The sequence below is a fragment of the Ligilactobacillus hayakitensis DSM 18933 = JCM 14209 genome, assembly GCF_000615845.1.
Taxonomy (GTDB): domain Bacteria; phylum Bacillota; class Bacilli; order Lactobacillales; family Lactobacillaceae; genus Ligilactobacillus; species Ligilactobacillus hayakitensis.
Genome location: NZ_BAML01000008.1, coordinates 1 through 57671, shown reverse-complemented (window position 1 = coordinate 57671; position 57671 = coordinate 1). Strand labels below are relative to the sequence as shown.

Here is a 57671-nt window from a genome sequence, read left to right as displayed (position 1 = left end):
ATCAGTATCAATAATTCCGAAGCGTTTACGCATAACTTTTTCGATTTCTTCAGAAATACGATAGCCTTCAAGGACAGAAATATATCCATTTACCATGATTACAATATCTAGCGTAATAAAATTGCCATTGTAATGGGCTTTTAATTCAGAAATATGTGCGACACCTTCAATCGAAGAGATAACTTGGCGGTATTGCTTTTCTAATTCGGGGTCAAAATAATCAACTAGATTTAAACTAGTTTCCATAAAAATTTTGAAACCAGAATATAAAATGAAGACCCCAACGATAATACTTGTGATACCATCAAGCCAAGTAATCTGAAATAAAAGAGCTCCCGCAGTTGAGATTAAAGTTCCAATACTCGTTAGCGCATCACTTAAACTATCTTGTGAAGCTGCGGTTAATGCCGCGCTTTTTAATTTACGCCCCATCCGGCGATTTTGCAGATAAACTAAAAGCATGATAACAGAGGCGATAATTGCCCCTATAAGTGCGCTTGATTTCGGAACAATTCTGGTATCGGCATTAAGAAGACCTTTAATTCCTGAAAAAATAACAGAAATCGCAATTGTAATCATAATGACCCCTGTTACGAGAGTAAAGACGGTTTCATAGCGATAACGAGTAAATTGAATGCGCTGATCATTACCTCTTTGTTTTAACGAATAATTTGGTAACGGCGCCCCAACAATATCATCATCGTCAATATCTTGAGCAATATGAATTCCAATCATTAAGAGCAAAGTTGAAACAATCCCAGAAAGATTATTAAAAGCATCTGCTCTTAAAGTTTGTGAGTGACTTTGAAACGATAAAATAAATTCAATGATTGAAATTAAAAGATATGCCCCAATATTAATGCCAAGATTTTTCGAAGCAAAACTTAACTGTTTATTTTGTTTTCTTTGAACTTTCTCCCAGTCTTCATATTCACGTTGGAGATGTTTTTTAATTCGACTCATCAAAACCCAACCTTTAATCTAAATTCTATAGCCATTATATTAGGGAATTCATATCTTTACAAGTTTTGGGAAGTTGGTTAAAATATAGGTATCAATTATGGTAGTAGAGAAGAAATAAAAGAGAGTCATGGTAGCTGAAAAATGACAGTCAAATCGAATTGGGATAATTGATTTATTAGCAAAATTTTAATATTAGCATTAAGTGGCAGTTGAAAACTGCAAATTAGGTGGTACCACGGCATTGTCGTCCTATTGATAGACGATAGTCGTGGTATTTTTTATAGGAGGAAAAAATATGGCAAAAGATATTATTTTAACAGGTGATCGTCCTACGGGAAAACTTCACGTAGGTCATTATATTGGATCTTTGAAAAAACGGGTTGAAATGCAAAATACTGGCAAGTACGATACATTTATTATGATTGCAGACCAACAAGCATTAACTGATAATGCGCGTGATCCAGAAAAAATCAAAAATTCATTAATCGAAGTTGCCTTAGATTATTTAGCTGTTGGAATTGATCCAAGCAAATCAACAATCTTCGTCCAATCACAAGTACCAGCATTATCAGAATTAAATATGTATTACTTAAATTTAGTTACAGTATCACGTTTGGAACGAAACCCAACAGTGAAAACTGAAATTAAGCAAAAGAATTTCGAGCGATCATTACCAGCTGGATTTTTCACATATCCAGTAAGTCAAGCAGCTGATATTACAGCCTTTAAAGCTAACCTTGTCCCTGTAGGGGATGACCAAGAACCAATGTTAGAACAAACGCGTGAAATCGTGCGAAGTTTCAACTCAATTTATGGGGATGTTTTAGTTGAACCAGAAGGGGTCTTTCCACCTAAAGGCGAAGGTCGTTTACCAGGATTAGATGGAAACGCTAAAATGAGTAAATCATTAGGCAACGCTATTTACTTATCAGACGATTCTGAAACCTTGAAGAAAAAAGTAATGTCAATGTATACAGATCCAAACCACATTCACATTGAAGATCCTGGCCAAGTTGAAGGTAATATGGTCTTTACTTACCTTGATATTTTTGATGATGATAAACAAAAAGTTGCGCAATTAAAAGAACAATATCAAAAAGGTGGTCTTGGAGACGTAAAGATCAAGTTATACCTTTATGAAGTCCTTGAAGCTAAGTTGGGACCAATTCGTAAGCGTCGTGAAGAATTCGCTAAGGATATTCCAGCAGTTTATGCAATGTTAAAAGAGGGTTGCAAACGTGCAAATGAAGTTGCAAATCAAACTCTTAATGAAGTTCGTGCTGCAATCGGAGTTAACTACTTTGATGAAAAATAAGTTTTAATATTTGCGGAAGTTCGAGAAAAATATATGGTAAAATATATTTTAAATATTTATTTCTTGGGGTGTTAACAATGCAAAACTTAGTAATATTGGATTTTGGATCAAATTCAACCCGTTTATCAATTAATGAAGTTCAAGCTAACGTATCAACTTTTAAAGAAGTTTTTCGTACTAAAGAAATGACGCGGATGGCTGAAGGGATGGGACAAGAAAAAAATCGTCAATTACAGCCGCAAGCGATTGAACGCACGTTAGACGCGGTAAGAAAATTCAAAGAGATTTATAGTCAATACGAAAATGTCAAAATAAAAGCTATTGCAACTGCAGCTGTACGTGCTGCAAGTAACGCTCAAGAATTTATTGATCAAGTTAAACAAATTACTGGAGCAACGATTGAAGTTTTGTCTGGTGATACCGAAGCCTACTACGATTATGTTGGAGTAACGCATTACTTGAACTTGAAAGATGCAATCATCGTTGATATGGGTGGCGGAAGCTTTGAAGTGATTTTAATGAAAGACGGAAAAGACGAACATCTTATTAGTATTCAACATGGGGCGGTAAGTTTAAGCGAAAAATTTAACGCCCATGACAAAATATTAGCCAAAGATTTATTTGAGTTTCAAAATTATCTCCAAGCTTTATTTGATGAAAAGCTTTCTTGGCTAAAAGATGGTCATGATTTACCATTAGTACTTTTAGGGGGAGCTACACGAACTGTTGCTAGAAAAAAGATTGGCACGTTACATACTGAAGAAAAAAGTATTCATGAACTAAAAATCATGCGTGATGAAATCTTTACTATTTACCAAAATTGGTTAGCAATGAATAAGCAAGAACGAAAACAAGATTTAGGAAGTGAAGCAAGTCGTGCTGATATTATAATTGGTGGCCTTACCCCAATTATTGAAATTATGCGACGTTGTCACTGTCCATATGTAACTTTTTCAGAAAGTGGTGTTAGAGAAGGATTACTTTTTGAAATGTTAGAGACTAACTCAAACTAGTTGTTAAAAAACAAAGCAATAGCAAAAATAAAACCTTAAGAAATCACGTTGATAAAAATGTTGATTCCTTAAGGTTTTTTAATTATAAGATTGTACTTTATTGCTTAGTTAAATCTTGTTTGAAATATTTTTGTGATAAATCGATAATTTGATTTGAATTGTGTAATTCAGTTAAAGCTTTGTCGATTTCTTTTTTCTTAGTTGGATTAATTAGCGCAACAATTTGATCATTAGTAACGTTAATATCACCAACTTTGCGTAGAGTGGTTAATTTTTGGGCTGCCTTAGTATTTTGTGATTTAAGTGTTGTAGCATAGTGGGGTGAAACTTTAATATTTTTTGCTAAAAAACTTGTATATTGATAATCACTAACAATCCCTGCGCTAATTTTGTGTTGCAGCACGGCCTTGAATAGTTGCTTTTTATCGGGATAGACTTTGATTTTGATATTAGGATTAATTCCTTGAAGAAGTTGTTTCTTATTGTCTTTTTTTAAACAACCAACTGTTTTAGAAGTTAAATCACTGACATCTTTTACTTTGCTTTTATTAGTTACGAAAAGTGTGTTTTGAGGGTATAAATAAGGTAGCGACATTAATTTTTTTGACTTTAAATTAGTTTGATTGAAAGCTCCAAAAGCAATGTCAACTTCATGATTTTTGACCATTTTATTTAATGTTGCTTGCTCATCAACGACTTTAAAGTGAGGTTGTGCTTTCATTTGAGTTGCGATTTTCTTAGCTAACTCAACTTCAAAACCGGTTAATTGCTTATTTTTATAGTAGCTGTAAGGCTTATTATGTGCGACAATTCCAATGGTTAATTTTGATTTGACAGGGGTAGTTTTGAAATGATTTATTCCAAAAAGAATGATTAAAACTACTACTAATCCATATCCAATTTTCTTAAACAAATTCTCACCTCTAAAATGATAATCTTGTTTTAAGCATACCATAAAATAAGGTCAGGTTTATAGGAAAGGATGAAGAAACTGTAAAATAATTGGGATTCTTGATACAATAAATTCTTGGTATAATAAATAAGAATATTTTAAAAATTAAGGAAGAATATAATGGACGGGTTTAGTAAATATTATAAGAAAACATGGCAAGAACGGTTGGATATTTTAGTAAAGCAAAATAAAATTACACTATCCCAAAGGCAAATGCTTGAAAGTTTAGCAGTTAATCAAGAAATTGGCGATATTCAAATCGAAAACTTCATTACGCAATACCAAATTCCAGAAGGATTAGCGATGAATTATGTAATCAATGGTAAAGAATACATAGTGCCAATGGTAACTGAAGAACCATCAGTGATTGCAGCAAGTAGTCATGGTGCAGGAATTATTAAGCGCAGTGGAGGCCTTAAAGCTAAAATTCATTCACGTTTAATGATGGGCCAAGTTGTCTTAGAAAACGTTGATGATGCCAAAATATTGGTAAACCAACTACAAACACAGATTTCAACATTAATTGAAGTGGCTAATCAAGCGCATCCATCCATTGTTAAGCGTGGAGGCGGAGCAAGAGAAATTGAATTTCGTATTTTAGCCCCTGATATGGTGAGTGTAGATTTATTTGTTGATGTGCAAGAAGCAATGGGGGCAAACATCTTAAATACAATGCTAGAAGCAGTTGCTGCCAAAATATCTGAACAATATCATCGTGATATTTTAATGAGTATCTTATCGAACTACGCGACAAAATGCTTGGTAACAGCAACTTGTGAAATTCCAATAGACATTCTAGGTAAAAATGGAATAGATGGGAAAAATGTAGCCCAAAAATTTGCTCAAGCAAGTCGGTTAGCCCAACTTGATCCATATCGCGCAGCTACGCATAATAAAGGAATTATGAACGGGGTCGATGCAGTTGTGATTGCTAGTGGAAATGATTGGCGTGCGGTGGAAGCTTCATGTCATGCATACGCTAGTAAAGATGGCCAATATCGCGGATTAAGTTCTTGGGAAATCCAAGCAGATAAGTTAGTTGGAAAAATTACTTTACCGCTTCCGGTTGGAGCAGTTGGGGGATCAATTGGAATTGTTCCATTAGCTAAATTAAATAAGCAATTGTTAACATTTGAAAATGCTAAAGAACTAGAAACAATCATCGCAAGTGTAGGCTTAGCGCAAAACTTTGCGGCCTTGTATGCGTTAGTGACTGAAGGCATTCAAAAAGGTCATATGAGGTTACAATTAAAATCATTAGCCAAAAGTATTGGAGCTAATGAACAAGAAATTACGCGAGTTATCAACGAATTAGAAAAAATTGGCAAACGAGATAGTAATTCAGCCCAAGCTATTTTGGAAAAAATTAGAGGTGAAAAATAATGAGTGAAGAAATTATTTTAAGCGAGCAAACAAAAGGATTAATTGAAGATATTAAAAAGATTTTTCCTGGTGGCGTAAAAATTAACGAAAAAACAGAAGAAAAAAGAGGATTCGTGCGTCATGATCAAGCACAACAATATTTACGTGGCGGTGAATTAGTAGTTGATTTATACGACATGACCCAACCAGATTATACCGTGATGCATGAACTTTTACATTTCTTGCACATGTTTAATGGAGCACCACAAATTTCATTTAATTTAACTACTAAAAACAAAGATATTGATACAAAATTTATGGCAACAGCCTTAGAAATTTATGATACCGTGATGCATGACTATGTTTATCGCAAGCAACAAGAAATGAACGTGATGACTGATGAAATTCAAGAATTATATTTTAAAGGTGTTTTAGCAGTCCTTAAACCAGAACCAAAAGAACGTGATAATTGGATGGTATTACGTTTATTGACATTACTAGATTGCTTATTATTTTTCAAAGATGAACAAGATAATATTTTGCCAAAATTAGAAGAATTATATCCACAATCTTTAAAAGGGGCTAAAAAGCTTTATCAAATTTTGGCTGATGCAGATTTAAGTACTGCATTTATCATGCGTCGCACAGTAGTTAAGTTATTTAAAGCATTTGATCAACAACTTGAAGACTGGGGCATGGTTCCAATGCATTTAAATGAATTTGCAACCTTATCTGTTGTCTTAAGTGAGCGTCAACAACGTTTGCAAGTCAAACAATTATTTGAAATTGTGCACTCACCATTAACTGAAAATCTTAAATTTAAAGATGCATATGTGGGACGTTGGAAAAATGATGGGCAAAATTCATTTGTCATTGCTGATCCGGGCAAAAAGGCATCACAAACGTTTATCGAATATTATGAAATGCCAGTCACACAATTTTTATCACAACTTGGAATTGAATTCATGACGCGATAATAAATTCTTGATTTTAAAGCTTTTAACATGAAGTTTATGATATACTATTGATTAGTTAAAAAATATATTTAGATAAAAGTACGAAATTATTAAGGGGCGAATATAATGACAGAAAAGTCAACATTTTATATCACTACGCCAATATACTATCCATCAGGTAGATTACACATTGGTAATTCATATACAACAATTGCATGTGATGTCTTAGCGCGTTACAAACGTCTTCAAGATTTTGATGTGTTCTTTTTAACAGGAACTGATGAACATGGATTAAAAATTGAAGAAAAGGCTGAATCATTAGGAATGAAGCCTCAACAATACGTTGATAAGATGGCAGCTGATATTCAAGAATTATGGAAAAAACTTGAAATCACAAATGATAAATTCATCCGTACAACAGATGAAGCTCATCAAAAAGCTGTGCAAAATATCTTTGAAAAACTGCTTGCAAAAGGTGATATTTACTTAGGTAAATACGAAGGCTGGTATTCAGTTTCTGATGAAGAATACTTTACAGAATCACAATTAGCAGAAGTATACCGTGATGAAAACGGTAAGATGATCGGTGGGAAGGCTCCATCAGGTCACGAAGTTGAATTAGTTGCAGAAGATTGCTATTTCTTTAAGATGAGTAAATATGCTGATCGTTTAGTTGAATACTACAACGCACATCCTGATTTCATTATTCCAGAAACACGTAAAAATGAAATGCTTAACAACTTTATTAAGCCCGGCTTAGAGGATTTAGCATTAACTCGTACAAGTTTCAATTGGGGGGTTAAGGTACCTTCAAATCCTAAACACGTTGTTTATGTATGGATTGACGCCTTAACAAACTATATTTCAGCACTTGGTTACCAAACTGGTGGTGACGAAAGCTTATTTAACCGTTACTGGCCTGCAGATGTTCAAATGGTTGGAAAAGAAATTGTACGTTTCCACACAATTTACTGGCCAATTATTTTAATGGCATTAGATTTACCATTGCCAAAACATATCATTGGTCACGGATGGTTATTAATGAAAGACGGTAAGATGTCTAAGTCAAAAGGTAACGTAGTTTATCCTGAAATGATTGCAGAACGTTATGGATTAGATGCATTACGTTACTACTTAATGCGTGCAGTTCCATTTGGAAATGATGGAATTTTCACACCAGAAGATTTTGTTAACCGTGTGAACTTTGATCTTGCTAATGACCTTGGAAACTTATTAAACCGTACAGTTGCGATGATTAACAAATATCGTGATGGTAAAGTTCCAGCTTTACAATCTGGGGTGACTGCATTTGACAAGACTTTAGAAGATTTCGCAGCACAAACAATTACAGCTTACCAAGAACAAATGGATGCCGTGCATTTTTCAAATGCTTTAGATGAATTATGGAAATTAGTTGCTAGAACAAACAAGTATATTGATGAAACAGAACCTTGGGCATTAGCTAAAGATGATGCTAAAGCTGACCAATTAGATAGCGTTTTAGCTCACTTAGCTGCATCATTACGTTTGATTGCAATTTTAATTCAACCAGTAATGACACATGCACCAAAACAAATCTTTGAACAACTAGGTTTACCTACTGACCAAATGGATATTAAAGGAGTAAGTTACTTTGATTTCCCTGCTGATGTTCAAGTTGTTGCTAAAGGACAACCAATCTTCCCTCGTTTAGATGTTGAAGAAGAAGTTGAATTTATTAAGTCATCAATGACTAAAAACGAAAAAGCAAAAGGCCGTAAAAATATGGCTAAGGCCAAAGAAGGCGACTTTGATCCCGAAGAAACAACCCTTAATTTAACTAAAAAAGAAATTCGTTTCGATAAATTTGAAAAAGTCGAAATGAAGGTTGCTGAAGTTAAAGAAGTTAGCCGCGTTGAAGGTTCAGATAAATTATTAAAATTCCGTTTGGATGCCGGAGATGATGGCGACCGCCAAATTCTTTCAGGAATTGCAAAATTCTATCCAAACCCAGAAGAATTAGTTGGTAAAAAAGTAATTGCAGTAACGAACTTACAACCACGTAAAATGATGGGCCAAGTAAGTCAAGGAATGCTTCTATCAGCTGAATATGGCGATCAACTTCAATTATTAATGGTTTCAGAAAATATTCCTAATGGTTCAATTATAGGTTAATATTTGAATGATATAAGGCTAGGTAAATAATTACCTGGTCTTTTTTTATGGGTGGGGCTAAAATGTGCCAATCTTCATCAATGAGGTAAATATGCTATAATAACAAATATGATAACGACAGGAAGGATATTAAATGAATGATTTAAAAATTTTTGATTCACATACGCATATAAATTCCAGTGCTTTTGATAATGATGTTCCAGAAGTCATTCAACGTTCACAAGCTTTGGATGTATCTAAGATGCTCGTTTTAGGCTATGATGAAACAAGTAATCAACGACTAGAAGATTTAGTTAAGCAGTATCCCGGCGTTGTTTATGGAGCTGTTGGTTGTCATCCAGAAGATGCTTTAGCTTATGATGACGAATATGAAGCAATGTTGATGAGATATTTACAACAAGATGGCTTTGTTGCAGTTGGAGAAATCGGAATGGACTATTATCACGATTCTCCTAAGCAAGCTCAAGTAAATGCTTTTGAAAGACAAATCGAATTAGCACAAAAATTAGATTTACCGATTGTGGTGCATAATCGCGATGCTATTGAAGATTGCTATGATATTTTAAAGAATATGAATATTAAAAAGTCAGGCGCAATTATGCACAGTTTCAATGGGGATGCCACTTGGGCGGAAAAATTTTTAGATTTAGGGATGTATTTGTCTTATAGTGGGGTGGTTACTTTTAACAATGCAAAAGAGGTTAAACAAGCCGCTGAAATCACACCTATGGATCGAATTTTAGTGGAAACCGATGCCCCATATTTAACGCCGATGCCTTTTAGAGGAAGAAAAAATGAACCGGCGATGACACGTTATACGTTAGAATTTTTAGCTCAAGCTAAAGGAGTTAGTGCCAGTCAATTAGCTCAAGCAACATTTGCAAATACACAAAAGGTTTTAAAGATTAATAATTAATGGATAAAATGAAAATTAGAGAAGTTATAGTTGTCGAGGGAAAAGACGACACCAAGAGGATTAATATGGCAGTCAATGCCGATACCTTAGAAACAAGAGGTTCAGCTATTAGTGATGAAGTCCTTGAACAAATTGAAGATTTATATGATAAAAGAGGTATAATTGTCTTTACCGATCCTGATTTTTCTGGTGAAAAGATTCGCAAGATTATCACAGAAGCAGTGCCAGGCGTTAAGCATGCATTCTTAAATAAGCGCGATGCCGTTCCTGATCATAAGGGAAGTTTAGGAGTTGAACATGCAAGTCCCGATGCAATTCGGGAAGCTTTACAAAATTTGTACACAGAAGAACCCGATGCTAAACCCTTGATTTCACGCGAAGATTTAATTGTTGCGGGGTTAACTTCGGGTAAGGATGCTAAAGAATATCGTCGTCGTTTAGGCGAATATTTACGCATTGGCTATACAAATGGAAAACAATTATATAAACGCTTAAATTTATTCCAAATTTCACCAGAAGAATTTAAAGAAGCACTTGAATATATTAAAAATGAAGATAATTACTAGGAGCAGGAAGTATGAATAACGAAATTCCAGATATTGCAAATCCAACGCGTACTCGCGCGATTATGGAAAGTTACGGTCTAACATTTAAAAAAAGTTTAGGGCAAAACTTTTTAACTGATATTAATATTTTGAAAAATATTGTTGCAGCAGCTGATGTTAGTCAAGATGATGATGTAATTGAAATCGGACCAGGGATTGGTGCGTTAACTGAACAAATTGCCAAAAGAGCCCATTCAGTAATGGCGTTAGAAATTGATGATCGCCTTTTACCAGTATTAGCAGATACATTATCACCATATCCTAATGTAAAAGTTGTTCACCAAGATGTTTTAAAAGCTGATTTACAAAAATTAATCAGTGAAAATTTTGATGGTAAGCATAATATTAAATTGGTTGCAAACTTACCATATTACATCACTACCCCAATTTTGATGCATCTCTTAGATTCAGGCATTGATTTTGCTACCATCGTTGTTATGATGCAAAAAGAAGTAGCTGAACGCCTGGCAGCCGAACCAGGAACCAAAGCTTATGGCTCACTTTCTGTGGCGGTTCAATATGAAATGGATTCAGAAATATCATTTATTGTACCTAAAACAGTTTTTGTACCTCAACCAAACGTTGATTCAGCAATTATTGTATTAAATAAAAAAGCCATAAAACCAGCACAACCAAAAGATGAAGCTCACTTTAAGAAATTGGTAAAAGGGAGTTTCTTACATCGACGCAAGAGCCTTTGGAATAACTTGCAAAGTTTATATGGCAAAGATGCTGAAACAAAAGATAAGATGGAACAAGTCTTGGAAAACGTTGACATAAATAAAGCAATCCGTGGTGAAAAATTAACAGTGGCTGATTTTGTTCGCCTCTCAGATGCGCTTGTAAATGCGGGGATTACAACTAAATAAAAATTGCTAAATTGCCTATGTTATGGTATAATACCCGTTAAAGAGGTGGAATTATGCCAAGTACAATTGATAAAATCAAGTCCGAATTGACGGACAATAAAGGAATGCCTGTGACAATCACAACACAGTTGGGGAGAAAAAAGGCTAAACAACAAAAGGGAATCCTTAAAGAAGTTTATCCTTCGGTATTTATTGTTGAATTAAACGATGATACTTTTGTTGATCGAGTGTCATATAGCTATACCGATGTACTTACAGAAAATATTAAGTTAGAATTTGGCGATGAATCAGTAGTTGAATAACTAACAAATTCCAGAATCTTATTTAATCAGTACTAATTATTTGAATAATAAAGGTTTATTTTTATAAAATGAACATATAAAAGGAGGGATTGGATTGACGAATGTTTATCCAATCCCTATTTTTAAATCCACACAAAGAAGATGAGGTTGGTGTTTAAAATAATTTGTAAAGTTTTAATAGTCATCGTTGTTTTATTAGGATTGACTCAATTATATTTAATAACACCGTTAAAAGAACAACCATTGCGAACAAATCAATTGAAAAAAGGGTATAATTATTCAGATACACCGACATTATTGATTCCAGGATGGGCTGGAAATCGACTAACTTATCAAGCAATGGTAAAAAGTTTCCAAAAAGAAAATTTAGCGCAAAAAACCATGACAATCCATGTCCGCCCGAATGGAAAAATTGTTGTTGATGGCACAGTCAAAAATAAGAAAAATGCATTAATCCAAGTTTTATTTGATTGGAACTATACAAGTAGTTTTCGGCCACAAACCCGCTGGTTAACCGATGTAATGGAAGTCTTGCATGAACAATATCATGTTGATAAGTTAAATATTGTTTCACATTCATGGGGCGGAAGCGCTTGGATTCACGCTTTGGCAGGATCACCAAAAATCCAAAAGGAAATTCAATTTAAAAAAGTAATTTTATTAGGGGTCCCCGTTGAAGAAAGTTTTGATGATAGTACAACTTATCGCCTTGCAAGTCAAAAACATTCAACTGATGGCAATTTTCATAAGTTAATTGCCCAAGCACGTCACTTTGATTTGAAAAATAAAATTCACTTTTATAATTTCCTTGGTGAGATTAAAAATAAACCCACGGATGGATCCGTTCCCAATGTCCAATCGGAATTTTTGAAGAAAATTATCAATCCCAAATGGCTTATTATCAACAACAAACTTTTGAAAATACAAGTCATAGCAGCTTACATGATAATAAACGAATTTTGAATGAAATATCGGATATTTTATGGAAAAATAAGTAAGAATTGTTGATGGTTGAATATAAAAATATCTAGTATAATGAAGGTTGGAAAAAATAGAAGTAAAAATGTTTTTGGAGGGATTTTTTTGGATCAACGACAAAGAAGAGCTATGATTGCAAAAATCTTTGACGAAAATACAATTACAACCCAAGATCAAATTTTAAAAATATTAAATGAATTAGGGGTAAATGTGACTCAAGCGACGATTTCACGCGATATGAAAGCCTTGAATATCGTGAAGATGAGTACGGATGATGGTAAAACGGTTTACAAGCAATTAAAAGTTCAAACTAAAAAAAACTACGAAAAATTATACAGTGAAATTTATGAAAATGTGTTAGGATTACAAACAATTCAATTCATTAATTTAATTAAAACTTCAGCTAATTTGGGATATGCTAATATCTTAGCGGCACGTTTAGATGATTTAGAAATTCCTGAAATTGCCGGAACTTTAGCTGGGAATGATACTATTGTTGTTTTCAGTAAAAATAACGAGGATGCTAAATACGTTTATGATTTAATTTATGAGCACATGGATGATTCATTAAAATAAAAAGGAAGAAGTTACAAGTTTAGACTTGCTAACTTCTTCCTTTTTTACTTGCCTTAAGACAAGGCACGAACTAAATAAACTTCTTTACAAAATCCCCGTAAACTATTGTAAATGTGAAGTGCCCGCGAATATTTTTGCGTAATTCCAAAAACAGTGGGGCCTGAGCCGCTCATTGAGGCCGCATCGGCGCCAAAATGAATCATTTTTTCTTTAATTCGATGAATTTCATGTAGTCGCTTTTGCGTAATGGGTTCTAAAGCATTCCCAATATTTTGACTTAAAGTATCATAGTCATTATTTTTTATTGCTAAAACAACTTTATCAACATTTTGGTGCTCAATTTTTTGTTCGCGAATTTGTTTCAAGACACTGGGAGTTGACACACTTGCTGAAGGTTTTGCCACAATAATCCACATTTGTGGAAGTGTTCCAATTGGTTGAATAATTTCACCGCGCCCAGTTACGAGCGAAGGCTTATTATAGACACAAAATGGAACATCTGAATCAATTTGTAAAGCAAGTTTAGCAAGGTGGTTGTTAGAAAATTTAAGCTTCCATAATTTATTCAAACCACGTAAAACGGCAGCCGCATCAGCTGAACCACCACCCATACCGGCAGATACCGGAATCTTCTTTAAGATTTCAATCTCAACGCCTTGCTTAGGTGTAATAAAAGATTGCATGAGTTTTGCCGCTTGATATGCAAGATTTCGTTCATCACACGGTAAAAAACCAGAATCAGTTTTAACCGTAATAGTGCTTGAATTAGGAATGGTTTTGATATAAACATGATCAGAAAGATCGATTGCGGTCATAACCATGTTCCACTCGGGTTCTCCATCTTGATGGACAAACGGAGTATCTAAACTCAAGTTAAGTTTAGCAGGGGCTTTTTCTAATATCTCCATGATTTCACCTAATTTCTCAGCAGATTATTAATATAATTATACATGATTGTATTGATTGATGACAAAAATATTTTTCTAGAAGTTTGAGTTATAATTACTCTTGTAATTTTATAAAAATTAAACTATGATTAAAAAGATATTAGAGAATGATTAAGAAATGAGGCTTAAAGATGAGTGAAAAGTTAAGCGTTGCGATTGTTGGCGCAACAGGGATGGTTGGACAACGTTTTATTTCAATTCTTGAAAATCATCCTTGGTTTGAAGTTACTACCTTGGCTGCGAGTCCAAGAAGTGCAGGTAAGACCTATGAAGAGGCATTAGGTGGCCGTTGGAGAATGGAAACACCGATGCCAACACGTTTAAAAGATGTTGTAGTTTTAAATGCAGAAGATGTTGAAGATGTTGTTAAAGATGTTGATTTTGTCTTTTCAGCGGTTAACATGGCTAAAGATGAAATTAAAGCATTAGAAGAGCGCTACGCTAAAACTGAAACTCCTGTAGTTTCAAATAATAGTGCGCATCGTTGGACTCCAGATGTTCCAATGATTATTCCAGAAATTAATCCGGAACATACAGCTGTGATTGAACATCAAAAAAAGCGTTTAGGAACTAAAAAGGGTTTTATTGCAGTCAAACCAAACTGCTCAATTCAAAGTTATACTCCAGCTTTATCAGCTTGGAAAAAATTTGAACCTTATGAAGTAATCGCAACCACATATCAAGCAATTTCAGGGGCAGGTAAAACATTTAATGAATGGCCTGAAATGCAAGGAAATATCATTCCATTTATTAGTGGCGAAGAAGAAAAGTCAGAAAAAGAACCACTACGTATTTGGGGACATGTTGATGATGAAAAGGGTGAAATTGTTCCAGCAGATGATGTGACAATTACAACTCAATGTGTTCGTGTGCCTGTATTATACGGACATACTGCAGCCGCATTTGTAAAATTCAAGCAAAATCCAACTAAAGAAGAATTAATTAAAGCCCTTGAAGAATACAAAGGGGTACCTCAAGAATTAGGTTTACCAAGTGCTCCAAGTCAGTTTATTCAATACATGCAAGAAGAAGATCGTCCTCAAGTTCGTTTAGATGTAAATTACGAAAACGGAATGGGCGTTTCAATCGGCCGTTTACGTGAAGATAAGCTATTTGATTGGAAGTTTATTGGATTGTCACATAATACAGCTCGTGGAGCTGCTGGTGGGGCAATTGAATGTGCGGAATTACTTAAAGCTCAAGGATACATTACAAAGAAATAATTAAAATAAAAGAGACTAGTTTTGACTGGTTTCTTTTTATTTTGCTAAAGATAAAAGTAAGATGGAAGTTTATTTTAGCAATATTTCGTTGAAAAAAGCGAACTATTTCAGTAAAATTTCAAAAAAAACTATGAAAGTTCCAGTAAATAACGTATAATAGCAAAGGATATTTTTTAAGAAAATGGAGGAATCGATTTGAAGACAAGAAGAAGTGATCGTTTAATTGATATGACACGTTATTTCATGGAACGTCCCCACACATTAATTTCACTAACTTTCTTTGCAGAACGCTATGAATCTGCTAAGTCATCTATTTCTGAAGATTTGGCAATCATCAAGCGGACTTTCCAAGAAAGAGGAATTGGTATTTTAGAAACAATTCCAGGTGCCGCAGGGGGAGCACGTTATGTTCCATCAATCGATGAAGATGAAGCACGTGAATTTATCGAAGAAATGACCGAAAATCTTTCTAGTCAAGATCGACTACTTCCTGGTGGATATGTCTACCTTTCAGATTTATTGGGACGCCCAGATGTTTTACGGCAAGTAGGACGTTTAATTGCGCGTCAATATATTGATAAACAAATCGACGCCGTGATGACGGTAGCAACTAAAGGGGTTCCAATTGCCCAAAGTGTAGCAACTTATTTAGATGTTCCTTTTGTAATTGTTCGTCGTGATTCAAAGATTACAGAAGGCTCAACAGTTTCTGTTAATTACGTTTCTGGATCAAGTGAACGCATTGAAAAAATGGAACTTTCAAAGCGCAGTTTAAAGCGTGGTTCTCATGTTTTAGTTGTTGATGATTTCATGAAGGGTGGCGGTACTGTCAACGGGATGAAATCAATGATTGAAGAATTTGAATCAGAACTTGTAGGGATTACAGTATTTGCTGAAGGATCATTTGAAGGTCGTCGAATGGTTGAAGAGTACACTTCATTATTAAAAGTTGATGAAGTTAATACTGTTAATAAAACAATTCATGTTTCACCAGGTAGTTATTTGAAGAAAGTTTTCGGAAAACAACAATCAAATCAAGAAGCTTAATGCTAATTAAAAGGCTGGGAATTCCCAGCCTTTTCTTAAATTATGGTAAAACTTGTTATTAATACTAGAAATGGAGTATGATACAAGAGTAATCTTAATTATAGAAATACTTAATTTAAATATAGATTGTAAATAAGGAGTTAATAAGAAATGACTGCAAAATACGCAATTATCTTGGCTGCTGGCCAAGGGACACGTATGAAATCAAAATTATACAAGGTGCTACATCCTGTATGTGGTAAGCCAATGGTGGATCATGTTTTAACTGAAATTGAAAAAAATGACATGCAAGAAGTTGTAACAATTGTTGGGCATGGGGCACAAAAAGTTAAAGAAACTTTAGGTGATCGTACAGAATATGCTTTACAAGCAGAACAATTAGGAACAGGACATGCGGTATTACAAGCTGAAAGTATTTTAGGTCAAAAAGATGGGATGACAATTATTGCTTGCGGTGATACCCCACTATTTACAGCTAAAACTTTTGAAGAATTATTCGAATATCATAAGCAAAAAGGAGCGGTTGCAACTGTTTTAACAGCCCACACTGATAATCCATTTGGTTATGGGCGAATTATTCGTAATGAAATCGGAATTGTTGAAAAAATTGTTGAACAAAAAGATGCAACTGAAAAAGAAGCTGCGGTTAAAGAAATCAATACTGGGGTATATTGCTTTGATAATCGTGAATTATTTAAAGCATTACATGGAATCAAAAATGACAACGCGCAAGGCGAATACTACTTACCAGATGTAATGGAAATTTTCCAAAAAGAAGGTAAGGTTGTTGCTGCATATCAAATGAAAGATTTTGAAGAATCTATGGGGGTAAATGATCGCATTGCCTTATCAAAAGCAACTAAGGTTATGCAACGCCGGATTAACGAAAATCTAATGCGCCAAGGGGTAACTTTGATTGATCCTGAAAACACATATATTGATATTGATGTTAAAGTTGGAGCAGATACTGTGATTGAACCAGGAGTTTATTTGAAAGGAAAAACGGTTATTGGTGAAGATTGCTTTATTGGAGCTAACTCACAAATTGTTGATAGTGTGATTGAAAACAATGTTACTGTTACAAGTTCAATGATTGAAGAATCAATTATGCATGAAGGTTCAGATGTAGGACCTAACGGACATCTTCGTCCCCTTGCTGAAATTGGCAAGAACGCTCATATTGGAAACTTTGTTGAAGTTAAAAAAGCTCAAATTGGAGAAAATACTAAAGTTGGTCATTTGAGTTATGTTGGGGATGCAACTTTAGGTCGTAATATTAATGTAGGTTGTGGAACTGTCTTTGTAAATTATGATGGTATGAACAAGCATCATACAAACGTTGGTGATTATTCATTTATCGGAAGTGGTTCAAATATTGTCGCACCAGTTAATATTGCCGACCATGCCTATGTTGCTGCAGGATCAACAATTACTAACGATATTGATGCACACGACATGGGAATTGCCCGTGGTCGTCAAATTAACAAAAAAGGCTATTTCGATAAATATCCAGTTGCAGATGCCGCTAAGAAAGCTGAAGAAAAAAATAAATAAATTTTAAGGTAGAAGCTTGCTTTTATAGTATGTTATGCCGTAATATTGATTATAGATAAACTATATAGGTTAAACTAGTTAAATAACATTTGGAGGCCATTATGTCTGGACAATATACTGACTCAAAGTTAAAGATTTTTGCTTTGAATTCTAACAAACCTTTGGCACAAAAAATTGCGGATGCAGTTGGTGTGCCTTTAGGAAAAATTTCTGTTGATCGCTTTAGCGATGGCGAAATTCGCGTAAATATTGAAGAAAGTATCCGTGGTGATGAAGTATTTATCGTACAATCAACTTCAGCACCAGTTAATGATAACTTAATGGAATTATTAATCATGATTGATGCTCTTCGTCGTGCGAGTGCTGACCAAATTAACGTTGTAATTCCTTACTACGGATATGCTAGACAAGATCGTAAGGCACGTTCACGTGAACCAATTACAGCTAAATTGGTTGCTGATATGCTTGAAAAAGCAGGGGCAACTCGTGTAATCGCACTTGATTTACACGCTGCACAAATCCAAGGTTTCTTCGATATTCCAGTAGACCACCTTATGGGGGCACCTCTTTTAGCTGACTACTTCTTAACAAAAGGTTTAGATAAAGATGCGGTTGTTGTATCACCTGACCACGGTGGTGTAACACGTGCACGTAAGTTAGCTGAATTCTTGAAAGCACCAATCGCAATTATTGATAAACGTCGCCCTAAGGCTAATGTTGCTGAAATCATGAACATTATTGGTTCTGTTGATGGTAAACGTTGTATCTTAATTGATGATATGATTGATACTGCTGGAACAATTACTTTAGCTGCTCAAGCATTAAAAGATGCGGGTGCAACTGAAGTATATGTATGTGCTACACACCCAGTATTTTCTGGTCCTGCAATTGAACGTATTGAAAAATCACCAATCAAAGAAATGATTGTGACAGATTCAATCAATCTTCCAGAAGAAAAGAAAACAGAAAAGATTGTCCAAGTATCAATTGGACCACTTATCGGGGATGCTATCAAACGTATTCACGAACACAAACCAGTTAGTCCATTGTTTACTAACCGTTTCCACAAAGACTAATCTTGCATGGAATTTATCAAATCAAAAGTTAAAGAAGCTGGGGATTTTCTCCAGCTTCTTTTTTAAAGCAAATGGAATTAAGAAAATTAAATCAAATAGACTTACCAATTTTATTTCAACTAATTCAAGCTAATAAAAAAGTATTGCTTCCTTGGATTAAATGGGTTGAATCAATTAATACACTTGATGATTTAAGTGCTTGGTATCAACAAATTAAAGCGCCAATTATTTATTTAGTGGTGGTTGAACAACAGGTTGTGGGGATGACTGATATTAGTCAGATTTCACATGAAAATAAACGCGGAGAAGTGGGGATTTGGCTTGCTAAAAATGTCCAGAAAAAAGGGTATTCGAAAAAAGCTCTTTTAAAACTGGAAGATATCGCAAGCAAGCAATATGGTTTATCTGAATTAGAAATGATGATTGCACCAGATAATCAAGCCAGCTTAAGGTTGGCAATGAGTTTAAATTATTGTGAACAAGACCCCATAACTTCATGGAAAGACCAACGAATTATTTGGAGAATATTTAACAAGAAAATTAAAAAGCGATGAAAATCATTCGATTTTCACCGCTTTTTTTAGTCTTGGAAATCTTTGGTTTCTTCAAGATCTTTATGGGTAACACGTTTAATAACGGAATAACGTTTAGCCTCATCTTTTTTAGCTTTAAGAGCAGCTTGTTCATCAAAGATAACATAGGGTTTGCCATCTTTTTCTTGAACAATTAAAACCGGATTATCGGCTTTTTTGTGATAAATTTTGGCAGAAACATAGGCTTTGGAAAAGTCATATGAACTAGAAATTGATTGACCTGGATTAAAAAATACATCTTCACTCATAAGAATCACTTCTCTTTCTAAAAAAATAAAACGTTTTCATCTATCTTTATTGTAGCACTTTTAATTCATAGTGACAGACAAACTGAGAGAAATTAGGAAAATTTTATAACTTTGATTGCTATTGCAAAAAAGAATATGGTACATTTAAATTACGACTAAAAAAGAAAAGCGAGGAAAAATATTTGATTACTGTAAGCGACTTAAGTTTAAACTTTTCAGGCCGTCTTTTATATGATGATGTTAACTTAAAATTTACTCCAGGAAACTGTTACGGAATTATTGGTGCTAATGGTGCCGGAAAGTCTACTTTCTTGAAATTACTTGAAGGTAAAATCGAACCTACAACAGGTAACATTTCAATTGGAGCAAACGAACGTATTTCAAGTTTAAGCCAAGATCACTTTGGTTTTGAAGAATTCACAGTAATGCAAACTGTAATTCAAGGACATAAGAAGTTATACGATATTATGCAAGAAAAGGATGCGATTTACGCAAAAGCTGATTTCACTGAAGAAGATGGAATTAAAGCAGCTGAATTAGAAGCAGAATTCGCTGAAATGGATGGTTGGAACGCTGAAGCAGATGCATCTCAATTATTACAATCATTAGGTATTCCAGAATCAATGCATGATTCAATGATGAGTGAATTGGCTGAAAGTGAAAAGGTTAAAGTACTTTTAGCGCAAGCATTATTTGGCGATCCTGATATTTTATTACTTGACGAACCAACTAACGGTTTAGATGTCCATACAATTTCTTGGTTAGAAAACTTTTTAGCTGATTACCAAAATATTGTGATTGTTGTATCTCACGACCGTCACTTCTTAAATCAAGTATGTACACAAATGTGTGATGTTGACTTTGGTAAGATTAAGTTATTTGTTGGTAACTATGACTTTTGGTTGGAATCAAGCCAATTGGCAGCTAAGTTACAAGCAAATGCAAATGCTAAAAAAGAAGAAAAAATTAAAGAATTGCAAGAATTTATTGCACGTTTCTCAGCTAATGCTTCAAAATCAAAGCAAGCTACTTCACGTAAAAAACAATTAGAAAAGATTACATTAGATGATATTAAGCCATCATCACGTAAATACCCATTTATCAAGTTTGAAATGGAACGTGAATTAGGAAATGACTTAGTTAAAGTTGAAAATGTAAGCCATTCAATTGATGGTGAAAAAATTCTTAACAACGTAAGTTTCATTGTTCGTCCAGGTGAAAAGGTTGCCTTCTTATCAAGAAATGACTTGGCAACCTCAACATTAATGCAAATTCTTGCTGGAGAAATTACTCCAGATGAAGGAACAGTTACATGGGGACAAACTACAAGTCGTTCATACATGTCAAAAGATTTGAATGCAAGTTTTGATAACGATGAATTAAGCATTTTGGATTGGTTACGTCAATACGCAACTAAGGAACAAAATGATAACACATTCTTGCGTGGTTTCTTAGGAAAAATGTTGTTCTCTGGAGATGACATTGATAAGCAAATCAAGGTTCTTTCTGGGGGAGAAAAGGTTAGATGTATCTTAGCTAAGATGATGCTTGAAAAAGCAAATGTTTTACTTATGGATGATCCAACTAACCACTTAGATCTTGAATCAATTACATCACTTAATGATTCAATGGTTGATTTTAAGGGTTCAATTCTCTTTACATCACATGACCACGAATACATTCAAACAATCGCTAACCACATTATTGAAGTTGGACCAAACGGGATTGTTGATCGTTTCGATACAACTTATGATGAATTCTTAGAACTAAAACCAGTTCAAGAACAAGTCGAAGCATTATATAAATAAAATAAGTTAGTAAAAGAGGCTGAAAAAAGTCTAGAAATTAAAAACCTTAAGAAATTACGTTTTCAAAAACGTTAATTCCTTAAGGTTTTTATTATAACTTTTTTATATTTTTTCAGAGAAGTTATTTTTTTTCATCCTCTTTATTGTTATATGGAAATATGTGATCATTTGTCATAGTTGCTGGCAATTCTCGTTATTTGAATAAAATTTTGGATAAGTGCATCTTGTGTATCAATTGGCAATTTATTTAATTCGTCGATTAAAGTGGGCAAAAATTGATTGATTTGATTATTATTATGTTGTGCTACAAGTTGCGAAATATTAACATCTAAAGCTGTTGAAATAGCAATTAAGTTGTTAACTGAAATATTTCTTGTTCCGCGTTCAACGGATGAAATAAAATTAACTGAAAGACCAGTTTCCTCTGCTAAATTTTCCTGAGTCAAATCGCGAATACGGCGAAAATGTCGAATATTCTCTCCTATTGTGTTTATATAATCCATAAAAATACTCAGTCCTTATTATTTAATATCTAATTTTAGTAACTTCACCAGAAGTAAAAATTTGTCCATCAGTTAAGATTAGATTTCCGTCGTTATTGATAGTAGCGACCGTACCGGTGATGGTCTTACTTGCTTGTTGGATGGTAACTTCTTTTCCAATTACGATGGAAGCTTTACGATATTCATCCATGAAAGCTCCAGCTTGATAGTCTTGATAAAGAACTGAGAAATGATTAAGAATACTTGCGATAAAGTGATTACGTGATACATGATGCTTGCTAGCAAGTTCTCTTAAAGAGCCGACTTTATCTTGAATATCTTGCGGGAAATCTGAAAGTGGAGTCGTATAATTAATGCCAATTCCAACAACGATTCTTGAAATATAGCCAGATTCTAAATCAGCAACACCTTCAGTTAAGATTCCACAAATTTTTTTGTTATTAATTAAAATGTCATTTACCCACTTAATTTGAGGTGAAATGTGGAAACATTCTTGAATGGCATAATAAATTGCCATGGCAGTCTCAGTTGTTAATAAACCTGGATTTAAAGTTTCGTCTGGTTGGTTGGATAACAGGATACTCATGTAGATGCCATCGTTTTTAGGTGAGCTAAAGTCACGGCGGTATCTACCATAACCAGCAGTTTGTTCGTTAGCGATGATAACTTGTGGTTTATCTGCTGCAGCTAGTAATTTTGCTTGGGTGTTAGTAGAATCTACTGTGTCTAACAAGGTAAGCGCGAAATTAGACTTCATCCACTTGTGGATAAAATTTTCATCTAATTTACCGTTATCCACAAGTTGATAACCGAAACGGGGCTTACTCAAGATTTCGTAGCCTTTATCTTTAAGATTGTTGATAGCTTTCCAAATGGCAGTTCTTGAAAGTCCAAGTTGATTAGAAATTTCTTCGCCAGAAAGATATGTATTGGAATGGTTAATTAACAGTTGATAAACCTTTTGTTCTGTCGTCATAAAAACACCTCAATTCTTTTTTATTATAATGAGTAAGAAATAAGACAACAAGGCTTTTTTTTCTGAATATAAAATGGTACTTTAAAAGGGAAGGGAAGTGAGAAGATGAAAATAAATAAACGCTTCATCTTAGAAATAACCCTTATTATTTTAAGCGGTTTAGCAATCTTTTTTATTACCCAACATAATGAACGCTGGTATCAGCAACCACTAGCGCAGGTAATGACAGTTAAAAATAGTCAGCCTGAGACAACCGAAGATGAGTTTAAAAATAAAGATCAACAGACCCATCAGAAGTTAACGTTCAAAATGTTGAATGGTAAACACCGCGGTCAAGTATATCCCGGAACGAATACCTTTTCTTATTCGGGAGGAAATGATCAACAATTCTTCAAAGGACAAAAGGTGTTTGTCAACCTAGAAAAGAATCAAAATAAAACCTATGTCACGATTTCAAACTATAAGCGGGACACTTATTTATTGATGTTGATTTGGGCCTTGATTGCAATGACTTATTTAGTGGCGCGTTTTAAAGGCATGTTGGCGCTATTGAGTGTTGGGTTAAATTTCATAATTTTTCTTTTGTGTGTTCAAATCGACGTGCATTATAACATTGATCATATTTTTGGCTTATTTTCGATGTCAGCACTAGTCTTTTTGGCGTTATCCTTGGCTTTAGTTATTGGAATTAACAAACAATGGTTAGTAACTTTTTCTTCAATCTTTATTGGAACAAGTGCTGCGATGATTATTGGAATTATAGCCTTGGCTTTAACGAACAATCAAGGGATTCATTATGAAGCATTGGACTTTGCAACGCAATCACCAAAACAACTCTTTATGAGTGCGACCGTGATTGGATTATTAGGCGCAGTTATGGATGCAGCAACTGATATTGTTTCGACGTTATTTGAATTAAAAAGAACTGATTCTAATATTAGTCGCAAGCAATTATTTAAATCAGGGCAAGCTGTCGGAAAATCAATTATGGGACCTTTAATCAATGTTTTATTATTAATCTTCTTTACAGAAGCCTTAGCGATGGCTGTATTGTTCTTTAGAACAGGGAATACATTAAATTATACATTCGAATGGACAATGTCTTTAGGAGTTGTCCAAGCTTTGATTTCAGGAATTGGAATTACATTAGTGATACCATCGGCGAGTGCTTTGAGTGCCTAATCTTAGGGGGTGAAGGCAAATGAGTTCGATTCTTTTATTAACCATTATCTTAGCGGTTTTGATGACGCTTGTTGGTGGAAAAAAAGGTTTAATTTCTTTTTTTAGTGTGCTCTTGAATTTTGTGATTTTATTTGTCGCTGTCATTTTGATTTCAGTGGGGATTTCGCCAATTGGCGTGACGATTTTTGCGGGCTTAGCGTTGGTAGCAACAACCATTTATATGGGCAACGATGAAGAAAAAACAACGAACGTCGCTTTTATCGCTACGGTTATTTCAATAGGAGTTCTATTATTAATGATTATTCCGTTTGACAAATTTGCGGCAATTCAAGGTTTTAGTCCAGAGCAATCTGAAGAAATTGAAGCATTCAATCTTTTAATTGGGATTAACTTTGAAAGTATCACAATTTCGGTTACGATTTTAAGCACGTTAGGTGCGATTGCCGAAGCCGCAATTGCGGTTGCAAGCGGGTTAGATGAACTAATGGAACAAAATCCTAATATGACTTTAGCTCAATTATATGAAAGTGGGAGAAATATCGGTTTTCAAATTATGGGGATGACGTTTAACACGTTATTTTTCGGGATGTTCGGAGGCGATTTAGCCTTATTTATCCTGATTGCTAAGATGCATGCCAAGTTTGGTTATTATCTTAATTCGAAAATTTTCGTGAGCGAATCAATTGAGGTCTTATTTTCATCAATTGCAATTATCTTTGTAATTGTTATGACCACTTATTTAATGGGAAGACGGATTAAAAATAAAGAATTAATTCAAAAATAAAAAGGTTTGAAATTACGCTTATAAAAATGAAGCGTTAATTTCAAACCTTTTTTAGTTATTTAAAACAAATTTTTCAACCGCTTTGGCTAAGCCGTCGTTATTATTGGTGTCGGTAATGTAATCGGCAGCATCTTTAACTTTTGGGATGGCATTTCCCATCGCAACACTGAAGCCACCGTTGATTATCATGGACATGTCATTATCTTGATCGCCGGCAGTCATGATTTCATCAGGTTTCAAACCAAAAAATTCACCGAGTTTAATTGCAGCATATCCTTTAGAAGCATTTTGATGCATGAATTCACAAAAGAATTCTTCACTGCGAAGCAGATCAAACCGCTCTTTTATTGCAGTTGGAATTAAAGCAAGGGCGGCATCAATTTTTTGGGGTTCATCCGCCCACATGATTTTAGCAATCTGCAAAGCTGGGTCCATCTCATCTGCAGGAGTATAAATGATGTCCATATTAGTGTAAAAAGCATCATAGATACTATATTTACCAATATTTTGGGAATTAACATAAAGCTTTGAGTCAGTCGTGATTGTTTGCATATGCACCTTTAGTTCTTGGCTAAGTTGACTGAGAGCCTTGAAATCATCAAAAGAAAGGAGATTTCTAAACACAACTTCATTAGTTTTAGCGTTAAGGGCTTGCGCACCGTTATGGGTAATGACATAAGTATCATTGAATTCGTCTAAACCAAGTTCATGTAAAAGATGCTTGACCCCACTTAAAGGGCGCCCAGTACATAAAACAATCTTAACGCCTTTTTCATGAGCTTTTTTTAAAGTGTTAATTGTGAATTCTGATAATTGACGTTGATCATTTACAAGCGTGCCGTCAATGTCGGTTGCAATCATTTTAATTTTTGTCATTTTCAATATCTTCTTTCATAACTAGATTATCGTTGTGGACGTAACTATTAAATTCTTGATAAAGGGGTTCAAAAATTTCTAACTGATTTGAAGTTGCACGCATTTCTTTAGGGAAAAAGAAGCGTTCATCCCCAGAAACCTTACCGGTAATAGCGCCCACTAAACTGCTGACTTTAGATAATTCAACTAAAGTGCCGTCTTTTTGTTGGAGTTCAATTTGTGTACGTGGCTTTTTTTGTTTTGGATTATAAGCATCATATGGTAAATCAAAACTGTCGTTAGTAGCGGTGTAATATTCACTATTAAAGCCAGCTTTATCAACGAGATCACGTAACTTAGGAAGTAGTACTTTCGAGGATTCGCAAACCTTAACTGATTTAAACGGCTTACGATATAAGAATCTTTCCGCTAAGTCGCTCAAAATATCATCGTTGCTTTGAGTCCAATGAAGAAAATAAGTGTTCAAAACGCCATCATCAAGCAGCAAGTAATCCTCAAGTTTAAAATCATTTTCAAAAAATGGAGCTAATAAGTGGACATCGCCCAGTAAATCAAACTGTTTTTGTTGGTAAAGATGTTTGGCACGCTTTAAAAGGTGGCTTAAAATAACTTCAATCGAGCGTGAAACTGGGTGAAAATAAACTTGTTGATACATTTGAAAGCGACTAACAATATAATCTTCAACGGCATGCATCCCACTCATATCAAAAGCAATCCCGTCTTTGTAAGGACGCATTACACGTAAAATCCGAGTTAAATCAAAAGTACCATAATTAGTTCCAGTAAAATAAGTATCACGCAATAAGTAATCCATGCGATCGGCATCGATTTGACTAGAAATCATTTGAACTACTTGAGGGTTAGGATATGTTTTTTGGATAACGCTTGCGACTTTTTGTGGAAAATCATCAGCGACTTTGCGTAAAACTGCATTCACTTCTGTTTTAGGAGAAGTGATGATTTTAGTGGTCATTTCTTCATGATTAGTTTTGAAAATATGTTCAAAAGTATGTGAATATGCCCCGTGTCCAACATCATGTAAAAGAGCGGCGCATAAAGCAACTAAGCGTTCTTCATCATTCCAAAGACCGTCATCAGCATTTTGACTTGGGAATTTACGTTCAAATAAATCACAAATATTGCGAGTTATTTCATAAACACCAACGGAATGACTGAAGCGTGAATGTTCGGCGCCGTGAAAAACGGAGCTAGCCACTCCTAATTGGCGAATCCGACGTAAACGTTGAAATTCTTTTGTATCAATCAAATCTAAAATAACTTGATGTTGTATGTAAATATAATTATGAATCGGATCACGAAGAACCTTTTCCATCGGTAATAATTGTTTTTTGTATCCAGCTTGCATATCCATTCTCCTATAAGTAGATTTATTTGTGTTCATTATAGCATAAGATGCCGGTCTTTCTATGATTTATCATTGTTTAGTGATATGATATAAATAATAAATAAAGAAAAAGAAGGCGAATTAATGGCGGTTGAAAGTGAGAAAACAATTAAAGTAAAAATACAGACAATTAAAAAGCAAGAAGGACAAATTGAAACTTATCAAGAAGAATTAATTGGAAGTTTCGCGCAAGTGGCAAACAATGCTTATATTCGCTATCAAGAACAAGATGGATCCCGCGTGACTATGCGTGTTAGTCAAGAAAATGAAGTGCAATTAAGTCGTTCAAACGATGATTTGCGTTTGCGGATGGTTTTTTTGGATGATAAAGAAGTTCAAAATGCTTATCGAACTCCATATGGGGTAATTCCGTTAACAACTAATACTTCTAGATTAGACGTAATTATTGATGATGAGGAAGTAAAAGGTGAATTTAAAATTGATTATATGTTATCTTCGGGCGAAAATATGGTAGGAGAATACAAAATTAGATTGCAATTTAGCGCAATCTAATGTAATATGAAGAGTAAACTGTTTGAAAGGACGTGTACTAGTTTGGAGCTTGAAAAATTCAAAGATGCAAATAGAAGTGAATTGTCAATGATTGAAGTCGCACACGAAATCTTGAGTGTGCGTGGTGAAGTGATGGCCTTTGCGGATTTAACAAATGAAATCCAAGCATATCTTGGAAAGTCAGATGAGGAAATTCGTGAACGTTTATCTCAATTCTATACTGATTTAAACGTTGATGGTAGTTTCATTTCATTAGGGGATAACCAATGGGGGTTACGTTCATGGTATCCATATGATTCCATTGACGAAGCACTCGTACACGGTGACGACGAAGAAGACGATGAACGTCCACGTAAGAAGCGTAAGAAAGTTAACGCCTTCTTGGCCGATGTATCCGACGACGATGATGTTATCGATTATGATGACGATGATCCAGAAGATATGGATGACGATTATGATGACGATGACGACGATGATCACGAATTAAAGCATTATACTAAAGATTTAGGTGAAATCGATAGTGATGATGACGAAGAAGATGACTTACCAGATGGTATCGAAGGTCAACTTACAGAATTCGCTGATACAGATCTTGATGATGACGAAGAATAATTAAATAAAATGTTCTTGACATACTAATGGATGATATGTAAAATTTAGTATGGGCACTTCAGTTTTATCTGGAGTACAAGAACGGATAATAAGCTCCCTATTCTAATGTATGAATAGGGGGCTTAATTGTTTTTTAGTCCTACCTAAATAATAAATATAATAATTTTTTAAGGAGAATCATATATAATGACCAAGTATATTTTTGTTACTGGTGGGGTAGTTTCTTCTCTTGGTAAAGGGATTGTAGCTGCATCACTTGGACGTTTATTAAAAAATCGCGGATTAAAGGTAACAATCCAAAAGTTTGATCCATATCTTAACGTTGACCCTGGAACAATGAGTCCATACCAACACGGGGAAGTTTTCGTTACTGACGATGGTACTGAGACTGACCTTGACCTTGGTCACTATGAACGTTTTATTGATATTAACTTAAATAAATACTCAAACGTTACAACTGGTAAGATTTATTCAGAAATCTTGAAAAAAGAACGTCGTGGTGATTATTTAGGAGCAACTGTCCAAGTTATTCCTCACATTACAAACATGATTAAAGAAAAAATCATGCGTGCCGGTACAATCACTGATGCTGATGTTGTTATTACAGAAATCGGTGGAACAGTTGGGGATATTGAATCACTTCCATTCTTAGAAGCACTTCGTCAAATGAAAGCAGATGTGGGTTCTGAAAATGTAATTTACATTCACACAACATTAGTACCTTACTTACGTGCTGCTGGGGAAATGAAGACAAAACCAACACAACACAGTGTTAAGGAATTACGTGGTTTAGGAATCCAACCTAACATTTTAGTTGTTCGTACAGAAAAACCAATTTCACAAGAAATGCGTAACAAGATTGCTAACTTCTGTGACGTTGAACCAGAAGCAGTAATTGAATCAATGGACGTTGATACACTTTACTCAATTCCATTGAATTTACAAGCACAAAACATGGACAAGATTGTTTGTGATAAATTACACCTTGATACTCCAGAAGCTGATATGACAGAATGGACTGAATTACGTAATCGCGTAATGAATCTTGAAGGCGAAATCAAGATTGCTTTAGTTGGTAAGTATGTTCAATTACCAGACGCATATATTTCAGTTAACGAAGCCTTGAAGCATGCTGGATATAAGATTAACTCTAAAGTTCAAATCGAATACTTTGATTCAGAAAAATTAACTGCTGAAAATGTTGCAGAACAATTAGGTGGCTTTGATGGAATCATCGTACCTGGTGGATTTGGTGACCGCGGTTTAGAAGGTATGATTCAATCAATTAGATATGCCCGTGAAAATGATGTGCCTTACTTAGGTATTTGTTTAGGGATGCAAATGGCATGTATTGAATTTGCGCGTGATGTTGCTGGAATTGAAGATGCAACAACTGGCGAAGTTGATCCTAAAGCTGCCAACAAGATTATTGATTTGATGGCCGATCAAGAAGATGTTGAAAACATGGGGGGAACACAACGTTTAGGTTTATACCCATGCAAGCTTAAGCCAGGTTCAGTAGCGGCTGCTGCATATAACAATCAAGATGTAATTCAACAACGCCACCGTCACCGTTATGAATTTAACAACAAATATCGTGAAGAATTAGCCGCTAAAGGTTTAGTATTCTCAGGTACATCTCCGGATAACCGTTTAGTTGAAGTTGTGGAAATTCCAGAAAAGAAATTCTTCGTGGCTGCTCAATACCACCCAGAATTCTTATCACGTCCACAACGTCCAGAAGGTTTATTTGAAGCATTTATCAAAGCATCAGCAGAAAAATAAAAATTAATTAAGTCAATCTTTGATTTTAGGACTATACTGAAGATGTAAGATGCATTGGAGGTAGTAATTATGGAATCAAGAAAATTAAGTGATTTTGCTGAAAAAATAGTTCAATATCAAGAATCTAATCATCTGACAGATGCAGAATTTGCATTATTAGTTCGACTTTCAGTTGAAAGATTTCATGCATTGAAGACGATGAAAGTTAAACCAACAGGTGACGAAATTGATGTAATTAATACTGTTGTTAATCATTAAAAGTAAATTTAAAAAGTTAGGAATTTTTTTCCTAGCTTTTTTTTTATAAAATTTCCAACATTCTTTGATGATTAACTAGAAAATATTGAAAGAATAGGCTAAATCCTGTAAAATTATATGAGGACTTGTCTTAAATAAGGATAAGTATTTTAGATAAAATTAATAAGAAATTAGTAATTAATCATAAATGATATTTTTAATTAGATAGAGGATTGACGATGAAAAAAATGATTGTAAAAGGGGAACAGAAGTTAACTGGTGAAGTAACTGTTGGTGGTGCTAAAAATAGCGCAGTTGCTTTGATCCCAGCAGCTATCTTAGCTGAAACACCGGTTAAATTAGATTCTGTTCCTGACATTTTAGATGTGCATAATTTGATGATTATTTTACGTTCAATGAATGTTGAATCGCATTTTAATCATGGTGTCTTAGAAATTGACCCTACTCAAATTAAAAAAGCACCTCTTCCAGGAGATGCTATTCGTTCATTACGCGCATCTTATTATTTTATGGGAGCTTTACTAGGTAAATTCGGCGAAGCTACAGTCGGATTTCCTGGGGGAGATGACATTGGACCACGCCCAATCGATCAACACATTAAAGGTTTTAAGGCTTTAGGAGCAGTTGTTGAAGAAGAAGGCAACAAAGTGCATATTAAAGCGGGTTCTGAAGGGCTAAAAGGCGCACGTATTTTCTTTGATTTAGTTTCTGTAGGGGCTACAATTAACGTGTTATTGGCTGCTGTAATGGCGAAAGGAACAACTATTATGGAAAATGCTGCTAAAGAACCAGAAATCGTTGACTTAGCAACATTCTTAAATAATATGGGAGCTAAAATTCGTGGTGCCGGAACAGATGTTATTCGAATTGAAGGTGTAGACTCTCTAAAAGCTACGAATACGCATACAGTAATCCCTGATAGAATCGAGGCTGGAACATATCTTGCGTTTGCAGCCGCAAATGGAAATGGTGTTTTAGTTAAAAATGTTATTACAGAACATTTGGATCCATTTATTGCTAAGTTACAAGAAATGGGTGTTCGTTTAGAAATTAACGAAGATAGTATTTATGTTCCTGGGGGAGATTTATTGGCACCAGTAACAGTTAAAACTGCACCTTATCCAGGGTTTGCAACTGACTTACAACAACCAATTACACCGTTATTATTAAAAGCTAAAGGGACTTCGCAAGTTATTGATACCCTTTATCCTGGTCGTGTTTTACACATCAAAGAAATGCAAAGCATGGGTGCCAATATTTCAAGCAAAGATGGCATTATTACAATTAAGAATTCAGAATCCTTAATTGGTTCAGAAGTTTCAGCAGGAGAAATTCGTGCTGGGGTATCATTACTAGGATTAGCATTAATGTCAAAAGGAACAACCGTAATTAATAATGCCGATAACATTTTACGTGGTTATGAACGGATTATTGATAAGTTACGTGGATTATCAATTAAGATTGAAATTATTACAGATAATCGAGAAGATGGGGATAAGTAATGAAAGAAGTTAAGGAAGAAAAGCCTTCAGTCATTTCGGATTTACAAGGGATGACGTTGGAAGAAATTTATTCATATGCACGGCAATATAAGATTGCTAATTATAGTGAAATGAATAAAAAAGAACTTTCATTAGCAATTTTAAAAGCTCAAGCAAATGAAAATGATTTTCATATGAAAGGGATTTTAGAAATTGTTTCTTCCGAAGGCTTTGGTTTTTTACGTCCAATTAATTATGGTTCTTCAAAAGAAGACGTATATATTTCAGCTTCTCAAATTCGTCGCTTCGGTTTACGGAATGGGGATGAAGTTGGTGGAAGTGTTCGGCCACCGCGTCAAGGCGAAAAGTTTTACGGGCTTTTAAGAGTGGATACTGTTAACGGTAAAGATCCTGAGGAAGCCAAAAAAAGAGATCACTTTCCTGCCTTAACCCCAATTTATCCGGATAGACAAATGAATTTAAGCACTAAATCAAACTTGTTATCAACAAGAATGATTGATCTGTTTGCACCAATTGGTTTTGGGCAACGGGGATTAATTGTTGCCCCTCCAAAAGCGGGAAAAACAAGTTTGATTAAGCAAATTGCACAAGGGATTTCTGAAAATCATCCAGAAACTAAGATTTTAGTACTTTTGATTGATGAACGTCCCGAAGAAGTTACTGATTTAGAACGGACAATCAATGGCGAAGTTATTTATTCAACCTTCGATCAACGTCCAGAAAATCACATGCGGGTATCAGAGTTGTTATTACAACGCGCAATGCGCTTGGTTGAAGACAAGCAAGATGTGGTTATTTTATTAGATTCACTTACGCGTTTAGCCCGGGCTAATAACTTGATTGTGCCGCCAAGTGGACGGACACTTTCTGGTGGGGTTGATCCAACGGCATTCTTTAAACCAAAGAAGTTTTTTGGTGCGGCTCGTAACATTGAAGAAGGTGGAAGTTTAACAATTTTGGCGACTGCCTTAGTTGATACGGGATCACGGATGGATGATGTTATCTACGAGGAGTTCAAAGGAACGGGGAATATGGAATTACAACTTTCGCGTCAATTAGCTGAAAGAAGAATTTTCCCAGCGGTAGATATTAAGAAATCCGGTACGCGTAAAGAAGATTTAATCTTACAACCAGAAGTGCTCGATGCAATTTGGAAGTTACGTAAAAAATTAAATAATGATTTAATTAAAGATACAGAACAAGTACTACAATTACTTAAATCCTCAAAGGATAATCAAGATTTTATTCAAAAAATTAATAAGTTAATTTAGGATTGCTTATTAATCCAAAACATGGTATCATGTTTTTTGTTGTAATATACACAAAAATAACTCTGGTTCAGCAAATGTACCAGGGCAAAGGAGAGTATTGAAATGAAACAAGGAATTCATCCAGAATACCATGAAGTAGTTTTCATGGACTCATCAACAGGTTACAAGTTCTTATCAGGTTCAACAAAGACATCTGAAGAAACTGTAGAATTTGAAGGTAAAACTTACCCATTAATTCGTGTTGAAATCTCAAGTGACTCACACCCATTCTACACAGGTCGTCAAAAGTTCACTCAAGCAGACGGACGTGTGGATCGTTTCAACAAGAAATACGGTTTCACAAGCAACAACTAATCCTAGTTGGAGACTTGATAAATCATGCCGCTTATCTCATAATGGAGATAAGCGTTTTTTTTATATAATAAAAAGGAAGATTGATTAAGTATGAAGAAGAAAAATATGTCGCTTGATTTCATCTTAATGAGTATCTTTGAAGTTTTAATGGTAGTCTCATTAATTTTAGGAATTATCAAGCAAGAAAGTGGATTATATCTACTCGAAAATATTGCAGGAATGATTTTATTAGCAATGCCAATGATTGTGGTGTGGCTATTTCGCGTAGAGTTCCCACGTGTTTTGAGTATTGTATATATGTTATTTATTATTGGATCAGTATATCTAGGAACTCTATATCATTTTTATAGTGTTGCCTATTGGGATAAAGGGTTACATGTATTAAGTGGGATTTTACTTGCTGGTTTTGGGTGGTCATTATATGGTATTTTAGTTCCCAAATATGCACGTAAATATATGTCACCTGGATTTATTGCGTTTTATGCTTTTGCATTTGCAATGATGTGTGGCGTTTTTTGGGAGTTTTATGAATTTTCAATGGATGGATTGTTCGGTATGAACTTACAACGCTTTATTTCAACAACTGGGCATGCATTAGTTGGACGGGCTGCATTAATGGATACGATGGGAGATTTATTTGCAGATGCGATTGGGGCACTACTATTGAGTATTGTAGGTTATTTCCAAATTTTAAGTAAGCCAAAATGGATTGAAAACTTTTATTTTGATCGTGCTTCAAGCATGTTTCGTTAAAAATATTTATAATTAAAAAAGCCTTAAGAAATTACGTTTTAAAGCGATGATTTCTTAAGGTTTTTTAATTTTATTCATGCTAGCAAAGCGGTTTTTGGGCTAGTTATTTTCCCAAAAATTATTAATTTTCTGGCCGATTTCGGTTTGATTACGGCAATCTTGAATTTTACGCCAGTGTGGAGGAAAATATTGGCGATATTTAGGCCAACTAAAGCGTGAATCAATCAGTAAAACAACTCCTTTATCTGTTGCACTGCGAATCACACGCCCAGCAGCTTGAAAAATATTATTTAATCCCGGAAGTTGATAAGCATATTCAAAGCCCATCCCATCTTTTTTATCAAAGAAATCACGCAAAGCATCAGTTTCATCGTTTAACCCGGGCAGACCAACGGTAACAATGCCTACACCGATTAAACGTTCGCCTTTTAAATCAATTCCTTCAGAAAAGCTTCCTCCTAAAAGGGCAAATCCAACTAATGTAGTGTCATTTTGAGAATCAAAACGCGCTAAAAATTCAGCTTGTTCTTGTTCATCAATATCACGTTTTTGAACAATCGTATTGATTGTAGGATATGATTGCTTAAATGCTGTAACCACTGTTTCCAACAAAGTATAAGAAGGTAAGAAAATCAAATAATTGCCTTGGCGCTGACTGATAAGTTCGTAAATGGCGTTGATGATTAAAGGCAGATTTTTTTGTCGCATCCGATAAGTTACATTGAGATAAGGCGTACTTAGTAACAACATATTATTAGGATCAAAAGGAGTCGGAAGTTGGTAAATTAATCCATCTGATTTTAATCCAAACATTTCTTGATAGTACGAAAGTGGCGTTAGCGTGGCTGAAAATAAGATACTAGCGCCACCAAGATTTAAACTTTCAAGCACTAGGTGACTAGAATCTAAGCAAAAAATCTTAACAATGAGTTCACCTTGTTCATCGAGTAATAAATGAGTGCGAAAATTTTCATCATAAAAATCACTAATTTTTACAAAAGCTCGGACCTCTAAGAAAAATTCAAGTAATTCATCTTTAAAAATAAACTGGGGGTTATCTGAAAGAAAATCACTGATATATTCACAAAGATACATAGCTTCTTTACAAAGAGATTTGAGTTTTTCTTCTAAAATGATTGAGTCTTGCTGATATTGCTCTAGGGGAGTTTTGATTAAATCTAGTGAATTTAAAAGCTTATTGAGTTCGTTAATTAATTTTTGTGGTTTCTTTTCAGCTTTATTTAAAACTTTCAAGAGCTTTAGGGTATTACTAGCGCTAATTTCTTTGGTGTACATATCACGAGAACGTGAAACTAAATTATGAGCTTCGTCAACTAAAAAGATATGGTTGGTATTTTTATCACTAAAGAATCTTTGTAAATAAACTAACGGATCAAAAAGGTAATTATAATCACAAATTACTATATCGCAAAATAAACTTAAATCTAGAGAAAATTCAAAGGGATCAAGGGTATGTTTACGAGCATATTTTTCAATTACTTGCCGGTCAATTTGAGATTCGTTTTCTAAAACATCGAATAATGCTTCAGAAAGCCGATCGTAATAACCAATATAAAAGGGATTTTTATCATTATCTAAGCCAACTTCTTCAGGAAAAGTAATTTGTTCTTTTGAAGTTAAAACGATTGATTTAATTTCTAAGCCTTTTTGAGCTAAAAGGTTAATAGTGTCATTGGCAATTTTACGCGTACTTTTTTTGGCAGTGAGATAAAAAATACGTTCAGCTTTTTGTTCACCTAAACTTTTAATCGCAGGAAAAAGTGTCGAGATTGTTTTTCCAGTTCCTGTTGGAGCTTCAGTTAAGATTTTTTGTTGCGTTAAAATTGTTTTATAAACTGCAACTGCCAGTTCTCGTTGATTTTTACGATAATTAGGAAAAGGAAAATCAAGCGTTTTAATTGAGTCATTTCTTTTAGTGTGGAGTTTTTGACGTAATTTAATCCATTTTTCAAATTCATGAACTAATTCTTTGAAAAAATTATCAGCTTGAGCAAAACTAAGCATTTTTTCGCTGATATCTTCTTGACGGTTAGGGCGACAAATATAATGTAGGCGCAAATTAATAGAAGTTGTTTGATATTTTTGCATTAAAAAATAGCCGTATAATTTAGCTTGAGCCCAATAGAGATTAATTTTATTTTCACTTAATTCTTCAAATGGTTTATCGGAAGTTTTAATTTCAATCACTTCAAGCGGTTGTTTATCATGATTAAAAGTAACGCCATCCGCTCTTCCATGGAAGAAAAATTCTTCGTTTAAAATTGTGGTCGAAAATCGTAAGAAAACTTCAGCCTCAGTATTATCTGTAAATTGTTTTTGGATTTTTTTGTGGATAGCAGTACCCAGATAAGCAGCGTCTTTGCTAGAACTATTGTCACTTAAATCGCCGGCGCGAAGTAAAAATTCTACAAATTCACGAATGCCGATGCTTTGTTTCATTTTCCACTAATCCTTTCCGTTATAAAAATATTCATATTTAATTGTACTTTAGTTTATAATTAAAAAAAAGATTTCGGATTTTTCGGATTAAAAATGGAATTATTTTAAAAAACGTCTTTACATAATTCGGATATTGGATTATATTATTCATATAAATTATAACTATGTACGTGTTTACGTCAGGAGGAGAAAATAGTGAAAGACAAAGTTATTTCATATTTTGAAATAGATAAGCTCAATAGTACCATTGGACGTGAAGTTTTAGCTGGCTTCACTACATTTATTTCAATGGCTTACATATTATTTGTAATTCCATCAGTTTTAGGTGCTGCTCATATGGATAAAGGCGCTGCATTTACAGCGACAGCACTTGCCAGTGCTTTTGGATGTTTAATGATGGGGATATATGCAAAATATCCAATTGCTTTAGGACCTGGATTAGGGGTTAATGGATTTTTTGCTTATTCAGTTGTAATTGGAATGGGAATTCCTTGGCAGACTGCATTGGCAGGGGTATTTGTTGCTGGGTTGATCTTTATTTTAATTACAGTTTTCAAATTACGTGAAATGATTATTGATGCTATTCCTCAAGATTTAAAATATGCGATTTCAAGTGGGATTGGATTTTTTATCTCATTTATCGGATTGAAGGATTCAAAGTTAATTATTGCAAATGATTCAACTTTAGTCAGTTTGGGATCAATTCATGGTCAAACATGGCTTACAATTATTGGTTTATTGTTAATCATTGTTTTAATGCTTCTTCGTGTTCCAGGGGCAATTTTTATTTCAATTGTTGCAACGGCAATTATTGGAATGTTACTTGGGATGATCGATGTTCCACACGCAATTATTTCAGAAGCTCCGAGTTTAAAACCAACATTTGGGGTTGCATTAAGCCACATTACTGATATTAATACCATGCAATTATTCGTAGTTGTAATTACTTTCTTATTGGTAACATTCTTTGATACTGCCGGAACTTTAGTTGCTTTAGCTTCACAAGCGGGATTGATGAAAGATAACAAATTACCACGTGCAGGAAGAGCCTTATTATCTGACTCAGTAGCAATGATTGTTGGAGCTTTATTTGGAACATCACCATTAGGAACATATGTTGAATCTTCAGCTGGGATTGCTGTCGGGGGAAGAACCGGATTTGCTTCTGTTGTAACTGGGATTTTATTTATCATAGGAATCTTCTTTTCGCCATTATTGGCTGTGGTTTCAACTTATGTGACAGCACCTGCTCTAATTATCGTTGGGGTTTTAATGGCAGGAAATACTGCTAAAATTGCTTGGGATAAATTAGAAATTGCGATTCCAGCCTTTGTAATTTTAATTACAATGCCATTAACATATAGTATTGCTGATGGGATTGCGTTGGGGATTATCTTATACCCAATTACAATGATTACAGCAGGACGTATTAAGGAAGTTCCAAAATTAATGTATGTATTATTTGTTGTATTTTTAATTTTCTTATCAATTACTCAAGCTTAGAAATGAAAAAAAGTTTGGAGATTATGTCTCCAAACTTTTTTTATTTTGAAGGTTGTTGGGATTTTTCTCACAATTTTAAGCAAAGAAGCATTTAATGTGTTACAATTAACAATGACTCTAAAATGGTAGAAAAATTTGAAATTCATTTAAAATTTTTTAGTGTAAAGGAGATTTTTAAGCATGAAAATGCAGTTAGCCGAAATCGCACGTGCTTTAGGAGTTGAAGCAAACGATGCGTGGCAAGATATATTTGTTACAAATATTTGCTTCGACAGTCGTCAAGTAAAGCCAGGTGCGTTATTTGTTCCTTTAATGGGGACAAATGATGGGCATAATTATGTACAATCAGCAATTGATGGAGGAGCTGTAGCAACTTTATGGCAAGCTGATCATGTCAATCAACAAATTGCTGATTTTCCAAGTTTAGTTGTTGAAAATTGTTTGGAAGCTCTTCAAGCATTGAGTAAATATTACTTGGTTAAAATTAATCCCAAAGTGGTTGCCGTAACAGGAAGTAACGGGAAAACAACTACAAAAGATATGACTGCTGCAGTTTTGGGCCAAGTTTTTAATGTCCATAAGACTCAAGATAACTTTAATAATGAAATCGGGGTACCGATGACAATTTTGAGTATGGAACCAAATACTGAAATTTTAGTTGTTGAATTAGGAATGGATCGCTATGAACAACTTGATTTTCTTAGTAAATTAGTTGAGCCTGACGTTGCTATTATTACAATGATTGGGGAAGCTCACATTGAATTTTTTGGTAGTCGCGATAATATCGCTGAAGCTAAATTTGAAATTACTCATGGTTTAAAAGAAGATGGGGCATTAGTGATTAATGGAAATGAACCATTATTAACTAAACGAGCATCTGAAATTCAACAAGAAACCGTTACTTTTGGTAGTGGAGACAATGTTGAATTGCAAGCCATGAATATTGTGAGTGATGATAAACAAACAAGTTTTCGAGTTAAAAAGTGGCCAGAAGTTAACTTTACCATCCCAATGATTGGTTCTTATAACGTTTACAATGCCTTAGCTGCATTGGCTGTTGGTGATATTTATCATATTCCAGTTGACCAAATGAAAAACGCCTTAGCTGATTTTTCATTAACTAAGAATCGAACAGAGTGGTTACATGCCCCAAATGGTGCGCGGATTTTGAGTGATGTATATAATTCAAATCCGACTGCAGTTAAAGAAGTAGTAACTGCATTTGCTGAAGTTCCAACGACTGGCCGGAGAATGATTGTTTTAGGTGATATGTTGGAATTAGGTGAACAAGCCCAAGAAATGCATGAACAACTTGCTGATAGTATTGATGAAACAAAGATTAGTGATGTTTATCTTGTGGGACCTTTAATGGCAGCATTAGGAGAAAAATTACAGTCTAAATTTGAAAGTACTAAACTTCACCTTTATCAACCAGACGAATTAGGTCGATTGACAGATGATTTAAAAGCAAGTTTAACAAGTGAAGATGTTGTGATGCTAAAAGCTAGTCACGGAATTCACTTAGAAGAAGTTTTACGTAATTTAGTATAATTGTTCCTATCAATTTGGAGTAAATTAATGAAGAAATAAGTATTGAAAGCTGGATGTTTAACAAGCACTTTGGCCAATCCATACCGTGGTTGTAAGCATCAGCTTTTTACTTTATTAGGAGGAAATTTTTTTTGAAATTTGGCGAACTAGGATTAGATAAGAGTTTATTGAAAGCTGTGCAAAGAAGTGGATTTGAAGAAGCAACTCCAATTCAAGCAGAAACAATTCCCTTGGTATTAGCAGGACATGATGTAATCGGACAAGCTCAAACAGGAACAGGGAAAACAGCAGCTTTTGGTTTACCAGTATTACAACACTTGGATTTAGAATTAAGACAAATTCAAGCAGTTATTATTTCTCCAACCCGTGAATTAGCAATTCAAACTCAAGAAGAATTATTTGGATTAGGAAAAGAAAAACGTGCAAAAGTACAAGTTGTTTATGGTGGTGCGGACATTAACCGTCAAATTCGTCAACTTAAGCACAATACCCCACAAGTTTTAGTTGGAACTCCAGGTCGTTTATTAGACCATATCAAGCGCGGAACGGTTGATTTTAGCAATGTTAAGAATTTAATTTTGGATGAAGCTGATGAAATGTTAGACATGGGATTCTTAGATGATATTGAAAGTATTATCGCAGCAACTCCAAGTCAAAGACAAACATTACTTTTCTCAGCAACAATGCCAAAAGAAATTTTACGCATTGGCGAAAAGTTCATGACAGAACCAAAAATTGTTAAGATTAAAGCTAAAGAGTTAACAACTGATTTAGTTGATCAATACTTCATCAAAACTCGTGATAACGAAAAATTTGATATTATGACACGCTTAATCGATGTGCAAACACCTGATTTAACAATTGTCTTTGGTCGAACTAAACGTCGTGTCGATGAACTATCACGTGGTTTAGAAGCACGTGGATATAATGCAGCTGGAATTCATGGTGATTTAACTCAACAACGTCGAATGAACGTCTTGAAGAAGTTTAAAAATGGCGATTTAGATATTTTAGTTGCGACAGACGTAGCAGCGCGTGGATTGGATATTTCAGGTGTTACTCACGTTTATAATTATGATATTCCACAAGATCCAGAAAGTTATGTTCACCGTATTGGACGTACTGGTCGTGCCGGAAATCATGGGACTTCAGTAACATTTGTAACACCATTTGAAATGGATTACTTACGTGTAATTGAAAAATTAACTAAGAAACGTATGGAACCACTAAAGCCACCTACAGAAGAACAAGCATTCCATGGTCAAGTAGCATCTGCACTCGATGACATCAAGGATTTAATTGATGATACTGATACTAAGAAATACGAAGCTCAAGCTCAAGATTTATTAGAAAAATATGATGCAATTGATGTTGTAGCAGCATTCTTAAATAACATGACTAGAAAAGATGCATATGATGTGCCAGTTAAAATTACGCCAGAACGCCCATTACCTCGTCGTAAAAAAGGTAACAATCGTCGTGGAGGCAATCGTAAGTTTAATCATCGCAATGATCGCTATAATAGAAGAGATCGTCGTGATAACGGACGTAGTTTTAAGAAGAATAATAAATTCAAGTCAAATAAACAAAAGAATCGTTTTACAATTAGAACAAAAGATTAATAAAAATAAAAAAGTTGGAAAAACAGTTAGTCCTAGCAATTCGCAGAGGATATAGCTGTAATCCAGCTTTTTTATTTTGGAAAAGCAATGCAATAAACGACAAAATTTGATAGAATATAAGATGAATTTTATTAGGAGGTGCAGTAGTGATGAGACACGGAATTGATACTACAGATATTCAACGAATCAAAGATGCGTATAACAAACGTCCAAGTTTCGCAACGAAGGTTTTAACTCCAAATGAACTAGAGATTTTTAATAATTTAAAAAATCAGCGTAAATTTGAGTATTTAGCTGGAAGATTTTCAGCTAAAGAATCTTTTAGTAAAGCTTTTGGGACCGGAATTGGTTCTGCAGTATCATTTCAAGACGTCGAAATCTTAAACGATGCTCACACAGGGGCACCTTATCTTTCTAAATATCCAAAGAAAAATCAGTATCAAGCTGATATTACAATTACACATACAGATACAGTGGTTACGACCCTCGTTGTCTTAGAAAGTACGAAAGAAGATGAAAATATGGTGGTAGGTTACCATCGAAATACCAGAGCAATTATTGATTTAGATGCAATTAAAGCTAACATTATTGCTCAGAAAAAACGTCTAAAAAATAATCAAGAAATCTTTGCAGTCGTTAAAGCAAATGCATATGGACACGGAATTGTACCGGTAGCTCAAGCTGCAAAAAAAGCAGGAGCTAAAGGTTTTTGTGTTGCAATTATTGATGAAGGATTAGCTTTAAGAAATGCGGGAATCAAAGATCCAATTTTAATTTTAGGGGTTAATCCAGTACAAGAAGTCCGAGTGATGGCAGAAAATGATTTAGCAGTTGCGGTAGATTCACTTGAATTTTTACAAGCAGCCAAGGAAATCCTAGTTTTAAATCATTTAAAATTAAAAGTCCATTTAGCTTTAGATACCGGAATGGGGAGAATTGGATTCTTCAATCCAAAAAGTTTGAAAGCGGCAGCTGAATTTTTAACGGCAAATCAAGATTATTTTGATTTTGAAGGGATGTTTACTCATTTTTCAACTGCTGATAGTAGTGATAATTCATATTTTGAAAAACAGGTAAAAAAATTCGATGATTTATTAAAAGTCGTAACACCTAAACCTAAATATGTTCATCAAGCTAATTCAGCCACAGCATTATGGCACGAACCGTTTAAAGGAAATTTGGTTCGAATGGGCATTTCCATGTATGGTTTAAATCCAGCAGGAACAACGTTAACTTCAACGATGCCACTAAAACCAGCGTTTAGTTTAGAAAGTGAAATCGTTTCTGTTAAACAAATTGAACCAGGAACTTCAATTGGCTATGGCAAAACTTACACCAGCCAAGAAACTGAATATATTGGCACGGTTCCGATGGGATATGCTGATGGTTGGAGTCGAAAGATGCAAGGCTTTAAAGTTTTGGTTAACGGTCAATATTGTGAAATTGTTGGGCGGGTTTGTATGGACCAATTTATGATTAGATTACCAAAAAAATATGCAGTTGGAACGAAGGTTACATTAATTGGCGAAGATAATGGGAAGAAAATAACTGTAGATGATGTCGCTGATTATGCTCAAACAATTAATTATGAAATAGTTTGTGGAATTTCAAGTCGAGTTCCTCGTATTTACTCGGAAAGATAGGGGATTATTATGGGTGAAACGAAAATGTTTTCACTTCGAGAAAGTGAAAATTTTGTTGAATATTGCGAATTTTATTCAATTGAAGAAAAAGAAGTTTTAGAAGATTCTAAAATTGCAGAATATATTAAAAAAAATCAGTTCAATTTGGAAGCTTTAATTGCAGGATATTCTTCAATGGCAGAGTTGAATCAAGAACTTTGTGATGAATTATGGGGATGTGAATGCAAACAAATCGATCCTCAAGAAAATTAAGGAAACAGACATGGCACAAATAGAGGTTAAGCGTGGAGATATTTTTTATGCCGATTTATCTCCAGTAGTTGGATCCGAACAAGGTGGCAAGCGCCCAATTTTAGTGATTCAAAATAATATAGGAAATAAGTACAGTCCTACGGTGATTGTAGCGGCGATTACTTCAAAAATCAGTAAACCTAAAATGCCGACACATGTAGGATTATTAAAGCAAGAATCAAAATTAGAAAAAGATTCGGTTGTATTAATGGAGCAGATTCGAACGATTGATAAATCCCGTCTGCAAGATAAAATTACAAATATCAACGGTGATATTATGGAAAAAGTTGATCAAGCTCTTAGAATAAGTGTGGGTTTGACCAATATACATAGTAATCTTCAAAAATAAACTTAAATTTAAGAGGTTGGGAGAAAAAACTAACTTCTCTGAAAAAACATAGCAAAAGTTATAATAAAAACCTTAAGGAATCAACGTTTTTTGAAACGTAATTTCTTAAGGTTTTTAATTTCCAGACTTTTTTGCGCCACTTATTTGGTTTTTTATTATTAGAAATAGATGAGAAAAATTAGAAAAAGTAAACATTTTTCTAATGAAATAGAGTATAATAACTTTAAGTTATTTAAGAGAAATTATAGAGGGTGATATATATGTTCAGTAAAATCGGACAACTAATTTTTGATAATGAACAAGTTGCAAAAACAGCTGACTTTACTATGGGATTAGAAATTGAAATGCAACGAATTGACAGTACTGGTAACATCAGTCAAGAACCGTATCCATCTGCAGTCGGAGATCAAAAAACTAATCCTTGGATTACAAATGATTTTTTGGATACCATGCCTGAAACAGTTACCCCAGCAGCAAGTCATGCTTTAGATGCAATGCATTATTTATACGGAATTAATAATGCTTTAAGAACAGCGCTTGCTCCCGGTGAATTATTATGGCCATTATCAATGCCACCAGCATTGCCAAGTGATAAAACGAAGCTTCGCTTAGCTCAGATGGGACCTAAAAAAGAAGCTTACTTAAAAGAATGGGTTAAGCGTCATGGCTATTCAGCCGGAACACCATGTGGAGCACATATTAATTTGAGTATAGATCAACATATTATTGATATGGTACTGGAAAATTACCCAGAAGATTTTAAAAATGAAATTGAAGTTAAAAATTATCTTTATACAATTTTAGCGCAAGGTTTCGTGCGTTATCGGTGGATTATTACATATCTTTTTGGTGCTAGTCCAATCGCGGAAGCTAATTACTTTGATAAGGGAAAAGAATTAAAGCATCCAATTAGAAGTATTCGTCAAAGTCCTTATGGATTTGGAACTAAGTTTAGTGGTGATTATACAGATGTTCAAAGCTATGTTGACCGCATTGAACAAGGGGTTAAGGAAGGCATTTTAATTTCTGATTATGAATTTCATGGTGCTGTCCGCTTTAAAGGTAATAGTAATTTGAAAAAACTTCCAGAAACAGGAATTGAATATCTGGAATTAAGAATGCTTGATTTAGATCCAAGTAGTTCTGTCGGGGTAAGAACTGATACTTTACGTTTTATCCGCTTACTAGCCAGTTACCTTATTATGAGTCCAGCGCTTCCAAAAGATGAAGTAAATCGTGTTTTAACAGCAGCTGATGAAATTAATCGTGAAGTTTCAATCGAAGAACCAACGCAAGTATCAAAATATCAAGATCGTGCGCAAGCGTTCTTACGTACTCTTGAAAGATACGCTAATCGCATTCAATTGGGTCCAGAATATGCAGAAATTTTAGAAGATTTAGAAGACCGAGTTGATAATCCATTAACAACACCTAGTGCAAAATTATTGAACTATGTGAAAGATGGATCGTTGAAGGAGTATGCTTTACGACGTGCTAAGCGCTATCAAGAAGCAGCTCAAGAATCAATTCATCAATTCCAAGGCTTTGAGGACGGAAAAATTTTAACCGCAAAAGAGCTTAAAGAACAGCTATTTAATGGAAATTGGGAACCTACAAATCAATAAAAAATTAATGAAAATCTCCAGAAATGGAGATTTTTTTATTGTTATAAATAAAAATTTCAAAAACTTAAATTTTTGCGCAGAGTGAACCTTGTATTTATATGATAATCATTCTACAATATAAGTGTAATGAAAACGGTAACATGAAAGGGGTCTTGTCAAATGTCAAGAACAGTTATTATTGGTGCTAACCATGCAGGAATCGCTGCAGCAAATACATTATTAGATAATTATAAAGATCAAGAAGTAGTAATGATTGATCGCAATTCAAATCTTAGTTATTTAGGTTGTGGAACAGCCTTATGGGTTGGTCGTCAAATTGATGATTATCATGGATTATTTTATACAAGCGAAGAAGAATTCGCAAAAAAAGGCGCAGACATCCATATGCAAACAGAAGTAAGTCATATTGACTTTGATAAAAAAGTTGTCTATGCACATCCATTAGATGGAAAAGAAGATTTCGAAGTTAGTTATGATCATCTTTTATTAACAACTGGGTCACGTCCAATTTCTCCAAATGTACCCGGAAAAGATTTAGATGGCATTCACTTTTTGAAGCTATTCCAAGAAGGTCAAGCTGTAGACAAGGAATTGGCTAAAGAAGATGTTAATACAGTTGCCGTTATTGGAGCAGGATATATTGGGGTTGAAGTTGCTGAAGCAGCAAAACGTCGTGGCAAAAAAGTTCTTTTATTTGATGCCGCAAAAACTTGCTTAGCAAACTATTATGATCCAGAATTTTCAAGTTTAATGGAAGAAAACTTGAAAGAACATGGATTAGAATTACATTTTGGTGAATTAGTTTCAGAATATAAAGGTGACGCAAATGGACGTGTAAACCAAGTTGTAACTAAAGATGGCAATAGCTTTGATGTTGATATGGTTATTAATGCAATTGGCTTTGGCCCTAATAATGTTTTAGGAAAAGATCATCTAGAACTATTTGCTAATGGCGCATATAAAGTTGATAAACATCAACAAACTAGCGATCCAGCAGTTTATGCTGCAGGGGATTGTGCAACTATTTATTCTAATGCCGCTGATGCTGACACATACATTGCTTTAGCTTCTAATGCAGTTCGTTCTGGTATCTTAGCAGGTCATAATATCGGTGGAACACCCCTTGAAGCAATTGGGGTTCAAGGATCAAATGGGATTTCAATTTTCGGTTTGAATCTTGTTTCAACAGGTCTTTCGGTTCAAAGTGCACCAAAATTTGGCATTGAAGTTCAATACAGTGATTTTGAAGATTTACAAAAACCTGGCTTCATGAAAAACAATGATAAGGTTAAGATTCGCTTAGTTTATGAAAAATCAAGTCGCCGTTTAGTCGGAGCTCAACTTGCTTCTAAGGCGGATATTTCAATGGCAGTTCATATGTTCTCATTAGCAATTCAAGAACATGTAACAATTGATAAGTTAAGCCTATTAGATATCTTCTTCTTACCACACTTTAACCAACCATACAACTACATTACAATGGCTGCTTTAAACGCTAAATAAAAAAATAGACTGAGAATTAAATTTCTCAGTCTATTTTTTATTTACGTGTTTTTTCAGCAACTTTTTTTGAACGTGCGATTAAATCAGCAAAAATCTTTTGAGAATATTCATAGTGCTTAAACATATTTTCAGGGTGCCATTGAATAGCTAAAATTTGATTGCCATCGATTGATTCTACTGCTTCTGGGACATGATCGTCAGCAGTAGCGACAACTTTAAGGCTAGGAGCAATATCTTTAAGTGCTTGATGGTGACGAGAATTAACGTAAGGACGTTCACCAACAAGGTTAAATAAAGTACTATCTTTTGCAACATTAACGTGGTGTGATGGAAGGTTTCCTGGAGCATTTTGAGAATGCTTAATAAAGGAATTCGGATTTTCAGATAAATCTTGGTATAAAGTTCCACCTAAGCCAACATTAATAATTTGCATTCCTCGACAAATTCCCATGATTGCTTTATTTGCTTTGATTGATTCTTTCAGTAATGCGATTTCAAATAAGTCACGCTTACGGTAAGTAGCACCTAATTTTTGGTGAGGTTCTTCACCAAAGAAAGTCGGATCAACATCAAAGCCACCAGCGAAAATAATTCCATCGAATAAATCAATATAATCTTCAACGAATTTAGGATCAACACTTGGTAAAATCACAGGGACACCCCCTGATTTAACAATCGCTTCAATAGCAGGTCTAGGGGCAAATGGGGCATTACGCTCGTTAATGACATTGGTTGCCTCAGTTAATGTATCTGCTGGAATTGCAATTCTTGGTCTCATCGAAACACTCCTTTATATAATATCTTTAGATAAGAAAATATCATATTTTTAACCTGCAGTAAAGAAAAAATTGTGTAAAATTTAGCGCTTAAAGCAAAAACTTAATCATTGCCAAATAGTTGGGCTAATTTAGCAGCTGTTTCAGGGTCTAAATTATCAGCAAATGTTGCATTGGGTTCATTTTCTTCTTGCTTTTTCAATTTTTTACTTAATTCTAAGTTGTGTAAAATGTCTTGGATTACAACTTTTTCACCTTCAAGAATAGGATTAAGTTCAAGTAAGCCACCAGCTGAATCCGAATGACCACCACCATTAAAGTGTTCTTCGGCAAATTTAGCTACATCTAAGCGACCATTACTTCGAAGTGAGATGCGATGATTATCGATAACTAATGCAGCATCAATATCATGTGTTTGCAAAAATTCATGCGCGATTTCAGATTTGTAATCACTTGCATAAACAATTCCAAGGGTATAATCATCAAATTTAAAAGTTGTCGCACTCTTAAGATGAGAATCAAGATATCTTTTACGACGACCATTTAAAGTGTTGATTAATAAATTGTTTTGTTGACGATATACATTCCAGCCAGTATTAAAGACTGATGCAACGAAATCTTGAGAACTATTTAATGGGTAAAACCAAAAGAGTTGATTAAACTCATCTGCAGCTTGCTTAGTTTCAGCTGGTAATTTAGGATCATTAACCCAATCCCAAGTATCATAAGCACGAATTAATTCAACAAGAAATTTTAATTCGTTTTGCTTTTTAGTAGGGACGTTGGAAAAGTTAACATTTTGACTGACCCAATCCCAAACTAAACTTGTTGCACTCGGATTAATATTTTCATTAATAGGGCTAATGCAGTTTTCGTGATATTTACGGCGTAAATCAGCTTCAGTTTCGTGATGATCAAAAATCATCCAGTGATTAGAAAAATGTTGTTCTAATAATTGAAATGAGTATTCACTATCAGGTGTCATATCAGCGATATAAACATCACTATATTGACTTAAAGTGGGTTGTTTAAACCAATAAGAAAGTTCTTGATCTAATCTTCCAGCTGAAATTGTAGTTAAATCAAATTCAACGTTTTTAAATAAATATGGTTGGAGCGTTTGGAGTAATACCGGTGCGCCAAAACCATCTAAATCGTTATGTGAAAAAATTTTAATATGGCGTTTAATTGACAAATTTTCTTCCCCCTGTAAATATTAAATGATGATTCCTTGGCAATGATCAAGTTCATGTTGAACGATTTGCGCGTTAAAACCATCTAATTTAGCATGTTGTTTTTGAAAATCAATATTAAAGTAGGTTACTTCAATATTTTCAAAGCGTTTTGTTGGACGCGTTCCATCTAAACTAAGACAACCTTCTTTAGTTTGATAAGGTTTAAATTTTTTAGTGATTTTAGGATTAATCATAGCGACGTTTAGTTCACCAAAGCGGCAAGCAATGATATTTTTGTGTTCGCCAATCATATTTGCGGCTAAACCAACACAAATTTCTTTATTAGCTTCAAGTGTGTCAAGTAAATCAGTAGCGATGGCTAAATCTTTTTTGCTTGCAGGTGTACTTTTTTGTTTTAATGATGTAATATCGCGATTAATTTCTCTTATCATATCTGATATCCTCATTTCTAAAAAAATTCTTTATATATTATATCAAATTTGCTATAAAATATGGAAAGTGAATACGAAAGGAAGAACATAATGGAACAATATATCAATGAATTGGTTAAATATCAAAAAAAATATCCTAATTTTCTTAAACTCCAAGAAAAAATTACTTTTTGTTTAACTGTACTTAATGGTTTAGCAAGACAGGAAATTCCAGATAAGATAGTTAACTTAGAATTTAGTGAGGATGAAATTATTGATGCATTATCATTTTGTCCTGATATTTTAGAAATTCAAGATAGACTTTTAGATTTACGGCAAGTGGTGATTGAAACATATGGACTTTGGCATATTTTCAGTCAAGAATTTGTATTCGAATTGGAGAAGTTTCTTGATAAAAAGAAAACGTTGCAATTAATGGCAGGCAATGGCGCGTTAGCTAAATTTATTCCTGAAATTAAAGCAACAGATAATTTTGAGTGGCAAGGACAAGATATTCAAAGTCCAACACCTTGGGTAAAAGTTGAACAAATTGATGCATTAGAAGCAGTTAAAGAATATGGAGAATCAGTAGAAAATATTATTTTGGAATGGGCACCTGATACAGAGGAAACTGATTATCAAATTTTAAAATATCTACGACAAAATCAATGGCAAGGTAGATTGATTGTGATTGGTGAAAAAAATGGAGCAACGAATTCTAAACTTTTTTGGCAAAAAGCGCAGGTAAAAGAGGTGCACCAATTAACCTTGGTGCATCCAGCTATAGATTTTATTAAGGATAAAGTGTTTTTGGTTAAATAAGTTAATTGGAAATTAAATTTATGATATAATTTTAAGTACTAAATACTTTTTTGGAGAGTTTAAAAATGAATAAAAATAGACAAAAGATTAGTCTTTTTTCTGGAATCATGCTAGCGCTCAGTTCGTTAATTGGTTCTGGATGGCTATTTGGGTCAGGTGAGGCTGCTAAAGTAGCAGGTCCAGCTGCGACGATTTCGTGGATCCTTGGTGCCGTGATAATGATGTTGATTGCATTTAATTACGTGGAATTAGGGACAATGTTTCCGGAAAGCGGTGGGATGAGTCGCTATGCTCAATATAGTCATGGACCGCTTTTGGGTTTCATTGCTGCGTGGGCCAATTGGGTATCACTAATTACGTTGATTCCAATTGAAGCTGTTGCATCTGTTCAATATATGAGTACTTGGCCTTGGAAATGGGCCAATTGGACTCATGCATATATTGAAAACGGAACGATTACAACAAAAGGTTTAGGAATTGTTATTATCTTTATGATTATTTTTACTTTGATTAATTTCTGGTCAGTAAAAGTGCTTACGCGTTTTACAAGCTTAATTTCATTCTTTAAGTTATTAGTTCCAGCGTTAGTAATTATTGTTTTAATTTGGACAGGATTTCATCCCGAAAATTTTGGTCATAGTACTTCAACATTTATGCCATATGGAATTCGTTCAGTTTTTGAAGCAACTACTGTTTCAGGAATCATTCTTTCATATGATGCCTTTCAAACGGTAATCAATATGGGAGGCGAAATGGAAAAGCCTGAAAAAAACATTTTTAAAGGGGTTGTAATTTCGCTTTCCATCACTGCTGTGATATATGTATTACTCCAAATTACATATATTGGTGCTATTAACCCTGAAACAATTGCAACTAAGGGATGGCATGGAGTTAATTTTGCGTCACCTTTTGCTGATTTAGCATTATTAGCAGGATTAAACTGGTTATCAATTTTACTATATGTTGATGCATTTGTTTCACCATTTGGCACAGGGGTTACGTTTGCGGCAACTTCTGCTAGAACTTTGGCGGCAATGACTAAGAGTAAACACGTTCCCTCATGGTTAGGTAAGTTGGAACGTCGTTATTTAGTGCCACGTTACGCAATGATTGCTGATTTGGTTTTAGCAACAGCTTTAGTTTATGTGTTTAGAGACTGGTCTAAATTAGCAACAGTTGTTTCAATTTCAACTTTTATTGCTTATTTAACTGGACCAGTAACAGCGGTGGCATTACGTAAAATGCGTCCAGAATTTAAGCGTCCGTTCAAATCAAAACATTTAAGTTGGATTGCACCACTATCATTTGTCCTTACAAGTTTAGTTATTTACTGGGCAATGTGGCCAACAACAATCGAAGTTATTTTTGTTGTTTTAATTGGATTACCAATGTATCTATATTATGATATTAAATATAATAAAGTTCACTGGAAAACCCAGCTAAAAGGAAGCATGTGGATAATTGTTTACTTAATTTTCATTTCAACAATGTCATATGTTGGTAGTGTAGGCTTTGGGGGGCAAGATTGGATTAAGTTCCCATTAGATTTTGTGGTAATTATTATCGCTTCAATTTTCTTTTATGTTTGGGCGATTGCTAGCCGAATCGATGGTGATGATCTGATAGATGCGAAAGAAGTCAACGATGAAGTCTACGTAAACGACAAAGATTAATTTTTGGAAAATAATGTAATATAATGAAAGGAGAGACGAATAGTTTCTCCTTTTTGTTTGGATGAAAGTGTAATGGAGGAAAAAATGAAAGGAAAAAAGTGGCTATTAATATTTTTGGGAATAAGTGTGGGGATACTTCTGGTAGGGAAATTATATCATGATTTTCAACCACAAATTCAAATGTTAATAAGAGGACATTTTACGCAATCAGAATTAATAAAAAGTGTACGTTCACATGGATTAGAAGATGGAATGGTATTAATTGGATTGACAGCAATCATGTATGCAATTCCAGGACTCTCTAGTTCAATCGTTTGTATATTTAATGGACTTTGTTATGGCCCGGTTTTAGGAACAACAATTAATTGGATTGGGAATCTTTTAGGAAATATCCTTGTTTGGATGACTTTATCACAGATTAAATTATCTGATAGGACCAAAAAATCTAAATTGTTAGATGATTTGTTGCAATTTAAGTATCCGATGATGGGATTAATTTTAGGATATATGATACCGTTTATTCCATCATTTTTAGTAAATTTTGCCGCAAATCAAATGAAGGTTAAATTTTCAAAATTGATTGGTGTGATTGGAATTGGAATTTTACCAAGTGCGGTTATTTATGCAGTTGGTGGGGATGCGATCTTAAAAGGTGATAATCAACGAGCCGTTATTGTCATTTCATGTATTGTTATTTTGGTTGGTTTATATGTAATAATTAGAAAAAAGCGAAAAATAGTAAAATAAAAGAGGCTAAAATTAATTAGCCTCTTTTTACTTAGTTTAAAGCAGTCAAAGTATAAATATTAAATATAAATCTTAGTACCAGCCGTTTGCTAACCAGTGACTCTTAGCATTTGACCATGAACCGTAGCGGTTAGCAACATATTGGTCAGCAACACGTTCTTGGTTAGCAGGTGAGTAATCACCACCAAGGTATGAAGCAGTTAATTGGTACTTACCGATGTATTGACCGTTTTGAGCAGTGTAGCTACCGCCTGATTCACGTTGAGCAATCCATGCTTTTGCAGCAGCATCGTTGCCACCAACATTTGAAGAGTATGAACTGTATGATGAGTTACTTGATGTAGCAGCAGGTGCTTGGTAAGTTGAACCAACTACATTAGTGTTTGTTGAACTTTGAACAGAACCAGTGTTTGATTGATCGCTTACTTGTTGGTCAGTGTTCTTATCAGCATCTTTTAATTCAGTTTCAAGCTCTTGGCCAACAAAAATTAAATCAGCGTTAGAAATTTTGTTAGCTTTGACAAGAGTTTCAACCGTGGTCTTGTTTTCTTTAGCGATTTTTGAAAGTGTGTCGCCTTCCTTAACTGTAATTGTATCTGCGTTAGCAATAACTGTTGATGAGAATAATCCTGTTAAAGCAACTGCTGAAGCTAATACTGTATTTTTTTTCATAAAATAATACACTCCTGTAAAAATAAATTTATCTATTTCGTAATTGACTTAAAAAGTCTTTTTATCATTTCTTAACGTTTTTAAGTATAGACAATTAATATAACAAGAGGATAATAGCAAAATTACTATTTTAGGGATTTATGTAATGTTTTGTAATATTAATGGTAGAAATGTTGATATAACGGGGATTAGATTTTGAGAAAAATGAAGTTTTTGTAATATAAAGGCAATAATTTTTTTATAATTTAATTAAAATATTGTTGAAAAAAATAAAAAAATAGAGTTTTTTTACATAAGTATTACTAAAAGTTACAAACGTTTTGTTATAATTAATAAAGCAAAGAGTTGAACCAAGCCATTTAGGGTAAATTTATGAAAGGTGCGGGTGAAAACTGGAAATCAACTCGATTTAAATCCCGTAAAAGAAATGAATATCTTATTGATGAATGCTGGAAGTTCTTCTGTAAAGTGGAAATTATTTGAAGAACAAAGTGAAGAATTAATTGCAAAGGGTTCAATTGAAAGAATGATGAATCCGGGTTCAAGTTTTGAAATTAAATTTAAAGATCAAGTCTATGAAGAAACGATTGATAATCTTTCATATGAAAAGGCAGCTGAAATGATTATTGAAAAAATTCAAGAAATGAAGATTACTTCATTAGATAAAATTAAAGCTGTGGGTCATCGTGTTGTAGCTGGTGGCGAAAAGTTTACTAAAGCAACTAAGATTGATGAAAGTAATTTTGAAGATTTAGAAGGAATGAAAGATTTTGCACCGTTGCATAATCCAATGGAAACACGTTATATCAAGTTGATGCAAGATGTCATGCCAAATACACCTCAATACGCTGTTTTTGATAGTAAATTCTTTTTAGATATTCCAGAATTCAACGCTATTTATAGTTTGCCATATGAATATACGAAAAAATATCAAATTCGTCGTTATGGAGAACATGGAATTAGTCATACATATTTAACAAAACGTACTGCTGAATTGTTAAGCATGGATCAAAATAAAATTAATATGATTGCTTTACATCTTGGCGGTGGTGCTTCAATTGCAGCTATTAAAAATGGAAAGGCATATGACACGTCAATGGGATTTGCCCCATTAACTGGATTGACAATGGGAACTCGTGCAGGGGATGTTGATCCATCATTAGTGCCATTTTTAATGAATAAATTAGAAATGTCAGCTGAAGAAGTATTAATGATGTTAAATCAAAAATCAGGTTTATTAGGGGTTTCTGAATTATCCTCAGATATGCGTGATTTAGCAGCTAAGCAAGATCAAGATCAACAAGTTAAGCTTGCGATTGATATTTTTGTAAATCGTATCGTTAAATATGTTGCCGGGTACTTTGTAGAGTTAGGGCATGTTGATGCAGTTGTATTTGCCGGAGGAATTGGTGAAAATAATCCATGGCTCCGTCAACGAATTATAGAAGAGCTCGCAGTTCTTGGTTTGAAGATGGATGTGACTCTTGATAATCAAAATCAAGAAGGAATTACTTCAAAAGAAGAATCTTCTGCGAAAATTCTTTTAGTACCTACAAATGAAGAATTAGAAATGATTCATCAAATTAAAGCAGAATTATAATTTATATCTAGAAGAGAAAACAAAAAATTAAAGGTTTTCTCTTTTTTTATTTGCGGTAATTTATAATTTGCAAGATAATGGAGATAATAATTATAATACTGAGGGAAAAAATGCAGGCAAAAACACATATTATTACAACCTTTTCTGCCGGAATACCAACAATGCTTTTAGTTGATGAACTATCAGTTGTTAACATGGGGGCCTTATTTATAGGTTCTTTACTTCCGGACATTGATCATCCCCAATCTTATTTAGGTAGACGCCACAAAATAGTAAGTAATGTAACCAATAAAGCCATGGGGCATCGAGGAATTACGCATTCACTTTTGGGGATGGGGGTAGTATATATTTTTTTACGGCTTATCCAGATAAATTATTTAGCCCCATCGATTCGTTTAGCTCCATTTTGGATATTGTACGGATATTTGATGCATCTAATAGAAGATGGTTTTTCACAACGAGGAGTTAAGTGGTTGTGGCCATTTGGAAAATCGCCTCTTTCTTTTGGAGGAAAAATTGCTTTTTATCGCACGGGGCATATCAGTGAATATTTGATTTTGGGATTTATGATGTGCCTTTTGATAATTGAAATACGATTATTATTCACTGGAGGATTGGAACAAATTTTGTCAAGTCGAATTTCAGTCGTTTTAAAAAAAAATAACCATACTGCTTCAACGATATTTTTTCTAGGAAATGTGCGGGGAGGAATATAGATGCAAGAAAATGAAATGAAATTAGCAGCCGCTCAAAAGTTAAAGAGTAAAGGAATTAAAAATACTCCACAAAGGAAAATTATTTTGGCATATTTAATGAATTCTAATGAGCATCCTTCAATCGATATGATTTATTCGTATGTACTTAAAAGTGGATTGAAGATGAGTTTGGCGACAGTGTATAACACATTGGAGATTTTTTTAAAGCATAATTTAGTTATTGAAGTTGCTCCAGATAACACTGGCAAGACGCGGTACGATTATTTTGAAAAACCACACTATCATGTGATTTGTGTAAAATGCGGTCGCATAGTTGATGTTTATGATAGTCAATATCAATTATTGGAAGAATATGCTAAAAAAGTAACGAACTATCAAATTTTGAATAGCCAATATGAAGTTTATGGAATTTGCGAAGAATGTCAAAAAAAGACGGATTAAGGTTATTGACTTTTAACAAGCTTTAACATAAGATATACTTATTCATAACGAAGAAATAGATAAGTAGCGCAACAATCAATTTTTAAGAGACTTAGTGGTGCTGGGAACTAGGATATATTGTTGGGTGAATTACACTATGGAGTTATTTCGGGTCATTTACGTTATCAATGCAAAAGATGGCTGAAGACATATTTTCAGCAACTTGGGTGGTACCGCGGAAAAATTCGTCCCTAATACTTAATTGTATTAGGGACTTTTTATTTTTAAAATACTTTATTGAAGGGAAGAAAAATACGTGTCTAATATTTTAGAAGAGTTAAGATGGCGTGGAGCTATCAATCAACTTTCAGATGAAGAAGGCTTAGAAAAGTTACTTGAAGATAAATCAGTTGGGATTTACTGTGGAACTGATCCTACAGGAGACAGTTTGCACATTGGTCATTTAATTCCATTTATGATGTTGAAACGATTCCAATTAGCTGGTCATCGTGCACACATTTTGATTGGTGGAGGAACAGGTTCTATTGGTGATCCATCAGGTCGTAACTCAGAACGTACATTACAAACAATGGAACAAGTTAAGCATAATGAGGAAGCTTTAACTGCTCAAATGAAGAAATTGTTTGGAAAAGATAACATTACAATTGTAAATAACTATGATTGGTTATCAAAATTAAGTCTATTAGATTTCTTACGTGATTATGGTAAGTTATTTAATATTAATACAATGTTAAATAAAGAAGTTGTTGCTAGTCGTTTAGAAAATGGGATTTCATTTACAGAATTCTCATACCAAATTCTTCAAGGGATTGACTTCCACCATTTATGGAAAAATGAAGATGTTCAATTACAAATTGGTGGTTCAGATCAATGGGGTAACATTACTGCAGGAATTGATTTGATTCACAAACTTGAAGGAAGTAAAGCTCAAGCATACGCCCTTACAATTCCATTGATGTTAAAAGCTGATGGAACAAAATTTGGTAAAACTGCTGGTGGAGCAGTTTGGTTAGATCCAGAAAAGACGACACCTTACGAATTTTATCAATTCTGGTTAAACCAAGATGATCGAGATGTTGTAAAATACTTGAAGTATTTTACGTTCTTATCAAAAGAAGAAATCGAAGCACTTGAAGAAAAAGTTAAAACACAACCAGAAAAACGCGAAGCACAAAGAAAATTAGCTCAAGAGGTAACAGCATTTGTACATGGACAAGATGCTGTTACAGAATCTGAACATATTTCAGCAGCATTATTCTCAGGTGAAGTTAAAGATTTAACTGCAAGCGAAATCGAACAAGGTTTCAAGAATATGCCTAATGTTACAGTAACTTCTGATAAAAAGAATATTGTTGATTGGTTAGTTGAATGCGGAATTGAACCATCAAAACGTCAAGCAAGAGAAGATGTTACAAATGGAGCTATTCGTATTAACGGTGAACGAATTTTTGAATTAGACTTTGAAATTGATCCCGCTGCAAACTTTGATGGAAAATTTGTCATTGTTAGACGCGGAAAGAAGAAGTATTTCCTAGCCCGTGTTGAAGCCTAATTATTAGTTATGAGAATCGAAGATATAATATCTTTGATTCTTTTTTTATAAAAAAATATTTTTTTAAAATTCGTATTTTTTATAACAAGAGAAGATTAATGATGATTTAAAAAAATTTTATATGGATTTGACGAAAATATAAAAGTTATTTTGTGCACAAATGTTTGATACGGCACGAATAAAGTGAGGGGAAAATAATTCATAAATGGGGTTGACGATTATCTAATATCTTAGTATAGTTATATACGTTGATTGCGACAGACAAGTTTTTAAGCAGTTAACAAGATA

Annotated in this window: 55 protein-coding genes, 2 pseudogenes and 1 other annotated feature (1 of these 58 running past the window's edge); of the genes and pseudogenes, 44 read left to right on the top strand and 13 right to left on the bottom strand. The window is 34.1% G+C overall.

Annotated features, from left to right (window positions below):
* On the bottom strand, window positions 1-963 hold the 5' portion of the coding sequence (locus JCM14209_RS08960; RefSeq protein WP_035519868.1) for a cation diffusion facilitator family transporter. The gene continues 48 nt to the left of window position 1, outside the view; the window shows 963 of its 1011 coding nt (coding positions 1-963); its start codon is at window positions 961-963; its stop codon lies beyond the left edge, outside the window.
* Window positions 964-1258: 295 nt separating this feature from the next.
* Between JCM14209_RS08960 and trpS the strand changes: the two genes are divergently transcribed.
* Together trpS and JCM14209_RS03690 are read left to right on the top strand one after the other, a co-directional pair.
* On the top strand, window positions 1259-2278 hold the full coding sequence (gene trpS / locus JCM14209_RS03695) for a tryptophan--tRNA ligase (protein WP_025022251.1): 1020 nt from the start codon (window positions 1259-1261) through the stop codon (window positions 2276-2278).
* Window positions 2279-2355: 77 nt separating this feature from the next.
* Window positions 2356-3291 (top strand): Ppx/GppA phosphatase family protein, encoded by a 936-nt coding sequence (locus JCM14209_RS03690; protein WP_025022250.1) that lies wholly within the window; start codon window positions 2356-2358, stop codon window positions 3289-3291.
* 97 nt (window positions 3292-3388) lie between these two features.
* On the opposite strand, the gene JCM14209_RS03685 is transcribed toward JCM14209_RS03690, so the two are convergent.
* On the bottom strand, window positions 3389-4204 hold the full coding sequence (locus JCM14209_RS03685) for a substrate-binding periplasmic protein (protein ID WP_025022249.1): 816 nt from the start codon (window positions 4202-4204) through the stop codon (window positions 3389-3391).
* A gap of 159 nt (window positions 4205-4363) precedes the next feature.
* On the opposite strand from JCM14209_RS03685, the gene JCM14209_RS03680 reads away from it, so the two are divergent.
* The 10 genes and pseudogenes from JCM14209_RS03680 to JCM14209_RS03640 all read left to right on the top strand — a co-directional run bounded on the left by JCM14209_RS03680 (window position 4364) and on the right by JCM14209_RS03640 (window position 12961).
* Entirely contained in the window at window positions 4364-5626 is a 1263-nt protein-coding gene (locus JCM14209_RS03680; protein ID WP_025022248.1) for a hydroxymethylglutaryl-CoA reductase, degradative, read from the top strand.
* Complete coding sequence (locus JCM14209_RS03675) at window positions 5626-6582, top strand: hypothetical protein (protein ID WP_025022247.1); 957 nt, start codon at window positions 5626-5628, stop codon at window positions 6580-6582. The genes JCM14209_RS03680 and JCM14209_RS03675 overlap by 1 nt, the downstream gene beginning before the upstream one ends.
* A gap of 105 nt (window positions 6583-6687) precedes the next feature.
* Window positions 6688-8715, top strand: a complete 2028-nt coding sequence (metG, locus tag JCM14209_RS03670; protein WP_025022246.1) for a methionine--tRNA ligase — start codon at window positions 6688-6690, stop codon at window positions 8713-8715.
* Window positions 8716-8848: 133 nt separating this feature from the next.
* Window positions 8849-9631 carry a TatD family hydrolase gene (locus JCM14209_RS03665; RefSeq protein ID WP_025022245.1) on the top strand — a complete coding sequence of 261 codons (783 nt, stop codon included), beginning with the start codon at window positions 8849-8851 and terminating at the stop codon, window positions 9629-9631.
* Between the two features lie 8 nt (window positions 9632-9639).
* Window positions 9640-10197 carry a ribonuclease M5 gene (gene rnmV / locus JCM14209_RS03660; protein ID WP_155830668.1) on the top strand — a complete coding sequence of 186 codons (558 nt, stop codon included), beginning with the start codon at window positions 9640-9642 and terminating at the stop codon, window positions 10195-10197.
* Window positions 10198-10208: 11 nt separating this feature from the next.
* The gene (gene rsmA / locus JCM14209_RS03655; RefSeq protein WP_025022243.1) at window positions 10209-11105 is read left to right on the top strand and encodes a 16S rRNA (adenine(1518)-N(6)/adenine(1519)-N(6))-dimethyltransferase RsmA; all 897 of its coding nucleotides are present in this window, start codon (window positions 10209-10211) and stop codon (window positions 11103-11105) included.
* A 53-nt stretch (window positions 11106-11158) separates the two neighbouring features.
* Complete coding sequence (locus JCM14209_RS03650; protein WP_025022242.1) at window positions 11159-11407, top strand: Veg family protein; 249 nt, start codon at window positions 11159-11161, stop codon at window positions 11405-11407.
* Between the two features lie 141 nt (window positions 11408-11548).
* A pseudogene (locus JCM14209_RS08955) lies at window positions 11549-12232 on the top strand (alpha/beta hydrolase); the annotation flags it as partial.
* A 65-nt stretch (window positions 12233-12297) separates the two neighbouring features.
* Entirely contained in the window at window positions 12298-12405 is a 108-nt protein-coding gene (locus tag JCM14209_RS10370; RefSeq protein WP_263640348.1) for an alpha/beta hydrolase, read from the top strand.
* Window positions 12406-12490: 85 nt separating this feature from the next.
* The gene (locus JCM14209_RS03640; protein WP_025022241.1) at window positions 12491-12961 is read left to right on the top strand and encodes an arginine repressor; all 471 of its coding nucleotides are present in this window, start codon (window positions 12491-12493) and stop codon (window positions 12959-12961) included.
* Window positions 12962-13014: 53 nt separating this feature from the next.
* Here the strand turns inward: JCM14209_RS03640 and ispE are convergent, their stop codons facing one another.
* Complete coding sequence (gene ispE, locus JCM14209_RS03635) at window positions 13015-13869, bottom strand: 4-(cytidine 5'-diphospho)-2-C-methyl-D-erythritol kinase (protein ID WP_025022240.1); 855 nt, start codon at window positions 13867-13869, stop codon at window positions 13015-13017.
* Window positions 13870-14039: 170 nt separating this feature from the next.
* On the opposite strand from ispE, the gene asd reads away from it, so the two are divergent.
* The 5 genes from asd to JCM14209_RS03610 all read left to right on the top strand — a co-directional run bounded on the left by asd (window position 14040) and on the right by JCM14209_RS03610 (window position 19362).
* Window positions 14040-15131 carry an aspartate-semialdehyde dehydrogenase gene (gene asd, locus JCM14209_RS03630; protein WP_025022239.1) on the top strand — a complete coding sequence of 364 codons (1092 nt, stop codon included), beginning with the start codon at window positions 14040-14042 and terminating at the stop codon, window positions 15129-15131.
* Between the two features lie 195 nt (window positions 15132-15326).
* Entirely contained in the window at window positions 15327-16178 is an 852-nt protein-coding gene (gene purR, locus JCM14209_RS03625) for a pur operon repressor (RefSeq protein WP_025022238.1), read from the top strand.
* 150 nt (window positions 16179-16328) lie between these two features.
* Complete coding sequence (gene glmU / locus JCM14209_RS03620; protein WP_025022237.1) at window positions 16329-17732, top strand: bifunctional UDP-N-acetylglucosamine diphosphorylase/glucosamine-1-phosphate N-acetyltransferase GlmU; 1404 nt, start codon at window positions 16329-16331, stop codon at window positions 17730-17732.
* A gap of 101 nt (window positions 17733-17833) precedes the next feature.
* Window positions 17834-18808: a ribose-phosphate diphosphokinase gene (locus JCM14209_RS03615; protein WP_025022236.1), complete on the top strand. Its 975-nt coding sequence runs from the start codon at window positions 17834-17836 to the stop codon at window positions 18806-18808.
* A gap of 71 nt (window positions 18809-18879) precedes the next feature.
* Window positions 18880-19362, top strand: coding sequence for a GNAT family N-acetyltransferase (locus JCM14209_RS03610; protein WP_025022235.1), 483 nt, complete (start codon window positions 18880-18882; stop codon window positions 19360-19362).
* Window positions 19363-19388: 26 nt separating this feature from the next.
* Here the strand turns inward: JCM14209_RS03610 and JCM14209_RS03605 are convergent, their stop codons facing one another.
* Window positions 19389-19649, bottom strand: a complete 261-nt coding sequence (locus JCM14209_RS03605; RefSeq protein WP_025022234.1) for a hypothetical protein — start codon at window positions 19647-19649, stop codon at window positions 19389-19391.
* 182 nt (window positions 19650-19831) lie between these two features.
* Between JCM14209_RS03605 and JCM14209_RS03600 the strand changes: the two genes are divergently transcribed.
* Complete coding sequence (locus tag JCM14209_RS03600) at window positions 19832-21457, top strand: ABC-F family ATP-binding cassette domain-containing protein (RefSeq protein WP_025022233.1); 1626 nt, start codon at window positions 19832-19834, stop codon at window positions 21455-21457.
* Window positions 21458-21621: 164 nt separating this feature from the next.
* On the opposite strand, the gene JCM14209_RS09850 is transcribed toward JCM14209_RS03600, so the two are convergent.
* Both JCM14209_RS09850 and JCM14209_RS03590 read right to left on the bottom strand, forming a co-directional pair.
* Window positions 21622-21960, bottom strand: a complete 339-nt coding sequence (locus JCM14209_RS09850; protein ID WP_025022232.1) for a helix-turn-helix domain-containing protein — start codon at window positions 21958-21960, stop codon at window positions 21622-21624.
* Window positions 21961-21982: 22 nt separating this feature from the next.
* Window positions 21983-22936, bottom strand: coding sequence for a biotin--[acetyl-CoA-carboxylase] ligase (locus tag JCM14209_RS03590; protein WP_025022231.1), 954 nt, complete (start codon window positions 22934-22936; stop codon window positions 21983-21985).
* Between the two features lie 105 nt (window positions 22937-23041).
* On the opposite strand from JCM14209_RS03590, the gene JCM14209_RS03585 reads away from it, so the two are divergent.
* Both JCM14209_RS03585 and JCM14209_RS03580 read left to right on the top strand, forming a co-directional pair.
* The gene (locus tag JCM14209_RS03585; RefSeq protein ID WP_025022230.1) at window positions 23042-24118 is read left to right on the top strand and encodes a YibE/F family protein; all 1077 of its coding nucleotides are present in this window, start codon (window positions 23042-23044) and stop codon (window positions 24116-24118) included.
* 19 nt (window positions 24119-24137) lie between these two features.
* Window positions 24138-24902: a YibE/F family protein gene (locus JCM14209_RS03580; protein ID WP_025022229.1), complete on the top strand. Its 765-nt coding sequence runs from the start codon at window positions 24138-24140 to the stop codon at window positions 24900-24902.
* 51 nt (window positions 24903-24953) lie between these two features.
* Here JCM14209_RS03580 and yidA read toward each other — a convergent pair whose 3' ends face one another.
* Window positions 24954-25778, bottom strand: a complete 825-nt coding sequence (gene yidA, locus JCM14209_RS03575) for a sugar-phosphatase (protein ID WP_025022228.1) — start codon at window positions 25776-25778, stop codon at window positions 24954-24956.
* Window positions 25765-27144 carry an HD domain-containing protein gene (locus JCM14209_RS03570; RefSeq protein ID WP_025022227.1) on the bottom strand — a complete coding sequence of 460 codons (1380 nt, stop codon included), beginning with the start codon at window positions 27142-27144 and terminating at the stop codon, window positions 25765-25767. The genes yidA and JCM14209_RS03570 overlap by 14 nt, the downstream gene beginning before the upstream one ends.
* A gap of 123 nt (window positions 27145-27267) precedes the next feature.
* Between JCM14209_RS03570 and JCM14209_RS03565 the strand changes: the two genes are divergently transcribed.
* The 8 genes from JCM14209_RS03565 (at window position 27268) to JCM14209_RS03530 (ending at window position 34231) form a co-directional block, all read left to right on the top strand.
* Window positions 27268-27696 (top strand): YwiB family protein, encoded by a 429-nt coding sequence (locus tag JCM14209_RS03565; RefSeq protein WP_025022226.1) that lies wholly within the window; start codon window positions 27268-27270, stop codon window positions 27694-27696.
* A gap of 42 nt (window positions 27697-27738) precedes the next feature.
* Window positions 27739-28308, top strand: a complete 570-nt coding sequence (gene rpoE / locus JCM14209_RS03560) for a DNA-directed RNA polymerase subunit delta (protein WP_025022225.1) — start codon at window positions 27739-27741, stop codon at window positions 28306-28308.
* A gap of 186 nt (window positions 28309-28494) precedes the next feature.
* A complete protein-coding gene (gene pyrG / locus JCM14209_RS03555) occupies window positions 28495-30093 on the top strand; it encodes a CTP synthase (protein ID WP_025022224.1) in 1599 nt (532 codons plus the stop codon).
* Window positions 30094-30162: 69 nt separating this feature from the next.
* Window positions 30163-30351 (top strand): LBP_cg2779 family protein, encoded by a 189-nt coding sequence (locus JCM14209_RS03550; protein WP_025022223.1) that lies wholly within the window; start codon window positions 30163-30165, stop codon window positions 30349-30351.
* 218 nt (window positions 30352-30569) lie between these two features.
* Window positions 30570-31853 (top strand): UDP-N-acetylglucosamine 1-carboxyvinyltransferase, encoded by a 1284-nt coding sequence (murA, locus tag JCM14209_RS03545; protein ID WP_025022222.1) that lies wholly within the window; start codon window positions 30570-30572, stop codon window positions 31851-31853.
* Window positions 31853-33124: a transcription termination factor Rho gene (gene rho / locus JCM14209_RS03540; RefSeq protein WP_025022221.1), complete on the top strand. Its 1272-nt coding sequence runs from the start codon at window positions 31853-31855 to the stop codon at window positions 33122-33124. The genes murA and rho overlap by 1 nt, the downstream gene beginning before the upstream one ends.
* A gap of 102 nt (window positions 33125-33226) precedes the next feature.
* The gene (locus JCM14209_RS03535; protein ID WP_025022220.1) at window positions 33227-33478 is read left to right on the top strand and encodes a type B 50S ribosomal protein L31; all 252 of its coding nucleotides are present in this window, start codon (window positions 33227-33229) and stop codon (window positions 33476-33478) included.
* A gap of 90 nt (window positions 33479-33568) precedes the next feature.
* Window positions 33569-34231 (top strand): DUF2238 domain-containing protein, encoded by a 663-nt coding sequence (locus JCM14209_RS03530; protein ID WP_025022219.1) that lies wholly within the window; start codon window positions 33569-33571, stop codon window positions 34229-34231.
* Between the two features lie 99 nt (window positions 34232-34330).
* On the opposite strand, the gene JCM14209_RS03525 is transcribed toward JCM14209_RS03530, so the two are convergent.
* Window positions 34331-36691: an ATP-dependent DNA helicase gene (locus JCM14209_RS03525; protein ID WP_025022218.1), complete on the bottom strand. Its 2361-nt coding sequence runs from the start codon at window positions 36689-36691 to the stop codon at window positions 34331-34333.
* A gap of 195 nt (window positions 36692-36886) precedes the next feature.
* On the opposite strand from JCM14209_RS03525, the gene JCM14209_RS03520 reads away from it, so the two are divergent.
* From JCM14209_RS03520 to nox, 9 genes and pseudogenes are all read left to right on the top strand, one after another.
* Window positions 36887-38194 carry an NCS2 family permease gene (locus JCM14209_RS03520; protein ID WP_025022217.1) on the top strand — a complete coding sequence of 436 codons (1308 nt, stop codon included), beginning with the start codon at window positions 36887-36889 and terminating at the stop codon, window positions 38192-38194.
* Between the two features lie 180 nt (window positions 38195-38374).
* Window positions 38375-39745 carry a UDP-N-acetylmuramoyl-tripeptide--D-alanyl-D-alanine ligase gene (locus tag JCM14209_RS03515; RefSeq protein WP_025022216.1) on the top strand — a complete coding sequence of 457 codons (1371 nt, stop codon included), beginning with the start codon at window positions 38375-38377 and terminating at the stop codon, window positions 39743-39745.
* A 131-nt stretch (window positions 39746-39876) separates the two neighbouring features.
* On the top strand, window positions 39877-41367 hold the full coding sequence (gene cshA / locus JCM14209_RS03510) for a degradosome RNA helicase CshA (protein ID WP_025022215.1): 1491 nt from the start codon (window positions 39877-39879) through the stop codon (window positions 41365-41367).
* Window positions 41368-41516: 149 nt separating this feature from the next.
* Window positions 41517-41864 (top strand): annotated as a pseudogene (acpS, locus tag JCM14209_RS10365) (holo-ACP synthase); the annotation flags it as partial.
* 24 nt (window positions 41865-41888) lie between these two features.
* Complete coding sequence (alr, locus tag JCM14209_RS03505; RefSeq protein ID WP_025022214.1) at window positions 41889-43010, top strand: alanine racemase; 1122 nt, start codon at window positions 41889-41891, stop codon at window positions 43008-43010.
* A gap of 9 nt (window positions 43011-43019) precedes the next feature.
* The gene (locus JCM14209_RS03500; RefSeq protein ID WP_025022213.1) at window positions 43020-43262 is read left to right on the top strand and encodes a hypothetical protein; all 243 of its coding nucleotides are present in this window, start codon (window positions 43020-43022) and stop codon (window positions 43260-43262) included.
* Between the two features lie 10 nt (window positions 43263-43272).
* Window positions 43273-43650, top strand: a complete 378-nt coding sequence (locus tag JCM14209_RS03495; RefSeq protein WP_025022212.1) for a type II toxin-antitoxin system PemK/MazF family toxin — start codon at window positions 43273-43275, stop codon at window positions 43648-43650.
* 260 nt (window positions 43651-43910) lie between these two features.
* A complete protein-coding gene (locus tag JCM14209_RS03490; protein WP_025022211.1) occupies window positions 43911-45275 on the top strand; it encodes a glutamate--cysteine ligase in 1365 nt (454 codons plus the stop codon).
* Window positions 45276-45434: 159 nt separating this feature from the next.
* Window positions 45435-46778, top strand: coding sequence for a H2O-forming NADH oxidase (nox, locus tag JCM14209_RS03485; protein WP_025022210.1), 1344 nt, complete (start codon window positions 45435-45437; stop codon window positions 46776-46778).
* A 37-nt stretch (window positions 46779-46815) separates the two neighbouring features.
* Here nox and JCM14209_RS03480 read toward each other — a convergent pair whose 3' ends face one another.
* The 3 genes from JCM14209_RS03480 to JCM14209_RS03470 all read right to left on the bottom strand — a co-directional run bounded on the left by JCM14209_RS03480 (window position 46816) and on the right by JCM14209_RS03470 (window position 49181).
* Window positions 46816-47556: a gamma-glutamyl-gamma-aminobutyrate hydrolase family protein gene (locus tag JCM14209_RS03480; protein WP_025022209.1), complete on the bottom strand. Its 741-nt coding sequence runs from the start codon at window positions 47554-47556 to the stop codon at window positions 46816-46818.
* A 101-nt stretch (window positions 47557-47657) separates the two neighbouring features.
* Window positions 47658-48749, bottom strand: a complete 1092-nt coding sequence (locus tag JCM14209_RS03475) for a phosphoesterase (RefSeq protein WP_025022208.1) — start codon at window positions 48747-48749, stop codon at window positions 47658-47660.
* Window positions 48750-48770: 21 nt separating this feature from the next.
* On the bottom strand, window positions 48771-49181 hold the full coding sequence (locus JCM14209_RS03470) for a peptide deformylase (protein ID WP_025022207.1): 411 nt from the start codon (window positions 49179-49181) through the stop codon (window positions 48771-48773).
* Between the two features lie 90 nt (window positions 49182-49271).
* Here JCM14209_RS03470 and JCM14209_RS03465 point away from each other — a divergent pair, with 90 nt between their 5' ends.
* The 3 genes from JCM14209_RS03465 (at window position 49272) to JCM14209_RS08945 (ending at window position 52402) form a co-directional block, all read left to right on the top strand.
* A complete protein-coding gene (locus tag JCM14209_RS03465) occupies window positions 49272-49982 on the top strand; it encodes a hypothetical protein (RefSeq protein WP_051523379.1) in 711 nt (236 codons plus the stop codon).
* 65 nt (window positions 49983-50047) lie between these two features.
* Complete coding sequence (locus JCM14209_RS03460; protein WP_025022205.1) at window positions 50048-51655, top strand: APC family permease; 1608 nt, start codon at window positions 50048-50050, stop codon at window positions 51653-51655.
* An 84-nt stretch (window positions 51656-51739) separates the two neighbouring features.
* Window positions 51740-52402, top strand: a complete 663-nt coding sequence (locus JCM14209_RS08945) for a TVP38/TMEM64 family protein (protein WP_051523377.1) — start codon at window positions 51740-51742, stop codon at window positions 52400-52402.
* Between the two features lie 72 nt (window positions 52403-52474).
* Here JCM14209_RS08945 and apf read toward each other — a convergent pair whose 3' ends face one another.
* Window positions 52475-53074 carry an aggregation-promoting factor gene (apf, locus tag JCM14209_RS03450; RefSeq protein ID WP_025022204.1) on the bottom strand — a complete coding sequence of 200 codons (600 nt, stop codon included), beginning with the start codon at window positions 53072-53074 and terminating at the stop codon, window positions 52475-52477.
* A gap of 427 nt (window positions 53075-53501) precedes the next feature.
* Between apf and JCM14209_RS03445 the strand changes: the two genes are divergently transcribed.
* From JCM14209_RS03445 to tyrS, 4 genes are all read left to right on the top strand, one after another.
* Complete coding sequence (locus tag JCM14209_RS03445; protein ID WP_035519874.1) at window positions 53502-54674, top strand: acetate/propionate family kinase; 1173 nt, start codon at window positions 53502-53504, stop codon at window positions 54672-54674.
* 110 nt (window positions 54675-54784) lie between these two features.
* A complete protein-coding gene (locus tag JCM14209_RS03440) occupies window positions 54785-55390 on the top strand; it encodes a metal-dependent hydrolase (protein WP_025022202.1) in 606 nt (201 codons plus the stop codon).
* Window positions 55391-55831, top strand: coding sequence for a Fur family transcriptional regulator (locus JCM14209_RS03435; RefSeq protein WP_025022201.1), 441 nt, complete (start codon window positions 55391-55393; stop codon window positions 55829-55831).
* A gap of 41 nt (window positions 55832-55872) precedes the next feature.
* Window positions 55873-56066: a binding site (T-box leader), on the top strand.
* Window positions 56067-56126: 60 nt separating this feature from the next.
* Window positions 56127-57383 (top strand): tyrosine--tRNA ligase, encoded by a 1257-nt coding sequence (gene tyrS, locus JCM14209_RS03430; RefSeq protein WP_025022200.1) that lies wholly within the window; start codon window positions 56127-56129, stop codon window positions 57381-57383.
* The last annotated feature ends 288 nt before the right edge of the window (window positions 57384-57671 follow it).

What these genes read in the sequence shown, in the direction of transcription:
- trpS (WP_025022251.1), top strand. Translation starts at nt 1,259, where the DNA reads ATGGCAAAAGATATTATTTTAACAGGTGATCGTCCTACGGGAAAACTT.
- JCM14209_RS03690 (WP_025022250.1), top strand. Translation starts at nt 2,356, where the DNA reads ATGCAAAACTTAGTAATATTGGATTTTGGATCAAATTCAACCCGTTTA.
- JCM14209_RS03680 (WP_025022248.1), top strand. Translation starts at nt 4,364, where the DNA reads ATGGACGGGTTTAGTAAATATTATAAGAAAACATGGCAAGAACGGTTG.
- JCM14209_RS03675 (WP_025022247.1), top strand. Translation starts at nt 5,626, where the DNA reads ATGAGTGAAGAAATTATTTTAAGCGAGCAAACAAAAGGATTAATTGAA.
- metG (WP_025022246.1), top strand. Translation starts at nt 6,688, where the DNA reads ATGACAGAAAAGTCAACATTTTATATCACTACGCCAATATACTATCCA.
- JCM14209_RS03665 (WP_025022245.1), top strand. Translation starts at nt 8,849, where the DNA reads ATGAATGATTTAAAAATTTTTGATTCACATACGCATATAAATTCCAGT.
- rnmV (WP_155830668.1), top strand. Translation starts at nt 9,640, where the DNA reads ATGAAAATTAGAGAAGTTATAGTTGTCGAGGGAAAAGACGACACCAAG.
- rsmA (WP_025022243.1), top strand. Translation starts at nt 10,209, where the DNA reads ATGAATAACGAAATTCCAGATATTGCAAATCCAACGCGTACTCGCGCG.
- JCM14209_RS03650 (WP_025022242.1), top strand. Translation starts at nt 11,159, where the DNA reads ATGCCAAGTACAATTGATAAAATCAAGTCCGAATTGACGGACAATAAA.
- JCM14209_RS10370 (WP_263640348.1), top strand. Translation starts at nt 12,298, where the DNA reads ATGGCTTATTATCAACAACAAACTTTTGAAAATACAAGTCATAGCAGC.
- ispE (WP_025022240.1), bottom strand. Translation starts at nt 13,869, where the DNA reads ATGGAGATATTAGAAAAAGCCCCTGCTAAACTTAACTTGAGTTTAGAT.
- asd (WP_025022239.1), top strand. Translation starts at nt 14,040, where the DNA reads ATGAGTGAAAAGTTAAGCGTTGCGATTGTTGGCGCAACAGGGATGGTT.
- glmU (WP_025022237.1), top strand. Translation starts at nt 16,329, where the DNA reads ATGACTGCAAAATACGCAATTATCTTGGCTGCTGGCCAAGGGACACGT.
- JCM14209_RS03615 (WP_025022236.1), top strand. Translation starts at nt 17,834, where the DNA reads ATGTCTGGACAATATACTGACTCAAAGTTAAAGATTTTTGCTTTGAAT.
- JCM14209_RS03610 (WP_025022235.1), top strand. Translation starts at nt 18,880, where the DNA reads ATGGAATTAAGAAAATTAAATCAAATAGACTTACCAATTTTATTTCAA.
- JCM14209_RS03605 (WP_025022234.1), bottom strand. Translation starts at nt 19,649, where the DNA reads ATGAGTGAAGATGTATTTTTTAATCCAGGTCAATCAATTTCTAGTTCA.
- JCM14209_RS09850 (WP_025022232.1), bottom strand. Translation starts at nt 21,960, where the DNA reads ATGGATTATATAAACACAATAGGAGAGAATATTCGACATTTTCGCCGT.
- JCM14209_RS03590 (WP_025022231.1), bottom strand. Translation starts at nt 22,936, where the DNA reads ATGACGACAGAACAAAAGGTTTATCAACTGTTAATTAACCATTCCAAT.
- JCM14209_RS03585 (WP_025022230.1), top strand. Translation starts at nt 23,042, where the DNA reads ATGAAAATAAATAAACGCTTCATCTTAGAAATAACCCTTATTATTTTA.
- JCM14209_RS03580 (WP_025022229.1), top strand. Translation starts at nt 24,138, where the DNA reads ATGAGTTCGATTCTTTTATTAACCATTATCTTAGCGGTTTTGATGACG.
- yidA (WP_025022228.1), bottom strand. Translation starts at nt 25,778, where the DNA reads ATGACAAAAATTAAAATGATTGCAACCGACATTGACGGCACGCTTGTA.
- JCM14209_RS03570 (WP_025022227.1), bottom strand. Translation starts at nt 27,144, where the DNA reads ATGCAAGCTGGATACAAAAAACAATTATTACCGATGGAAAAGGTTCTT.
- JCM14209_RS03565 (WP_025022226.1), top strand. Translation starts at nt 27,268, where the DNA reads ATGGCGGTTGAAAGTGAGAAAACAATTAAAGTAAAAATACAGACAATT.
- pyrG (WP_025022224.1), top strand. Translation starts at nt 28,495, where the DNA reads ATGACCAAGTATATTTTTGTTACTGGTGGGGTAGTTTCTTCTCTTGGT.
- JCM14209_RS03550 (WP_025022223.1), top strand. Translation starts at nt 30,163, where the DNA reads ATGGAATCAAGAAAATTAAGTGATTTTGCTGAAAAAATAGTTCAATAT.
- murA (WP_025022222.1), top strand. Translation starts at nt 30,570, where the DNA reads ATGAAAAAAATGATTGTAAAAGGGGAACAGAAGTTAACTGGTGAAGTA.
- rho (WP_025022221.1), top strand. Translation starts at nt 31,853, where the DNA reads ATGAAAGAAGTTAAGGAAGAAAAGCCTTCAGTCATTTCGGATTTACAA.
- JCM14209_RS03535 (WP_025022220.1), top strand. Translation starts at nt 33,227, where the DNA reads ATGAAACAAGGAATTCATCCAGAATACCATGAAGTAGTTTTCATGGAC.
- JCM14209_RS03530 (WP_025022219.1), top strand. Translation starts at nt 33,569, where the DNA reads ATGAAGAAGAAAAATATGTCGCTTGATTTCATCTTAATGAGTATCTTT.
- JCM14209_RS03525 (WP_025022218.1), bottom strand. Translation starts at nt 36,691, where the DNA reads ATGAAACAAAGCATCGGCATTCGTGAATTTGTAGAATTTTTACTTCGC.
- JCM14209_RS03515 (WP_025022216.1), top strand. Translation starts at nt 38,375, where the DNA reads ATGAAAATGCAGTTAGCCGAAATCGCACGTGCTTTAGGAGTTGAAGCA.
- alr (WP_025022214.1), top strand. Translation starts at nt 41,889, where the DNA reads ATGGTGGTAGGTTACCATCGAAATACCAGAGCAATTATTGATTTAGAT.
- JCM14209_RS03500 (WP_025022213.1), top strand. Translation starts at nt 43,020, where the DNA reads ATGGGTGAAACGAAAATGTTTTCACTTCGAGAAAGTGAAAATTTTGTT.
- JCM14209_RS03495 (WP_025022212.1), top strand. Translation starts at nt 43,273, where the DNA reads ATGGCACAAATAGAGGTTAAGCGTGGAGATATTTTTTATGCCGATTTA.
- JCM14209_RS03490 (WP_025022211.1), top strand. Translation starts at nt 43,911, where the DNA reads ATGTTCAGTAAAATCGGACAACTAATTTTTGATAATGAACAAGTTGCA.
- nox (WP_025022210.1), top strand. Translation starts at nt 45,435, where the DNA reads ATGTCAAGAACAGTTATTATTGGTGCTAACCATGCAGGAATCGCTGCA.
- JCM14209_RS03480 (WP_025022209.1), bottom strand. Translation starts at nt 47,556, where the DNA reads ATGAGACCAAGAATTGCAATTCCAGCAGATACATTAACTGAGGCAACC.
- JCM14209_RS03470 (WP_025022207.1), bottom strand. Translation starts at nt 49,181, where the DNA reads ATGATAAGAGAAATTAATCGCGATATTACATCATTAAAACAAAAAAGT.
- JCM14209_RS03465 (WP_051523379.1), top strand. Translation starts at nt 49,272, where the DNA reads ATGGAACAATATATCAATGAATTGGTTAAATATCAAAAAAAATATCCT.
- JCM14209_RS03460 (WP_025022205.1), top strand. Translation starts at nt 50,048, where the DNA reads ATGAATAAAAATAGACAAAAGATTAGTCTTTTTTCTGGAATCATGCTA.
- JCM14209_RS08945 (WP_051523377.1), top strand. Translation starts at nt 51,740, where the DNA reads ATGAAAGGAAAAAAGTGGCTATTAATATTTTTGGGAATAAGTGTGGGG.
- apf (WP_025022204.1), bottom strand. Translation starts at nt 53,074, where the DNA reads ATGAAAAAAAATACAGTATTAGCTTCAGCAGTTGCTTTAACAGGATTA.
- JCM14209_RS03445 (WP_035519874.1), top strand. Translation starts at nt 53,502, where the DNA reads ATGAATATCTTATTGATGAATGCTGGAAGTTCTTCTGTAAAGTGGAAA.
- JCM14209_RS03440 (WP_025022202.1), top strand. Translation starts at nt 54,785, where the DNA reads ATGCAGGCAAAAACACATATTATTACAACCTTTTCTGCCGGAATACCA.
- JCM14209_RS03435 (WP_025022201.1), top strand. Translation starts at nt 55,391, where the DNA reads ATGCAAGAAAATGAAATGAAATTAGCAGCCGCTCAAAAGTTAAAGAGT.